Origin of the sequence: Photobacterium sp. Ph5, from assembly GCF_022129445.1 — a bacterium.
Lineage (GTDB): Bacteria > Pseudomonadota > Gammaproteobacteria > Enterobacterales > Vibrionaceae > Photobacterium.
The window spans coordinates 1-57,671 of the sequence record NZ_JADQAQ010000018.1 but is presented as its reverse complement, the minus strand read 5'-3'; the positions used below and the strand labels follow the sequence as shown (position 1 = coordinate 57,671).

Here is a 57,671-nt window from a genome sequence, read left to right as displayed (position 1 = left end):
ATTTGCATTAAACAACTTGTTGTTTACTTGTGTAGCAGAAGAGGCACTCTTTCGCGGCTTTATTCAACAAGGTTTATCAAAGCGTTTCGGTTGGGTAATTGGACTTGTTGTTGCTAGCTTACTTTTTGGATTTGCACATATTGCTGGTGGCATGTTGTTAGTTGTGTTCGCAGGTCTTGCCGGATTATGTTACGGCTTAGCTTTCTATCTGACAGGGCGTTTATGGGTAGCCGTATTAGTACACTTTATGTTTAATTTGACGCATTTGATTTTCTTTACTTATCCGATGTTAGCAAAATAAGTAATAAAGCGGTCACCGTGATGACCGCTTTATATATTTACTATTTACGGGATATTAGCGTAAGTGATCCATTACCACTAACACTGCTGCAAGTGTGTCGCTACCAAATGCCACACTTCGCTCTGGTGACCAACCGTATAAGCTGTCTGGTTGGTTGTTGTGATCTTTAAATGGCATCTCAATGGTGTAAGAAAGACATTTAAACTCTTCTGCTACCCAGTTAGAGCCTACTGTTAGGTTTGCTTCACCTGGCTTATCTTTATCGTAACCATGTTCAACTTGGAACTCTGGTGTAATTGTTAGCAGTGCCTGCTTGAACATCTTTTCAAGATTTTCTAAGCGAGCATCATAAGATGGAATACCTTCTGAACCTGCAACGAAGTTATAAGGAATAGCTTCATCACCATGAATATCAAGGAAGAGATCCACACCTGTTTCAAACATCTTCTCACGCACGTAGAAAACTTCTGGGCTGTTTTCTAGTGATGGTGTTTGCCATTCTCGGTTAAGGTTTACACCAATCGCATTTAGGCGAAGGTGACCGCGCGCACTACCATCAGGGTTCATGTTAGGCACAATGTAGAAAACGGCTTTTTCAAGTAAAGCACGGCCGACGGTGTCGGTTTCATCCAGTAAACGTTGAACAAGACCTTCAGCAAACCATTCAGCCATTGTTTCGCCTGGGTGCTGACGTGCAATAACCCATACTTTCTTTTTATTTTCGGCGGTAGATTCATCACCAATAACCAATAGACTCATATCTCGGTTATCAAGTGTGTGGCCTAATGTTTCTAAACGGCAGTTGTAGTGGCTTTGTGCAAGGTGAAGAAGATCTTGGTGGCGGTCATAGCTGTATGGTGCAAAGTAAGCAAAATACATTGATTCATTTTCAGGGATCACGCTGAAGGTTAATTTATCGCCGTCAAATTCTGCTGGAACGCGGAACCATTCTTCACGATCGTAAGAAGCAACAACATCATAGCCTTTCCAGCCTTCAGGGTAGGCTGAATTTGCTAGATCAAGGATTGTAAAGTTATGCGTCTGTTGAGCTTCTGTTTCTAAACGGAAGTGGAACCATTGATGAAGTTCAGAGTTATTATCGTTAGGAATACTTAACTGAATGTCGTCTTTGCTATCAGCTTTAACAACGTTAATACTTCCACTTTCAAAGTTACTGAAGATTTTCATTTTTAGTTTCTCATTATAGGCTTTAATCTCAACTTACCACAAAGATAGTCTGCCTATGATGTTTTTTCCGCTATAAAACGTGGCATTTGATTTGTATGATTAATAAATAATCAGTCGTTCTTCTAAGATTGAAGGACGACTGACTTTGAGCGCTATTATTTCATCTGTGAATAGTATTCAGATATATCGGCGATATCTTGATCTGATAAGTTTTTAAGTTGGGCTTTCATCATTGATGACATACCGCCAGTGCGACTGCCATCTAAATATGCTTGCATTGAGTTATACAAATACTCTGCATGTTGGCCTTTTAGGTTAGGGTAATCTGGGCGTGGTGCAATGCCGTTGCTACCGTGACAAAAACGGCAGCTCGGCGTTTTTATTTCACCTTTGCTGGCATCACCATCAGGCATTGCCATAAGTGAGCTTGAAAAGAGAAGAGTGATGATACTTGCTGCAAAAAATGGATAGCGCATAGTTTTTATATGACTGCAAAATGAGAGATAACTACTATCATAAGCTGTTGTTTATACTATGCAATATATTGTTATTGTTTGATGTAACAATATGTTAGTAACGCTATTCTAAGCAATTGTTATCACGCTATGATGATTCAATGTTGTCACAAGGTGGACTTTCTAAGCTATTGACTAGTGCCTTAATAAATCGCGCGGCTTCTCCCCCCGTACATGCCCTATGATCAAAGGTAATAGAAAGGGGCAGTACTTTTATGGTTTTTACGCGTTCACCTTCCATAACCACTTTATCCATGATCCGCCCAGCACCAATAATGGCAACTTGTGGCGGTGTCACAACTGGAGTGGCATAAATACCGGCAATAGCACCGTAGTTAGAAAGTGTTATGGTTGCTTTTTGTAGCTGGTGGCGATCTATTTTCCGGCTGCGAATACTGGCAGCGGTACGATCAATCCAACGTCGTATACCTTCCTGATGATATTGTTCTGCATGATGTAACACTGGCACATACAGACCATGACTGCTATCCACTGCAATACCGATATTAACGGTTTTATGTAAACATCTTGTCATTGTTTCCGCATCAAACCATGCATTAAGTGCGGGTTCTATATGGCAGGCGTTATTGATCGCTTTAACTAGGCTGACCGTTATGTCGTCATTTTTTTGCCAGTGATATAAATGTGCCTCTTCAGTAATAGTAACTGAAGCGACATCATGGTGCGATAGCGTCATATTTTTTGCCATATTGCGGCGCGATCCTTTTAAGAGTTCAGTCCCTGGTATTTGTTGTTGGTAAGCAAGATAGACATCATTATCAAGAATTAAGTGATTAGCCCCAGAGCCTGTTATTTCTTTAATATTGACACCTAATTTCTGTGCTAATAAACGCGCAGAAGGGGTCGCAATTAATGGATGATGTTGATTAGCAATAGAATGTAAATTAACGGTTTGATTTGCATCATCATAGATAGGATCAATATCAACATGTTTATCAAGTTGGGAGATGTTTCCAACAACAGTAGTCGAAGGGGATGTGTGATTTTCAGAGCTTGTATTGATTTTCTCTGGTTGTACGCTTGAAGTATTCGAGAGTAATTCATCAATTTCTAGCAAGCATTGACCAATATTAATAACATCACCTTCGTTACCATAACGATGCACAATTTTTCCACTATACGGTGCAGGAACATCAACCGTTGCTTTTGCTGTCTCTACGGTGACGACCACTTGATCGGTTTTCACGGTATCGCCAATATTAATATGCCATTGCACAATTTCTGATTCAGCCAGACCTTCACCAAGATCGGGTAATGTGAATGCTTTCATTGCCAACCCTCCATGAGTTCACGAGCGGCATTTACAATGTCATCGTGTTGGATCATAAAATAATCTTCATTACGATAATAAGGCATGATGGTATCAAAACCTGTTAGGCGTTTAGGCGGTGCTTTCAGTAAGCACATCGCGCTTTCAGCCACTCTTGTAATGATCTCTGCACCAACACCACAGGTTTTTGCTGCCTCATGCACCACTAATAAGCGGCCTGTTTTTTCGAGTGATGCAGTAATGGTAGCCATATCGATAGGTTTGATACTGGCTAAGTCAATAACATCAAGTTCTATGCCATGATGAGATAAGGTCTCTGCTGCTTGAAGTGATTCGACCACACAAGCGCCCCAAGTAACTAGGGTGATATCAGTCCCTTTTCTTAATGTAAAACATTGCTCAAGTGGTAAAGCGAGACCGTTATTTTCGACATGTGATTTAACGGTTCGGTAAATCCGTTTGGGCTCAAAGAATAAGATCGGATCGTTACTGCGAATCGCGCCGAGCAATAATCCATAAGCTCGTTGCGGTGAAGAAGGGATCACAACTTTTAAGCCCGGAATATGGGCAAACATTGCTTCGATACTTTCAGAATGATGCTCCGGGGCATGTATACCACCACCAAAAGGGGCTCTAAAAACAGCAGGGCAGGTTAAGCGGCCACGAGTACGATTTCTTAGTCTTGCTGCATGACAGACTAGATGTTCCATTGCTGGAAAAATAAAGCCTTGAAATTGAAATTCAGCAATAGGGCGAAGCCCCTGTGATGCCATACCAACAGTGACACCGGCGATTAATGACTCTGCTAAGGGGGTGTCAATAACACGTTTACAACCAAAAGCTTGTTTTAAGCCGAGTGTTGCGCGAAAAACGCCACCGTTTTCACCAATGTCTTCACCCAAAATAACGACATTAGGATCGTGCTGCATTTCATAGTGAAGGGCGAGGTTAACTGCTTCTATTAATGTAATATCAGCCATTATTCCCTCCTGAATTTTGCTTCTCCATTCGCATCGCTTTATTGATAAGCGCGTCGCGTTGATAGTGCAGATCGGGATCAGTTTTCTCGTAAAGATAATCGAATGCTGATTCTGGCGCTTGTACAGTGAGATCAAGGTATTGTTCAACGGCTTGGTTAATACGCTGATGGCAAATGTCTAACCATTGTGACTCTTCGGCTTCTGACCATAAATTTTGATTGATTAAATAGGTCTTTAATCGAGAAATAGGATCGAATTGCCATGCTTGTTTGACTTCTTCATCTTCACGATAACGAGAGGCGTCGTCAGCAGTTGTATGATCACATAGGCGATAACTTACTGCTTCTATTAATGTGGCACCTTTGCCTTTTCGTGCCTGATCTAAACTTTGCAGAAGGGCATCGTACATGGCAACAATATCATTGCCATCAACCATGATACCTTTTATTCCTGCGCCTTTGGCTTTATCGACTAAGTGTTCGGCATGACATTGTAGATGCAGTGGTACAGAGATCGCCCATTGATTATTGTTGATTACAAACACTAAGGGGATATTCCATACACCCGCGCAATTAAGTGACTCAAGGAAATCACCTTTTGAGGTTGCTCCGTCACCACAAGTAGCAACGGTTGCTCTATGTAATCCTTTGATTTTCATAGCAGCTGCTATACCAACAGCATGAGTGCATTGTGTTGAAATTGGCACACAAAATGGCATATCGTCGTTATGTGAAATATCGGGGGATGTTGAGGGGAAATCGCTACCTAATTCATCGCCACCCCAGTATTGCAAGTTCTGTAACATACTTATACCACGCGCCCATAATGCGGGCATGTCACGGTAATAAGGCGCAAGCACATCGGTTGATTGCATAGCAGAACCAATCGCGATACCAATTGCTTCTGCGCCAAGATGTGAAGGGTAAGTACCTAACTTTCCTGTTCTTTGTAAGGCAATTGCTTTTTTATCATAGTGACGAACTAAAACCATATCGCGGTAAAATTGTTGTAGTAATGTATCATTAGCCCACTCAGGAAGAGGAGCGATTAAATTACCACGGTGATCTATATAACGATGCATGGGTTGTGTCTGTATATTCATCCCAAGCTCCTTGTGTTTTATCACCTCTTTATTGATTTTGTATTAAGAGGTGAATCGTTATAACGGCTTGAACTGGATAATTTAAGTGTAACGAATAGACAGCAACTTGCTTGAGCTTTATCGTTGATATAACAGTAAACAAAACAATACAGCGAAATTATTGGAAAAGAGAGTTCTTATTTATACCTAGTAGTTAATTATGCTTATTTTAGATAAAAACACTGAGCTTTTATGTTGTTACGTGTCTGGCGATAATCTTACTCGGCTAAAACGAGCAAACCGTGGAATACCTCGATCGGTATAACCGTTGTAACGAAACTGAATTGTAGTGCCAACTGGGGGAGGGTTTTTGCGTTGTTGTTCGGTAAAGCCTGTTCCTATCTTAAAGGTTTTATCATTGGCTGTTTTTACCCAAACAGATCCCATTAATCCTTGATATTTTCCATTTCCCTCTTCGTAAGCAATAATAATTGCTTCAGCATCTTGATGTTGTTTGAGTTTTAGTAACTTATTTGTTCTGCCTGCGACATAGTAGTTATTAATATGTTGAAGCATTAAACCTTCCCCGTGATTATTAACAACAATATCTAGCCATTGCATAAGAATACTGATTTCGTTGATACGTTTATGTTCAACCAGATAAAGAACATTGTTTGGAACTGTACTATGAGTCTCGATAAGTTTGACTAAGGTGTTATAGCGTTGTTCAAAAGGTAAATCTGACGCAGGTAAATCAAATACCATATACTTGACGTTACGCCATGCCTCTTCATTAGGGATATGATCCATGATGATTTGAGTTAGCGCTTGGAATTTACCGCGTTGTAGCCATAATTCCCCATCAAGCGCTATTGCGGGTAGGTTTTTTATAAACCACTTTGGAGCATGGATTTGTCTACCAGATTTTGTCGTAAGCTGAGTACCATTCCAATAAGCTCTAATTCCATCAAGTTTTTCACTAACGAGATATTCACTGACAGGGAATTCTATATCATCAACAACACTGTTCTTGTCATTAAGATGCTGTAAATCCAATGCGTTAGCTTTCATTAATTCAGGGGTTGATTGCGCAGAAAATGAAAGTGTGAGCATGACCAATGCTGCGATAGGTGAGAGAGGTTTATTTAAAAAATTAAGATGTTTATTTGAGGGGATTTCAGCAGCAGTAAGTAGGTTTATCATCGCCTAACCTCCAAATTATAATCAGTTATAATAAGGTATTAGACAGTTGTGATAATGGAAAATATCAATACAGATTCATATCGTATTATTGTGTTGTCACTCTAAATTTTTTCGAGATAATACACAAATCAACAATATAATCTGTATTAAGAATATTTAGTTGTTATTAAATACGGATAGTGACGTTGTTTTTTTAGCCAATATATCAGTTTTTGTTGTATAGCTATCCGTACAATTATAGAACGCTTGTGCTTGTTTATGATCGGCAACAAACGAAAGAGGGTGCTCAAGTCCCTCTATAGAAATACGTGAACGATTCCCGTGAGATCGAAAAGTATCGATGAATAATCTTGGGCTGACATTATCATTAGCAATAGTTGTGCTATAGATAACATTATTATTATCAATACGCTTAAAAAGGTTATGATCGACTAAGTATTTAATGTCTGCTTTAGTTTTATTGAAGATAGGTTCTTGTGTTAACTTTCCTCTAGATGGTGCAGATAAGTCATTGAAATGGTATATTTTTATATCAAAATTACTATGATAATTTGATGAGAGTGCCAAAACAATCTTATCTTGATATCGCTCTTCTTTTATACGTAACGTACAAGCAGAGTTGTTTTGAATATAAGCTGAATTTTCAAGCAGAGGCGTTGAAAACGCTGAGACAGTAAGAAAAAGTAGTGGTGTAATCATAGCGTGCACCATATAGACATAACATCAGTGTAAATCGAGTACAACATTTTGCTTTCTACTTTAAACACTAGTGCTTATGGCAAATCAAAATGTAGCTAACAACAGGATCTATTATTTGTGATACACATTATTAGTTTTGAGACAGCAATCTAGATTTATTGATAAGCTCTCTAATTAGATGTAACGAAGTGAGGTTACTCAAAACCTTTCTAAAAATATGACAATTGGTTACATGTAAAGTGTTAAATTACACATTAAGAGAATAACAAAAATTATAAATACACTGTTGTTGGTATGTTTAGGAGAAAAATATGTCGAGTAGTACTACAAACAAAACTACAAAACTTAACTGGAAATTGTCGTTACTTCTTGGACTATTGATTGGTGGTGTATTGGGCGCAGGTATACAACATTATAATAATGTACCTGTGACGATGGCATATAGTACGTTAAAAAGTGACTATCAGTCAGTGGTTGACGAACTCAATAAAGAAAAGTTATCTGTTAAACAGTTAACAGATGAGAAAGCGTTACTTGTTGAAAGCTCTAATCAAAAGCTAGATGCTCTGAATTTGCAGTTAGATAAACAAAAAGCTCAGCTTAAGCAATTAACGGAGCAATTAGTTAATATTCAAAAGCAGCAAGAGACAACCCAAAAACTAGTCGTGACAAAAAAGAAGCTCAATAAAGAAGTCGTTGCATTAAAGACTAAAGCCAAGCAGCAAAAAGAAGTGATCGATAATTCAAATGTGTTGTTTGAACAAAAATCAAAGACACAGCATGATTTAGCTGTAGTTCAAAAGCAAATAGTGGCACTTAACCCAGAGATAAAAAAAGCAAAAAAAGCATGTGCTGAGTTTAAATCCGGTAATAGCTGGAACTGGGTATCACAAAAAGACTGTGATAATTATGAGGCTCTTCAGCAGAAGCTTAATACGTTAAAAGCACAAGAAAGCCAGTTAAAACAGTCGTTAGCTACGCTTAATAAGAAAATTAATGGGTAAATGAGTTAACCTTCATCAAGGTTTTAATTGGTGCTGAGAATAGCATCAAAAAATCCGCAATGTTGATATTTTACAGTGAAATGACACTATAAGATTAGACATTGCGGTTTTTTATAATGGACTATCAGCCTATAGGCTGAGCTAGTGACGCAGGAAAACCGCGCTGAACGGCAATATTTTCTGCCTTCACAAGTATATCTTGCTTATCTAACTGCAAGGTTGTTGAAAACAGCTGCTCTCTTGTATTTACGTCATCATGATGGGAAGTGATGATTCCTTTTGTGGTGAGTTCACTTACAATCGCATCTGCTGCTGATAGTGCTGATGATGCTTTTACAATTTCAGAACGAGCATAGTTGTTACCAGAGAACGATATATCTGCAGCACGAAGCGTTGCATCTGCCCCTGGAATTTGCTGAGCGCCAAATAATGGTTTTCCGCCAACAACAGCACTTTTAAATGTATCAACGTATTGTGCGACATGTTTGATCGCTTTTTCTGTACGCTCAATCACTTCCTCTTCAGACCATTGACGGTTTAATTTTGCTTTAAAATCGTCATTAAGCTTTGGTTGTGCAGAGGAATGATCAGAGGTTACTAGCCCATTTTCAAATAAAGTAATGTCTTTCGTCATTCCATGTAATTGGAAGTAGCCGTTAGGGTAAGGTGTTAGTTGAGCCATGCCTTTTGGCGTTCCACGCTCTCCATGAATAATCACTTCGGGCCATTGACCTTCACATTGATCCCAATGGGTAACATAAGCGGCTTTAAATTCAACCATTCGCTCACGTGGAATATGGACTAAATCATCGATGGTGCCAGAGCGATATCCGCAAGCATTGATCAAGTAATCAACAGTGCATTGCTGTTTATTATCTTGAGTTTCATAAGTGATTAACCATTGTTGACTTACTTGGTCAAATTTAGCATCAGTCACTTTACTTGATAGTAATACATGACAGTTTTCCATTTGTTTCAGTGCTAGCGATGCAGTTGCCGCAATTCGAAATACACTTAAACCATATTCTTGTACCATGACGATAGGGTATTTGAATTGATTTAATTGAAGAGATTTGGCGACAGGGATCATCCAATCATCAGGCGTTATTGGATGTGTTGGGTTATCTAATTTTTTTAATTTTTCTATATCTTGCTGCGAATAGAGAGTGAAGTAATCACTAGGATCACCTAATACTTTATTTTTATTGTCTTGTTTAACCAACGCTTGATAAGTGTCTTTTAATAAATTTAGGCGAGGTATTAGATCTAGGGCTGAACTGTTATCGTCGATTGGCACAGCAATAACAGTAGGACGAATGTTTGCTGTATGTTTAAACACTCTAAGCGTGTCAATCGACTGCTCTAACAGGTTGAGACATTGCTGATTGGAAATCTCACGATATAAATTGCCGCCTGCATGAAGATGACAAATAGGCGGACCATTAACAAGGCTTCTCCCTTCTTCGAATAGGTTTATTGAAATTCCCAGTTCAGCAAGACGAAGTGCAATCGTAGCACCCGCGACTCCTCCACCAATAATACCAACAGTTGAATGGCTAATGCCTTCTGATGAGCGGCGTTCTGAAATATTCATAATGATTAGGCTTAAATGTGAAATTCAATAGTAGTTATAACGTTAATAATTGTATGGCTTTAATAAAGCATGTTGAGCCAGATGCATTTTACAAGGTTACAGTTACGAGAGAAATATAAAGTTAGATCAGTTGTGCTTATATTTTTAAGTGTAGAAAATAGGCATTTTGTTTAATTAAGAATACTTATGTATAAAAAATAGATTTATAAACACGGTCAATGTTGGAAAGTTTATATTTCATTATTGTGAATGTTAGTATCCTTGTTATTAAAATGTGATATTGATTTACCTTTATACATGCTGTTTTTTATTTGTAATATTTATGAATCTTTTAAATACAGACATTTAAAAATTTAAAATGTTACAAAAAATATTTTAGTATAGCTTTTTGTTTTTTTATTTGCTAAATTAAACCCTGTTTTTTTGAGGTCAGCCGCAAAAACAAAATCTAGGTTTGTATTTGTGAGTTTAAGCATCTAAAAAGCACCTGTAGTGGCAACAATCATAAAATAAAGGATAAAAAACATGTCTAAAGCACGTTTTGCGATTTTACCTCTTGCACTTCTAATTTCTGGTGCAGTAAACGCAGCAACTGAAAACCCATTCTACGCTGGCGTTCGAGCTGGTGGTGTTCATTACGCTGATTTCGATGCAAAACAAGGTAATGGTCTTCACTTTAACCCTTCAGATCGTCAAGATTTCGATCGTGATGATTTCGCTGCAGGTCTATTTATGGGTTACAACGTAACTCCATGGTTTGCAATTGAAGGTGGTTACACTTGGTTAGGCGAAGTTACTCTTAAGCAAGACGACGATCACAACAATGGTAAAGTTGAACAACAAGCTATCGACCTAGTAGGTAAATTCACTTACCAAGCTACTGATAAGTTAGATCTTTACACTAAAGTTGGTGGTGCATGGCAGTTCTCTCGCTTCCACGATAAGTCAACTGGTCTTAAAGATCGTGATGACAGCCTAATTGCTACAGCTGGTCTAGGTGCTGAATACCACTTCACTGACAACCTATCTGCACGTGCTGAATACCAGCACTACCACAATATGGAAGTTGAGCCTGTTGATACTAAGTTTAACTGGGATGCTAACTACTACGGCGTTAGCCTAGTTTACGGTTGGGGCGCTCCAGCACCAGTAGTTGCACCAGTAGTTGAAGAAGTTGTTGAAGCAGCAACTGTTCAAGTTGAGCCAATCTCTGTAACAATGCCTTTCGCATTCGACAGCGACAGCCTAACTGCTGAAGACCAAGCACGTCTAGAGCCTATCGCTCAGCGTCTAGTTAACTTCCCTAACGCAGAACTAGTTGTTATCGGTCACACTGATAGTCGTGGTTCAGAAGCTTACAACCAGAAGCTTTCTGAAGAGCGTGCTAAGACTGTAGCTGTATACCTAATGAAGCACTTCAACATCGATGCAAGCCGTGTTAAAGGCGAAGGCCGTGGTGAGCTAGATCCAGTAGCTTCTAACGACACTGCTGAAGGTCGTGCTCAAAACCGTCGTGTAGATGTAACTACTCCTGGTTTTGAAATCCAAGCTGACGCTGCAGAATCTGTAGCTCAGTAATTAACTCTTTTGAGTTATAAAAAGCGCCGAAAGGCGCTTTTTTTATGTCTGCAATAAAAGTTGAAATGAATGTTAAACTGTTATTTTGCAGTAGGTTCATGGTATGAGAGTGATATGACTATTTGGAAAAAAGAATTTAACTTAACAAGCCTTAATAAAACATCAGAAAATACATTGATTCAACATTTAGGTATTACCTATTCAGCTTTTGACGAAGTTTCATTATCTGCAACAATGCCTGTTGATCACAGAACACATCAGCCATTAGGTATGCTACACGGTGGTGCTTCAGTCGTTTTGGCTGAAACGTTGGGGTCATTAGCTGCAAATTTGTGTGTTGGTGACGATAAATATTGTGTTGGGTTGGATATTAACGCAAATCATATTCGTGCGATAAGGGAGGGAGTTGTAATGGGTCGTGCTAGTGCCCTTCATTTAGGCGCAACAACACAAGTTTGGCAAATTGAAATTAAAGACGAAAGACAGCGCTTAATTTGTACGAGTCGATTAACAATGTCTGTCATTAATAATAAGAAGAAATAAGATAACGATGATAATAAATTTTGAACAAGGTCGAATTATCGCGACTCAACAAGAAGTAGTTGTGAGAATTGATGGTAATTGCAGAATTAATCTTCAAGCACAAGTTGATGAGCTAACACTTATTGCTGGCGCCAATGTTGTTAGTGCTGTTGGTAGCGGTATTAATTGGTCTATAAAGTTAGATTCGAATGAACAATTGCAACAACTTGCTAATGAAATAGGTATTGCGATTACTATTTATTAACCTTATTTTTTTTGTATTGAGTAAAGAATATTAAAATTATCTTTATGAACTAATTTATCTATGAATAACCTAGTTGAAATTATAAATATGGAATATTATTCTCATCGGAAAACATTTATCCTTAAATGGAATGTTTGAGTAATAATTGAACAATAATAAGAATTTCACATGTCTAAAAAATATATTGCATTACTACCGCTTGCATTAGTTGTATCAACCGCTGTATCTGCTGCTACTGTTAATCCTTTTTATGTTGGTGCACGACTAGGTGGTGCTCACTATTCAAATTTTCAACAGAACTATCAAGATATAACAGGCATTAATCTTAACAAAGATGATATCGCGGCTGGTGTATTTGCAGGTTACAACTTTACACCTTGGTTTGCGGTTGAAACGGGTTATACATGGTTAGGCGAAGCTAAGTTTGAAAACAATAAGATTAAGCAACATGCTATTGATCTTGCTGCTAAAATGACATGGAACCTGAATGATCAATGGGGCGTGTTTGGTAAGTTAGGTGGCAGTTACATGCTAGCTGATTTCCATGGTTATGGCCTTAAAGATCTTGATGATCATTTACTAGGTACTGCTGGTGTGGGTGTTGAGTATAAATTGACTAACCATTTATCTACCCGCTTAGAGTATCAGCTTTACCACGATATTCAGTCTAAGCCTCGTGACACGAATTTAGCTTATAATTTTGATACACAGTTCTATGGTTTGAGCCTTGTATATAGTTGGGGAGCTGCGCCTGCCGTTGTTGCACCAGTTGTTGATACAGCACCGCCAGTTCAAGCAGCAACAGTAACAGTAGAGCCTTCAACAGTTACGATTGCTTATGGTGTTGATGGTAAGCATTTAACGGAAGAAGATAAGCAACACCTTCAACCAATGATTCAACGTTTAACACGTTACCCTAGTGCAACAGCTGAAGTGACTGGTTATACATCAAATACTGGTAGTGCTGCTTATAATCAGAAATTATCTGAAAAGCGTGCTAAAAATGTAGCTGATTTACTTTCTCAATATGTTGCTGACGCTAGCCAAATTACAGCGAAAGGGATGGGTGAAGCAAATCCAATCGCTACTAATGATACCGCTAAAGGTCGAGCAGAAAATCGTCGTGTAGAGATTTACTCACCAGCATTAAAGATTGCCACAGAAGATGCCGCTGAGCGTCCAGATTGCTGCGCAATGGAAAATAACCTATAAATAAAAAAAGCGCCGAAAGGCGCTTTTTTTGATTCTATCTATTAGGTGTTAGGTGCGCAAATAGATTTTTTTCTTAAACAAAGCGCCATAATAATACCGAAAATAGCACCTTGAGTAATAATTGCTGAACCACCATAGCTAAAGAAAGGCAATGGGCTTCCCATAACCGGTAATACACCGCTCACCATACCAATATTAATAAAGCTATAAAGAAAGAAACTTAAAGCAAACGAGCCACTGACTAATCGTGCGAAGGTTGATTCTGACTGATTCGCCAGCCATAACACTCTAAAAGTCATAAACGTATAGATTGCTAAAATAGTAAAACTACCAATGTATCCCCATTCTTCTGCAAATGTTGAGAAAATAAAGTCAGTATGGCTCTCTGGAATGAAACCAAGGTGACCTTGTGTTGCATCCATCCAACCTTTGCCTGATATACCACCCGATCCAATCGCAATTTTGGATTGAATAATTTGATAACCAGAGCCTAATGGATCTGATTCAGGATTTAAAAATTGAAGAATACGTTTTTTCTGGTAGGTCTCCATCACGAAATACCACGCTAATGGAAGACTGACACCAATAATGGCTATCACAGATGAAATTAACTTCCATGACATACCCGCAAAATATAGAACAAATAGAGCGTACATTACAGTGAAGATAGCACCATCGAGATCAGGCTGAATAAAAATCAATCCAGCTGGAATCGCGGTTACTATCAAACAAATCATGATCTTTTTAATACTAGGTCGACCCGCATCACTGACAAGGATCCAAGCCATCATGATTGGGACTGCTATTTTTACAATTTCTGATGGTTGAAAACGTATTGGTCCTAATGCTAACCAGCGTTGTGAGCCATTGGTACTATCACCAAGAACAAACACACCAACAAGTAAAATAACAGTAATAAAAAACAAGTACGGAGCACTTCGTTCATAAGCTGCTGGTGAGATAGAAGACATGAACAATAAAGCCACTATTGCAATAGCCGCACGTATTAAATGACGTTCAATAATAGGAAGACTAAAACTACCGGCACTCCATACACTAAGAGAGCTAAATGTGATTAAAATTAAAATCGATATCAGCAGAGGAATATCGATATGAGGCCGAAATTTTTTCATCATATGCTTCACTGATTGACGCAGATTGCGTAGGTATTATAAATACCTGCCACTTTAGGTCACTTCTCGTTTGCTGCAAGATAAAAAGTGCAACGAAATGTAGCGCGAGCTGATTGTTTAACAAAGTGACCTTTATTCTAACTGATAACATAGTAAGTAAAGCCTGCTTATATGACTGACATACTACGTCTTTCGATTCAGGCTTAACTATTAATTGTTTAAATAGTGAGTAAACGCTGAGAAGTGAGATTATTACTCGTTATACTCGCAGTAAATCTATTGGGAGAGTCATATGGATCGTTATTACTGGGGTATAGATTTAGGCGGTACGAAAATCGAATGTATCGTGATAGATCGCGAAACTGAACAATCTATTATTCGTGAACGTATTGCGACAGAAAGTGCGAAAGGTTACAACCATATTCTAGAGCAAATAAAAATATTGATTGATCGCTGTGCAAAGCAATTAGGACATTATCCGAAAGCAGTGGGTTTTGGAACACCTGGTACGCTTGATCCGGTACATGGCGTAATGAAAAACTGCAATACGACGACATTAAATGGTCAGCCTCTTGATAAAGATCTTAATGAAAAACTGAATATTAAAGCAGTGATCGCTAATGACGCCAATTGCTTTGCTTTAGCAGAAACCCACTTTGGTGCTGTGAAACGACTAAAACCCAATGCACAAATTGTGTTCGGAATCATAATGGGAACAGGGGTTGGTTCTGGCATTGTTGTTGACGGAAAATGTTTATATGGTTGCCACGGTATTGCTGGTGAGTGGGGGCATAACGTACTTGAACCTGATGGCGCAGAGTGTTATTGCGGTAAGCAAGGTTGTGTGGAAACGGTTATTTCTGGAAAAGGATTAGAACGTTATTATTACGAACTATCATCGAAAGCGTTATCTTTACCTGATATCGTCGAACAAGCTAAGCAGAACAACCAGGACGCATTGAAAACAATAACGCGCTTACGTGAGTACTTTGGTTTAGCGGTAGCACGAATTATTAACGTACTTGATCCTGATATCATAGTGATAGGTGGTGGTGTCGGTAATATTGAAGCCTTATATCAAGATATAGAAACACAAATTTTACCACACTTGTTTAATCAAGAGCTTAATACCCTAATTGTAAAACCAGAGCTAGGGGATAGCGCTGGTGTGTATGGCGCCGCGGCTTTAGTAAAGAACATTAGCTAAACAAGAGATGTCCTAAAAGCTAAAAGCGCGATACTGGTTAAGAGTACCGCGCTTTTCTTTTAACTCGCCAGAACTTGAGGCTTGCGATGTAAACTTGCTACAAGCATGTAAATTGCCGTTGCAAGTAGAACAATGAAGAAGAAATCCATTATCCCATTTTGCTCTGCCATAAAACTGTTAGCGCCAATTGGACCAAGTGCTGAACCGATGCTGTAACTAAAAAGCATAACTTGTGTTGCGGCAACAATATATGATGAATCCAGGTTGTCGCACGCTAATGTAATTGCAATAGGGTAAAGCGCAAAAGCTGACATGCCTAACAGCGTTAATGCAGTGATCAGAACCACATAGTCAGATGATAGGTAAGTAATACCCATAGCAAAAACACCAAGCAACGACATTAAAGCAAGCAATAATGTTTTGCTCATTTTAATTGAAAGTTTGCTAATTACAGGTTGAATAACCATACCACCAAGAATAGTTGCAGCCATCAACACGCCGACTTGATCTGTTGTTAGAGAACTTTGTTTTAATGCTAAAGGCATTAAACCGTAGATGCTGCCCATTACAACACCTGAAGTCATACAACCAATAATCGCAGGCTTACTCAAACGTGCAATTTGCTTTATTGATAAGACTTGATGTGAATCACTGCTCGGTTGACCTTGTTTTATAAACAGAGGTGGTAAAATAGCGATTAACAACAGTACTAGAATAACGATAAAAGGAATAAAGCCTTTAACACCAAACATACCGACAGCTAATTGACCAACAGTAGTACCGCCATAGAGCGAGGTCATGTAAAAACCAAGACGTTTTGCTCGCTCTTTCGCGTTATCACCAATAAGTAGCCATGATTCAACAACAACGAAAATACCCGCAACCGCCATACCGGCAATTAGGCGTGCAAATAGCCATACTTCCTTATTTGGAAACATGGGCAAAATCGCAACAGTTGCTGCTAGCAAACCTAAAAAAGTAATAAAAGCCACACGGTGACCAATCTTCGCAATTATTGGCTCGATCATCATTGAGCCGATAAGAAGGCCAATGTAATAGATGCTTGCTAACCAACTCGCATAACTGCTATCGATTTTAAAATTTGCTAATGATAACGGGACCAAGCTCATTAGGTAGCCTGATGCGATAGCGAATACAGTTAGTCCAGCAACAGGCACGAAAATGCCGCCGCTTTTGCGACAAGTAGTGATGTCTTGCACTACCTTGGTCTCCAAGTGAAATGTTTGAAATAATCTGTCTTTATTTAAGGTAAATACGCTTAGAATACGAAAAACCAGAAATCAAGGAATGATCACTGGAGATAACAAGACAGAGCTGTTTAAAAAAGTGTTTTATTCGAAAACGCGGCGATTATTGACGCTAACCTAATATTAGTAAAATGAGAAAAACTAATGCGAAATGGGTCGTTTCATTATAATGAATAATACCAAAAAATAATCGTTAGAGTAGTGATAATTAAAATGAGCACAAAATCACACTTTTTCTTATTAATATATTTGTTTTGAAAGGATTAGAGCTGATTCTATTGATGTGGAGTAGGGAGGTAATTCAAATAATCGTTAGTGTTGTAATTGTTGCTATATATAAAAAAATGGCAAATGAAAGCTAATTTCCATCAAAATAATATAAAAAAAATTGTTTTCTAATGAAGAGTTTGGATTACATATACTAAAAAGCCACCTTCCAATAGTAATATGGCACTCTTGGACGATGGCTAGTTATATTTTGAAATCGATTAACGCTTATTTTTTAGGTAGCGCTTACGTCGTTCTTCTTTCTTTTTGATCTTTTGTTCTGCTTTGCGTTCCGCTTCTACTGCCACATTGATCAGCTCTTCAGTGATCATATCTGGATGCTCAAGAGTGATGTTACCCAGTGTACCGTTTCGCAATTCATTGATGAGAATGACAGAGGCTTTGTGTAGATCAACACGACCACCACCTTTTAAACAACCACGCTTGCGCCCAATCTCTTCCATTAGTTCAATTTCAGATTCAGGTAGGTCATCATCAAGGTTATAACGTGTTTTGATCATATCAGGGTAAGCTTTGATCAGGTATTCAATGGTGAAGAAAGCGACGTCGATATAATCCATCGCGGTATCTTTAATTGCACCCGTTGCAGCAAGGCGGAAACCACTGTGAGGATTTTCTACTTTTGGCCATAGAATTCCCGGCGTGTCAGAAAGCAGTACGCCGTTATCAAGGTTAATACGTTGCTGTTGACGTGTTACAGCGGGTTGGTTTCCCGTGATTGCGACAGTTCTGCCTGCAAGTGCATTGATAATGGTTGATTTACCAACGTTAGGAATACCCATGATCATAGTACGGATCTTTTTGCCTGCTTCTTCACGCTGAGGCGCAAGCTTGCGGCATAGTTCCATGATTTGATTAACTTCGTTTAAATTTTCAGTCGTAATTGCAATTGCTTTTACGCCTTGTTCTTTTTCTAGATGATCAATCCAAAGCTGGGTCATTTCAGGATCAGCCAAATCACGTTTGTTCAAAACTTTAACAACGGGTTTGCCATTGTTAGTTTGACGGAACGATTTGATCAGTGGGTTTTCACTACTAAATGGGATACGAGCATCTAAAACTTCGATGATCACATCAACTTTCGGCATTGCCTCTTCAATTTCTTTGCGGGCTTTGTGCATGTGCCCTGGAAACCACTGGATACTTTGACTACTCATTTGATTTATATACTCTATATTTTTTCTAGGTGTCCCTTGGGGTACTACCAGAGCTACTTAAAATGATTACAAGCGAGTGCTGTAGGATTAGTTACATGAATACTTTACTCACTTGCGTTAAAACTTGATGCTAAGTTTATCATAACTAGGTTGGGATGCCTCGTTACTCCTTAAGCAAGTATTATTAAATTAAACACTCACATTAATAAAATGCGAGTGTTTGTAATGATTTCTGTTTAATTACTTTGTTTGGTGTTGAATTGCTGTAACAAAGAGATCTACTTCTTTAGCTAATAACAGCAACAAAGTATGGTTATCCAGTTTATATATATCATTTTCAATATAGATGAAAGATTGATAAATCAATTTTTCTTGCTTTGATATATGTTTAAAGAGTTCTGTGTGGTTATGTGATTTTTTAAGTGTTTTATCTAACTCTTTTAGAGAAGCAATGACACTATCAAGATCGCTATTAAGTGTTGAGTTTAATAATAATGACTGTTTGTTTTCATTCAGTTGAGTCAATATACGTAAGATAATGTTAGAGCTGCGGCTACATAATAGAATGTGCTCACCCGTTTGTGACTTTCTATGCGGTTCACCTAAATAGCCCATCCAATGATCAAATAGGTTAGTATCGTTAACCACGCAATCTTGATAGTGACGTTGTAACTGAATCGCGGTGCAATCGGATTTATTTGTTAGGTATAATTTTAAAGAAACAAGATAATCAATATAACCTGTTGTCGTTGTTGTTAGTTGAGTGGGGAATGATTTCTTTTTCCAACCCGGTGATAAGATAAATACAAATAACAAAGGTAAGAAAACACCCAGTACAGTATTGTCGAGGCGAGGTAGAAGAATGTTATCGCCTTGCCCGTTTAGAGAGAAACCAGCGAACACAAATAGGGTAACGCAGAATACCGCAACGCCGTAATGACGTGCAGAGGTATGGAAAAATAGTATAACACCGATACAAAATATGAATGGAAGAATGTCAGTGGATACTTGGAAGTGTAGTAAAGCACCAACAACAATTAAACCACAAATGGTACCTGTTAATCGTTGCAGTAATCGTGTCCATGTCATTGATAAATTTGGACGTAATACCAATAAGCTGGTCATAAGAGTCCAAAAACCAAAGTCTAAATTTAACGATCTAACAATGATTAAGCCTGTTGCTAAACTTAACGTTCCGCGAAGAGCATGCCGGAAATAACTCGATTTTAACGTCATTTGACTGGTTAACTTAGAGGCTAACTCTTGCCATTTCCACGACACAACAATAGGTTTAATAATACCAGTGCTCAATGTCTGATTGGTTTGTTGGCTTAACTGCTGAAGTGTTAAGTAGATAATATCTAGTTTATTAATATAAGAAAGCGCAGCCAGTGCTTCTTCTCGTATATTTTCTTGTATTGTATATTGGCGTAATTCTTCAAAGTCGATAATTGGAACGTCTAGACGATGAACATTATCAACAGTTACTTTTTCGAGATATTGGCTTATCTTTAACGTCGATTGGTGAATCTTGTCTAACCATTCAGGACAAGTCTGTCGTAGATTCGAAGTAGGAATAAAATAAAGCAAACGTGTTTGTTCGTTAACACGTTCAGCAACTTTTAAAAAACGGTAAATATCTTGCAGTGTTGCGCTATCTTCACCTGCTGTAAATTGCTGATGAATACGCCCTTCTAAGGTGTGTGACAGTCCTGCAATTTTTGACCGTAATTGTGCTGATTTAATAAATAATTCGTTGTTATCAGACGAAAATATAAAGCCATGATCATGTGTTATTAGCTTTTTAGCCATAGCTTGATATAAATCCGATAGAATGTCTTTCGATTCTTGGTTCGGAAGAAAATAGATAGCTAAAACTTGCCAAAAAATGTACCACAATGCGCCACACGTTAACCATAAAGGAACGAGCCAAATAGGTCTACCATCTAAATGCAGTAGCATGGCGTATATAGCGAGTAATATAGAGGCAAAACCGATTGCACCAAGTCTTGGGCTTAAAACGGCCAACATAAATAAGGTAAAACTAACAACAGTTAGGCTAATAACAAATAAGACAGAATGTGGAAAAACGGCTTCAGTACCTAAACTAATAAGAAAGAAAAGAGGGATAGCGATTAAAAAATCAAGAATGCGGTATTTTGTTACACTTGACGTATCAGCAAAGCCACAGCTAATACTTCCTAATGAAAATGCAATACCCATGGTTACATGATCCATAAGGAACAGAGGCACAGAGCAAGTAATGAAGCTAAACGCTGCTATATTGGTTCTAAAGTTGAGTAACGTTCGTAACGTAGGGTAACGCAGAAGTAAATTGGATAAGTTCATAATGTATTAAATATCATCGTTTGTGCGATTTGCTGTGTTAATCATAATCTCTTTTTTTAAAGAGTGAAGGTTTTATTTGTATGAGGTATGGGGCTACATGCTTAGTGGGGTTTATTATTCTCTATTTGTGGGTAAGGATTCTATTCTGTGATTTAAAAAGACTAAATAGAATTAGATAAATTAAGACTAATATACTGTATGTAATGTTAATGAAGACTTAATAGCTGCTAAATATCACATATCACCTAAATTAATAATATATATAATTATTTAAAGCATAATTATTAATTTAAAATAGAATATCTAAATGTTAATACATAGGATTGAATAAATAACAATTGTAAATTAACATTATGATTTATAGTGTTTTTTTAATCACTTATCATTTTTAATAAATATATTAATAAAGTTATTGATATATTTAATTAATACTGTTTATCATGCGATAAATAAAAAAGAATACAAACAACATGGAGATAGTTGTTGATGTTTTTACTCAAAAATATATCAATAAAGCTGCAATTAGTTATTCCTGTTATATTTATGGCTGTTTTATTATTTGTTGCACTAATGCTAGGGAGAAATAACCTTGTAGAAAGTGTTGATAAAATGAATGTAACGACACAGTTAGTCGTTGAAGCTAAAGATAGTACCGCAAGTTTAATTAGCAATAGTTACGCAATGCGAGTAAGTGCAATTTATGCACTTTATGATAAAGATTTATTATCGCGTTTATCGAAGTCTCTTGATAGTAGCGAGTTAAGTAATAAAAAAGCGATTGTAAACCTTCAAAAAATACCTGAAATAAATCAAGAATTAGAAGCATTTCGAACATTAATGATCAGCTATATTAGCTTTAGCCGTGACACGATGTTAGAGGTGCTTGATCTTAGGCATTCAGGCCAAATCAGCGACTCTGAATATCAAAAATATATTGTTAAATATCGCCAATTAGGTGATGACATGATTTCAGCAATTGATGCGTTGGATAAGCGTGTAAATTTAACCGCAGATGCTTATATTGCGCAGCAAAAGAAAGAGCATGGACAAACAATAAATGCGATTGGATATGAATTTATCATTACATTGATAATTGCCATTGTTATTTGCTTGGTTATTGGTTCACTTATCGTTAAGCCAATTACTATTTTGCAACGAGCAATGCAGAAAATAGCAGAAGGTAATTTGCAAGATGAAATTGCAGTTGACGGCACTAATGAAGTGGGTGAATTGGCACGTAATCTCAATCGCATGATTGTTAAATTGCGTTCAACAGTGGCGGTATTAAATGATGTTGGTCGTAATGTTGCAGCTTCATCGACTGAATTATCAATTGTGATGAAAGATTCAGAGACTCATGCAAATAGCCAAGTGATTGAAATTGAGCAAGTTGTAACAGCAATTGATCAGTTAACTACAACGGCACAAGAAGTAACACAAGCTGCACAAAAATCTGATGAAAATTCAAAAAGTGCCAGTGAGTTGGCTAATAAGAGCCTTGATTTGTTTTCTAACAACCAACAAGCAAATGAAGAAATGGCAGCTTCATTAGTAGAAGCTGCTGATGTTGTTGCACAGCTAAAAGTACAATCGGCACAAATTAGTCAAGTTATTGACTCGATACAAGGGATATCGGAACAAACAAACTTGCTTGCACTCAATGCGGCGATAGAAGCCGCTCGCGCTGGAGAAAGTGGTCGTGGATTTGCAGTCGTAGCTGATGAAGTACGTCAGTTAGCAGCTAGAACACAAGCATCAACAAAAGAGACACAGCAGATTATAGAGCGCCTACAAGAGCAATCGACTTCAGCAAATGAACGTATGCAATCAGCTATTAATACATTAGAAAGTAATAAATTAGTTGCCTCTCAAGCAAATGAAGCGCTAGAAGGGATCACTGCCGCTATTTCAATGAATAGTGATATGAATACACATGTTTCAACAGCTTCTGAAGAGCAGTTACAAGTAACAATGGATATCAGTAATAGTATTGAGAATATTCATCATATTATTCAACAAAACGCATCAGGATTAAGTCAATGCACTGTAGCGAGTGAAGAGTTATCTGATCTTGCTGAAAAGCAAAGCGAACAGTTGAAATACTTTACTTGTTAACAATTGATAATCAGTTATAAATAATAGCTTTCTAGAAGTCTTAGCACGAATGTAGATATTGTTTCTTAAATTAATAGGTAGCATACGTACTAAGACTTCTAGCCATTATTTCGTTTTGTTGGAGTGCTTTGTCGAGCTAGGTTAATTTCTTCTACACGTTGTAATAGATAGTCTTTGAAATTAGCGCATCGTACAGGCATATACTTTCGTGGTTTATAATACAAACTAAGCTCAAATTCACTGCTAATGTAGTTATTTAATACCGTTACTAACCGATCTTCTTGAAGATCTTGTTTAATTAAACTGTACGGTAAATACGCGATACCACCACCGGCTAAGGCAATGTTTTTTAAAATATCACTATCATCTACTTCTACCGATCTTGGTATTTGAACCGAGTTGTATTCACCATTTTGTTCAAAGATCCATTTATTACCACCGACTAATGTTGTTGCAAATAAGCACAAATGTTTTTTAAGATCATGGGGTATTATCGGTTCACCATACCGCTGAATATAAGTGGGTGAGCAGCAGGCTTTTAAAGGTTCGCTGAAAAGGGAACGTTTTACTAGTAAACTGTCTTTGTCTTGAAAACCACGGTATATCGCGTTTGCTCTAATGGCAAAATCGACATCGTGAACATTATCTACTTCAAACGCTGTTTCGATCACAATAAAATTGATAGTAGGGTTGTCACTAATATATTCACCAATAATTTTACTAAGAAAATGCTTAGCAAACAAAGGTGTACTTGCAATTTTTATCGTGCCGATATCATCATTACCCAAATTTTGTATTTCGTTGATAACATCGGTTATTTGGTTATTGATGTGACTAAACTGTTTAAACAGCAAGCGCCCAGCCTGTGTTGGTGTGATTTTTCGTGTGGTACGTTTAACAAGGCTGACCCCCATATTTTCTTCAAGCTCTGTGAGCCAGCGGCTACCTGCAGATGGCGATATGCCATATTGCTTTGCAGCATCAGTGACAGAATTGCAACGTACGACATGAAGAAAAAAAACAATTTTGTCTAACATTCGCATTCCTTGCATTATAAATAAAGTTCAGGAGTACCAAGTGTAAATAGTAACGTTATAGCCAATGATTTAAAGCTATCTGCAGGGTAATTTTGTCATTTTCTTATTTGTGGAACGTTATTTGATTATATGAAAGAGTGAATTGCTTTAATGCAACTGCACGCTAAGAGCTGATTATCTATTATTATGTTAAGCCGTAAAGATTAGAGCTTATGTATTGGGTGTAATAATAAGTATATAGAGTAAATATGTATTTTTAAGAGGGGTAGTAAAAATGCTAACGGATAAGGTTTGCCTTGTAACTGGTGGTGCTCAAGGTATTGGTCGCTGTATTGTCGAAACCTTTGCTAACCAAGACGCAAAGCATGTATTTGTTTGTGATATGAATTTTGGCGCCATGGCCGATTTAGAGCAACAATTTCCTAACGTAACTGCACTCGAATTAAATGTATGCGATAGAGCTAATGTATCAGAAGCGATCACAAAAATCGCACAACAGTATGGAACCATTGATGTATTAGTAAATAACGCAGGGATTACACGAGATAATTTAATTGAAAATATGTCAGAGAATGATTGGGATCTTGTTATAGATGTCAATTTGAAAGGCGTGTTTAATATGACACAAGCCATCGCTCCTTTAATGATGGCATCAGGCTCAGGATCGATCATCACAATGTCATCGGTGGTTGGTACTGATGGTAATATAGGTCAAACTAATTATGCAGCGACAAAAGCTGGTGTGATTGCAATGACAAAATCATGGTCGAAAGAGTTTGCACGTAAAGGGGCAAAAGTGCGTGCTAATTGCGTTGCCCCTGGTTTTATTGAAACGCCTATGACCGTCGACCTACCCGAAAAAGTGATTGATTTTATGGTTTCAAAAACACCATTAAAACGTATGGGGCTGGCGCAAGATATCGCAAATGGCGTGCTCTTTTTAGCGAGTGATCATTCGAGCTTTATTACAGGTCAAACATTGAAAGTCGATGGCGGACTAGTAATATAAGACAAGAATAATTCGCCTTCCTAGCTATATTCATTAGTGAAGGCGATTTATCTTATCATGCTGTGAATCAATGAATAAGTTAAGTACTGAATGTCAGAAGTTAAATAAACTTTAGATCAAATCCGTTCAACTTTTGCTCAAGCGGCGTGTTTAAATAACAATCAATATCAGTGGTATCGTTCAGTTTTCGTGCTGAACTGTCAGGATTGTGAAAAATATTAAGACTTTGCTATTGTTTTCAATGCTTTCTACTTGAAAAGCATTAAACTGCGTCGACTTATGCCATTAGGAATGCTGTAGTGGTCGCATTTTTTATACACAATATAGGTGTTGAGAGCCTAGTTCTATTGATTCTTGCTGCTATTTTATTGTTTTATTCAATGCAGAAAGAAAAAATTTGGTTAAGCCGTTTAGCCCTTATATTAATGGTCTGTGGTGGTGCTGCTTTGGTGAATAAACAATACCAAGAGTATCAGTCTTTTTCTGAGCAATTAAATATAAAGCATAATTATAGTGGATTTGTTGATATTCCATAAACGTGTTAGCACATTGTCGCGATGGTGACTTGGTTTGATTTAAAGAGTGCATAAATAGACATGCCGACACGGAGACTCTCTTCTATCAGATCTTGATTATCCACTAACGCACAGACAGTAATTGCATCATTCAATGCTATAGCGATCTCGGTTGATTTCATATCTTGTTGGATCGACGTTATCGTTCCTAATAATTGGTTATCAAAGCGATCGCGTTTACCGTGGATCATATTTTCTTCGCTACATACTGTAATAGCAGGACCTTTAATCAGTGCTACAACATCTTTGTTTTTTACCAATTGCAGTTTTACTGTACTGCCATGGGTGATCGTGGCATAAATATGATGGGTATCGGTAATCGTAATTGTAACTAAGTCATGTAGGCTATGGCGTTCAATTGTGTTGATATGTCCGAAGAACTGATTTCTAGCACTGGTCTGTAATGAAAAGCGAGACATAACACCAAGTAAACTATCTAATGGTGCGTTTTCATCATTTAAAGCTTTTAGACCCATATCTTGAATTTGATTGAGTAATTCATACATTTGAACCAAACGTAGACCAAATCTTGTTAACTCAGCGCCACCGCCACCTTTACCGCCTTTTTCACTTGTTACAAGTGCAGAGTCAGCAAGAATATTCATATCTTTAACGGCATCGAAAGCCGCTTTATAACTGATACCAGCAAGTTTGGCTCCTTTGCTTATCGAGCCTGTTTGGTGGATTGCATTGAGTAGAGCAATACGACGAGGATTGGCGAAAATCTTATTTTCAATGAGAAGAGTAGAGATTGCGGTAAGGTTCATAACAGTAATTTAGTCTTATTTTTTTCTATCTTAGCGCAGTTTACTCAGTAGGTATAATTTAAATATATAAGTAACCTTTTGTATTTATTATGATATTACTGTTTTATGTGCAGTAAAGTTATTGAATAATCAAAAGATTAGCTATAATGCTGTTGGTTTTTTGAACTGTCCGTACCCACAATGAATGAGTACAGACAGCGTACTAATCCAACGTGAAAGGATTACGTTTTGCAATATGATCAGTAAGATTACTGATTGATTCACAGCAACATTGTTCCATCACTTGTTGTAGTTGTTTTTTCAACATATTAATAGTGTGGTGACCACCGTTATGGCCCAATGCACCAACACCATACATAAAACTACGACCAAGGAAGGCAAACTCAATCCCTGTTGAGAGTGTACGAGCAATATCAGCCCCGTCACGAATACCACTGTCCATCATAATCGTAATTTGACCTTTGCATTTATCCATTATTTCAATGGACTTACTGATAGTCGATGGTCCAGCATCTAATTGTCGGCCACCATGGTTTGAGATAATGATGCCGTCTAAACCAAGCGCAATGGCTTTTTGACTGTCTTCAACGGTAGATAAGCCTTTTAATACCAGGTTACCTTTCCACTTGTCACGTAAACGTGCGACTTTGTCTTCACTTAACCGACCATTAAAGGTTTTATCCATGAATAATGCGAGATGGTGCATGTCCATCGAGCCTGACATATATTTGGACAAAGTTTCGAACTGAGGCTGTCCTTTTTTCAACGTGGCTAATGCCCATTTGGGTGACAATATTATTTCGACAATATTTTGCCATGTCATTTTGGGCGGCATAGCTAAACCATTACGAATTTCTTTAGGGCGATAAGCAAAAGTAGGAACATCAGAAAGCAATACTAATGTTTTGATACCACTGTCTTCACAGCGTTTAAGTAAATCATCTGTAATCTTGTCATCAACAGGGTGATAGAGTTGGAACCATGCTTTACCTTCTGTGATATCGGCAATCTTCTCAATCGGAGAGGTTGAAACAGTACTAAGAATAAAAGGTACATTTTGCTCAAAAGCGGCTTGTGCCAATATTTCAGGCGCATTTGGCCAAATCAAACCTTGTAAACCCACAGGGCTGATACCAAATGGCGCATCATACGTTTCGCCAAACAGAGTTGCTTTTAAAGAAATCGAATTGTAATCACGAAGATAATAGGGGATTAGCTCAATTTGGCGAATATCATGAGTATTGCGTTTGAGTCCCATTTCAATGTTGCAGCCGCCATCGACATATTCAAAGGCAAACTTAGGTAAGTTGAATTTCGCTTTACGGCGAAGGTACTCAACATCAGGGTAATGGGTATTAAAATAATCCTTCATTTTTATTATCTCATTTTGACAAGTGCAAATAACATAGATCAATTGAATTGATTATGAACGTGATATTTACAATATCTAAAAAACAAAAAATGGAATAAATAAAAATAGTTAACAGTGTTTCCTTTTTTATATTTTCTTGTAAAGAGAAGCTTATTTATTATCGTGAATAGATTACTCAATAATGGTAATTGATTTTGGAATTAAACGGATATAAAAAAATGAAAATAGAGGATTAATATAGATAAAAATTATATTAATCAGAGTCGAAAGGGAACCGAATGAAACAGACAATCGCGCGTTATATCACTCGTTTTTTAGCACAAGCGGGTGTGGAACGGATCTGGGGTGTGACAGGGGATTCATTAAATGGGATCAGCGATAGTATTCGAGCGGAAGGTAAAATCCGCTGGATGGGAACCCGACACGAAGAAGTGGCCGCTTTTGCTGCAGGTGCAGAAGCGGAGCTCACAGGTAAATTAGCTGTTTGTGCTGGTTCTTGTGGTCCTGGTAATATGCATCTTATTAACGGGCTTTATAACTGTTATAGAAATCGCGTTCCCGTATTAGCTATTGCTTCTGATATCCCTTCTTCTGAAGTGGGCAGCCATTATTTTCAAGAAACGGATCCAAAAGCATTGTATAAAGAATGCAGTGTATTTTGTGAAACCTTAACCCATCCAGAACAAATGCCACAATTGCTTGAAACGGCAATGCGACAAGCCATTTTAAAGCAGGGTGTTAGTGTCATTGTATTACCCGGTGATATTGCACTGCAAAATATGCCAAATAATGCTGATTTAAAACGTTGGCAACAGCCATTATTACCTGTTATTGCACCCGAAACGACATTAGTTACTGCAGCAGCAGAGATGCTACAGCATAGTACTAAGTGTGTAATTATGGCGGGTGCTGGTTGTAAATTTGCTCATGATGAAGTGGTTGCACTTGCGAAGACACTTAAAGCGCCGATTGTTCATGCATTACGTGGTAAAGAATATTTAGAGCATCATAACCCCTATGATATTGGTATGACGGGGTTAATTGGTTTTTCATCGGGCTATCATGCGTTAGAGCAGGCCGATACGGTAATTTTATTAGGAACAGGTTTTCCTTTCCGCGCATTCTATCCCGCTAAAGCAAAAATTATTCAAATTGATATCGATCCGGCGAGTATTGGTCGTCATACGCAAGTTGATCTCGGTATCGTGGCTGATGTAAAAGTCTTTGTTGAACAACTATTAGCGCAGTTAACAGAGAAAACTGACGAAGATTTCCTTAATACATGTTTGGCGCATTATAAAAAAACGCGAAAAGATTTTGATGTGTTAACTCAAGTAAAACAGGGTAAAACATTGATCCACCCTCAAACATTGAATAAATTAATAAGCGAAAAAGCAGCAGAAGATGCCATCTTTACTTGTGATGTTGGTACACCAACATTGTGGGCTGCACGCTATTTGCAACTAAATGGTCAACGTCGATTAATTGGCTCTTTCTCTCATGGTTCAATGGCAAATGCAATGGCACAAGCTATCGGTATTCAAGCCGCAGCGCCTGAGCGTCAAGTGATCGCAATGTGTGGTGATGGCGGTTTCTCTATGTTAATGGGGGACTTATTAACCCTTAAACCCTATAAGTTGCCTTTAAAAATTGTGGTACTCAATAATAGTTCATTAGGCTTTGTTGCGATGGAAATGAAAGCAGCAGGATTACTGTCAGATTCAACTGATTTAGTCAATCCAAGTTTTGCTGCTATTGCTGAAGCATGTGGTATTACAGGTATTAAAGTCGATGATGTGACTAAACTACCTGAAGCAATTGATGAATTGTTAGCAACAGAAGGGCCTGCATTGTTAGAAGTCATTTCAAATAAAGAAGAATTAATGATGCCACCGACTATCGAACTTAAACAAGCTGCTGGGTTTGGATTATATATGCTAAAAGCAATGTTTAATAAGCACGGAAACCAATTAATCGATGTTGTAAAAAGCGATGCATTACGTGATTAATCAATCGTCTAAACGTTAGTTACAATAAAAACCTTGTTCTTTTCTGGCTTATTTTAAATAAGAGAGTAAACGCAAGGTTTTATTTTGTGCTTACTCTTAAGAGAATTATCAATCAATGGTTTCAAAGTAGAATTTGTAGTCACGAACCCCTTCTATTTGAACGCCTTTCTCTCTTAATTCCAGAAACTGTTTGAGTTTAATTGTTCTAAAATCCATTGCTTTAAGCGCAAGAATGATTCGTAGATCATCCATTGAACGAGATTTAGCTTCAGAGCTACATGTACCGCAAACAACATGCGTTTTTTGTTTAAAGCCTACCTTATTCAGCCAGTTTAGCTCTTTGGGATCTTTACGAGTGCCACAAAAGTAACAGCAATTGTCTTGTTTTAGTGCGGCTTCTTCCCTCAATGCTTTAGGGCTAGGTGATGTGGTGGGTAAAGTCGCGCTATTTTTCTTATTACCACTGAATGCAGAGAACTGAACGACATTAGACATTTTGATTGCTCTTACTCATTAAGGAAAATTTATTAAAATTGAACATGATTTTAACGTACCTGTATATCCTATTTCTTGTGCATTCAGTTAGTCAAATATTCATAAAGTAACTAATGAGGTTCAAAGTACGGTCATCGCAATGAAGAAGCAAGCTAGAGAATACTGGTTCACTTTTTGAACAAAGCTCAGTGCTTATATCAAGATAAGGATACACGGCGCGTAAACCACACAGTTCCCGAAAATGTTGTTTAAGATCTTTTTGGTTAATGTATAAGGTGATTTATCAAGTGGATACATAATGCGAGGCAACGCACGACTATAAACATCAATCGTGGCAGGGTGTTTACCATGCAATACGAGATAAGTAAGTTGTTGTTCATAAAATACGCTGAGTGATATTGTTACTTCCACTATTACTCGCCATTTAGTAAGGCGTTAAATCAAAGGATGGTTTATGTCTATAGTAACGGGTACTGCACTATTTCTTGCGATGCTTCTATCTGCGGCTATTCCAGGACCAAGTGTGCTCGCTGTTATATCGAGATCTCTTACTTATGGTTGGAAACAAGGCTTATTAGTTGTGCTCGGAGTGGTACTGGCTGATTACATCTTTATCTTTCTAGCTTTGTCGGGTTTATCTGTGGTTGCAAACGTTATGGGTGAGTTTGCGATAGTCATAAAATATGTAGGAATTACCTATCTCTTTTGGTTGGCTTATGTCACATGGACTTCTGATGTTTCTATAACATCAACACGAGCTCCTGATAAAGGGATAAAAACTTCAAGTGTTGCTGTTGGTATGTTAATGACTTTATCAAACCCCAAAGCGATATTGTTTTATATGGGGTTCTTTCCCGCGTTTATAGATCTACAGTCAACTTCACTGTCAGACGTTATTATTATTTTTATGATTTCGACGATATCTGTTGGTGGGACACTAAGTCTCTATGCTTGTATTACGTCAAGGGTAAGTTTTGTATTTGAGGGAAAGAAAGTGAAGACGTTACTTAACAAGTTCTCTGGCGGTTTTTTAGCAACCTGTGGGGTTTTGTTGGCAACAAAGGCTTAAAGTAGCGGATACCTATCTAACATGTTTGAAGTCCAAAAGATCTTAAGTAAGTAATCAGTGCCAATAGCAATAAGAGTTACGCTATAAGTAAGCACTACAAAGCTGATAGGTTAGGGGTAAGGCTAATATTTATTGTTAGATAAAATAAAACCTTACGTCTGAATAACTTATTTGAACAAGTAAACAGTCGCAAGGCTTTATCGGGTTATTTACTTACCTGCAATGTTTAGGCGAGCAAAACGAATTTTCGGTGCATAGAAACTGCGATTATAATCGTGTTCTAACACATTACTTACCGCATCAATTTCTTTGATCATTTGATAGAAGTTACCTGCAACCGTAATACCACGTACTGCTTGAATACGTTGACCATCACGACATAAGAAACCACTCGCACCAAATGAGAAATCACCACTGATAGCATCTGCGCCAGAGTGAACACCTTGCAGTTCAACAAGCTCTAAATATTCACCACTCGTTGTTTCATCAATGCTACTTGCGCCAACTGAAATAACTGTGTGACGAGAGCCAACACCTAATCCACCTTTTGCCGAACGTGATGCATTAGCGGTGTTTTCGATACCGAAGTAACTCGCGGTATGACTATTGTGCAGTAAGCTATTTAGCTGACCTTCACCCACTAATACAGTATCGCGAGTGGCAAAACCTTCGCTATCAAAGGCTTTAATAGAAAAACCGCCTTCAATATAAGCTTTGTCTGTAATGGTAATAAGTGGGCTCGCCACTTGGCTACCAATCGCATCACGCCAAGGGTTAATGCCTTTCATGGCTGCTTGCCCTGAGGTACACATTCCAAATGCACCGAATAAGCTACTAAGTGAGCTTAGGGTGAAAATGACAGGGTATTGCTTGGTAGCAATGGGTGAGCCATCAAGTAATGCTGATGCCATATCATAGCCATAGTTAATGCAGTAGTTTTCATCTAACTCACTGAATTTACGACCCGATGACATACCACCGTGCATCGATTGTTTGCCGTCTTTTTCAATTAAGCTATAAGCATAACAGTAGGTTGAACGCTCACTGTGATGGCAAAGCGTACCTTGAGTATTGGCTAAAATCACATGGGCATCTGATTCAGCAAAGCCATTGTATGGGGCACTTTTAGCATCAGGCTTGCTTACTACACCTTGCTCTAATGATAGGGCGAGAGCGATCTTTTGATCTACATCGCCATCATCATTTTGGTAAATCTCGTTTAAATCTGTGCTGATTTTGCTATCAATACAGCTAATAGTTTGATGCGGATCTTGCTGTGAATATTCGGCGTTCAATAGCGCGTTATCAACCATTAGATCAAGGCTAGTTGGATCTAATGACTCAGAATAGCTGGTGGCAATACGTTGATCTTTTACCACGCGGACGCCAATCACTTGTCCTGACGTTACCTTGTATTCATCGAGCTCGCCATTATTGGCTTTAAGCGAGAAGTTATTGCTACGATTCGCAATCACATCAGCACTCGCGCCTTTTTGAGTTACACGCTCAAGCACATGGTCGATGGCCTGCTGTAATTTATTTTGATCAGCCATTAGTTACCACCTCCCACAAGAATATTATCAACTTTCAATGCAGCTTGACCCACAGTTGTCGGCACTGAGCCACTGACAGAACCACACATACCAGCCGCAAGGGCAAAATCATTACCAACCATACTGATTTCTTTTAATACTTTAGGACCAGTACTAATTAGAGTTGCAGATTTTAATGGCTTAGTGATTTTACCGTTTTCAACAAGATAGGCTTCCTGCACTGCAAAGTTAAACTCACCTGTACCGGGTTGAACTGAACCACCACCCATTTTCTTAGCGTAAATACCGCGCTCAACACCAGCGAGCATATCGTCAAGACTGCTATCACCGGGTTCGATAAAGGTATTACGCATACGTGAAGTTGGCGCAAATTTATATGATTGCCGACGACCAGAACCAGTACGAGCAAAGCCTGTTTTCATGCCACCCATGCGATCAACCATGAAGCTAGTCAGTTTACCGTCTTTAATAAGCTGAGTGCGTTGGGTTTCCATGCCTTCATCATCAATATTGATAGAGCCCCATTCGTTTACCATAGTGCCATCATCTACTGCGTTCACGACTGAATTGGCAATGGTTTCGCCCATTTTATCGTAGAAAACAGAGGCTTTTTTCGCAACGGAGGTGGTTTCAAGCAAGTGACCACACGCTTCGTGGAAGATTACTCCACCGAAACCATTACCGATGATCACTGGCATTTCGCCTGATGGACAAGCATCAGCAAACAGTTTAACCATCGCTTGCTTAGCCACATCTTGACCTAACTGCTCAGGATTGACCTTGCTATTAAACTCCCAACCTGTGAATGCGCCCGGCGCTTCATAGCCAGTGGATTGTTCGCTACCATTTTGCGCGACGGCATTAGCAGAAATACGGGTGTAGTGGCGAGTATCACCAATGTGCAAACCTTCAGAGTTGAAGATTTCAATCTGTTGTTCACGTTGACCAATATTACCGATGAACTGACTGATCTTTTCATTTTCAGCACGAGCAGCTTCATCTGCTTGGCGTAAAAACGCAATTTTTGCTGCCATGTTAGCGTCTTGGCTTAATGGTAACTGGCAACTGTGTTTATTGGTAAAGCGGTTTAAATTCAAACTACCAGCAGATAAAATTTGCTCACGTTTATCTTTTGCTGCCAGTAGGCTAGTAACGCGTTTCAATTCTTCTTCGTCTGTGCTGTTGGTGTAGCCATACAGAACTTTAAAGCCGAAAAATAGACGAATACCGATACCAAAATCGATCCCTGAGTTGATTTTATCGATCTCACCTGAAATTAACTGCACAGAGTTAGATTGGTGATGTTCAACAAAGAGTTCGGCAAAATCGGCACCTAAAAATAGCGCATGATCGATGACTGCTTTAGCAGTGCTAGGGTTTAGCATGTGTGCTCCCTTGTGTTTTTATGAGCTCTATTTAATAAACTAGCAGTTTTTTGTTATTTCTTCCTCTATTGGTGAAATAGGAAGAAACGATTAAATACTGAGTTATCAGCGAGTAACTGTAATGCGTTAGTTGTTCTCAACTGAAGGCAAAATAATAGAGAGAAGAATTTGTTCAAGTTCATCCCAAGGTAAAACTTCACTATCAATCACTTCAATGCGTGATTCAAAACCTTCGAGTGATAGTTCGTTAACGGAAACCACTTGGTTTACAACATTAAAGGCAAAACAACCATTTTCAGTATTCACGACAGCTTTTACACGGTTCGCATTTAAGCTTGAGAATAGACTGAAAAGCTTTGAAAATTCAAAATGTTGATCGGCGGCAAAGAACCAACCACAACTGTGGAATCCTTGACCGTGGTTTTCTTTACGAATGAATTGCTGCCCTGGTAATAGCTCAATCTCTGGCTCAGGGGCGATATCGTGGTGGTGATCGTCGTGATGATGGTGATGGCTATGTTGTGCAGCGCGATCAATTCGTGGAATATCAAGCCACTCTAGTTCAAGTTTACCTAACTCCACCTCACCGATTAAGGCTTTCTTTGGTTCTGTTTGTTCAATCGCTGATTGGAAAGTGAAAAGATCGTAGTCATCACATTGGTCGATCTTGTTAGCAACGACAACGTCGGCAAGAGCAAGCTGATCTTGGAAATTTTCATTATTAGTATAGAAGCTATCAGCAAAGTGACGAGGGTCAACAAGGGTGATAGTGGCACGTAAATCGACGTAATCTGCATACACACCTGAAGTTAGTTTGTTGATCACCTCTTTTGGATGTCCTAATCCTGTTGGCTCTAATAATAAGCGATCAGGTTTTTGCGCCAGTAGGGCATTAATACCAACAGACATGGGTAATCCAGCGACGCAGCACATGCAGCCACCAGGAACTTCTTTAATAATGGCGCCTTGTTGTTCGAGAATTGCGCCATCGACGCCCACATTACCAAACTCATTGATAAGAATTGCCCATTTTTCATTTTCAGGTTTACGAGCAAGAAGAGAAAGAATTGCAGTTGTTTTACCAGCACCTAAAAAGCCAGTAATAATATTAGTTGGAATACGTTTCATGTTGCGCTGATCTCTATACGTCTACATTATTCTGTAATTTGTTTATTCTAACGTATGTTACAAACTAACGGTATCTCGCTGAAACAAGTAAAAATATCAATGTATTGAGTCGTCATAAGTATAAAGATGAGTAGGAAGCCTTAATGGTTGGCTTCCTGATTGTGTCTTTAATAGAGATAATTGAAATTAAATATAATTTTTCGCCTCACTGTATGCTTCCATCTCTAATGGAGTGCTGCTGTAGCCGTAGATATAAATTTGCATTAAGTATTGACGAATTTGTTCTTGTACGCCGCGTTGTTCAAATTGACGAACATGAATAAGTTCATGGGCTAATAGCTCACGGTTATTTCGTTCTTTATTTTTGATCCAAATACCATATCCATAGGTGTATCCTGCCATGTTAGGACCTGCATAGCCTGATTTCTTTGCTAATTGTGCTAATGTCTGATCAGTAGGAAATGGAAGCGTGTTGCTGTAGTAAATACGAACTTTTTCAGGGTGTTGAATACCGATGCGTTTAGCCATAGTTAATGCTTGCTCATAAAGAGGAACCCCATTTTCTTGCGCGACTTTCTCTTGTTTTTTTACATATTCTGTTGCTGCGGGAAGAATAGCATTGATGCTGTCGGTTAATTTGGCTGGTGGGTTTGCGTAAATTTCATCTCTGTTAATACAACCTGAAACTAATACTGTGAACACGAGGATACATGCCAATTTCATAACGATTCCTTGTTAAGTTTTTCGACGTTCTTGTTATTAGGCATCGTATATAAGTGAATACTTGAGTGTTTCACTTTTACACAATAATACGAGCTATTTCACGAAAGTTGGAAAGAGTAATGAATAGCAGAGTATTTGGGAGTGAACTTGTTAATGAAGACTTTAAAATAGAAATTATTGATAAGGTTTAGTTGCGTGTCAAAAACGTTAAAATAGCTGCATAGATGAAAAATGTTATTTTAGTAATAATTTTAAGTTTATGATAAATAAGGCTTGTCGTGTTTTTGTCAGGCTTGTGACGTGATGTTTTTGATAAGATAACGTTAGGCTTTGGCGGAAAGTAGCAAAAAGGATTTGTAATGATTATTCGAAAATTACGACTACAACGTGGTTGGTCTCAAGAGCAACTTTCTCAATTAAGTGGATTAAGTATTCGTACGATTCAACGTATTGAGCAAGGACAAAAAGCGGGGCTAGAATCACTCAAATCTTTAGCTGCTGTGTTTGAAATACAAGTATCAGACCTTCAAATGGAGCCGCCAATGAATAAAGAAATAAGTATTACAGAAGACGAAAAACAAGCGATTAACTATGTTAAAGGTATTAAAGGATTTTATTCGAATCTAACTACGTACATATTAGTCATAAGTGCACTGTTCGTGATTAACTATTTTACGAGTCCTGATTATTGGTGGGCGGTATGGCCAGCATTGGGCTGGGGGATTGGTATTGTGAGCCATGCGCTTAGTGCGTTTGAAGTCCTTAATATTTTCGGTCCTGAGTGGGAGAAAAAGCAAGTCGAAAAACGCTTGGGTCGAAAGTTGTGATTTTTACTGTAAGTTGTTAATTACGATTTCAGAGAATAACTAAAGGTAGCCCTATACATTATTTAAGGATAATAAAGGTAGGGCTTTTTCAGATATGATGACTATTTCTTATTAATTCAATATTACTAGTTAGCATAAATATGCGATATCGTTTTAACGGATTAATCATGTTAGGTTAACTATTCATGTAAGTGATATGTATTGGTGTGTTAATGCTATCTTCCGTTGTCCGTAAAATCTGGTATACCCCTTCAGTTAACTTTGGTTTTCGTGCCTTCAGTGCAATGTTGTTGATTATTGCTATCGGTCTTGTTTTAGGGCAGATCAATTATGCAATGACGGCATTGATGACATTACCTGCGGCTTTAATTAGCGGGTTAGATATTGCAGGGCCGAGGCGATGGGCGCGGTTTGTTATCTCATCAGTGGTGTGGATTAGTGCGTTGTTACTGTCTTATTTCATGCTTTCTGGTGACCTTCCATTATGGGTTATTTATGGCGTGTTATCGATATTAGCAGCAAGTTGCGCCCTTAACGGTCCGTTTTGGGGGCGATTGGGGATCTCTAGTTTATTGATTACTGTTATGGCCTTGTCACTGCATAACTCAAAAGCTGACATGTATTCTTACTTGATGCTAGTTTTAGGTCCATTAGGCTTTGCTTTATTCAGTTGGGCTTGGTTTGCATTATGGAAACACTACGCATTAAAAGTGGGCTTAATTGCTATTTATGATCAGCTTAATGTGTTTTTTAAACACAGAACACAGTTTTTATTGGGCGAGGGTATCGAGAAAAAAGCAATAGAAACCAAATATCAATTGATTGAATTGTTTGAGCAAGCCGTTCAATCAGAGTCATTTCTGTCATCAAAAAACGATGTTAATGTATTAAAACAAGAGCTATTCCTTGCCGCTGATATTTTTGAAGGTTTGATAAGTTGTCATACTAGAAATAAAGATCTCATCAGTCAGTTTCAACATGATGAAGAGAAACGTAATCTGTTGATGAAATGGAGTGAAAATTGTCAACAGAGGTTATTGTGTAAAGCAAAAGCGCTTCAACATACACAAGTTACATTCCCTACAGAATCGTGTATTGCCATCGCAGATGAATTAATCGATGCAGTTCAAGCAGAGTTAAATCAACAGACAAGATTTCGTTACTGGGCGGCAAGTATTAAATATCTTTCTCGTAGGATTGAACTTGAGCAGCCGTCGTTTGAAAGACAAATTGAAATTCAACCCTTTGAATTAGCTTGGCATTGGCCAAAGAAAAATAATCCAATATGGCGACATGTGGCACGTTTCTCAATGATTTTTACCTTGGGTGCTTTTATTTCGGATTCATTTCATTTAGCGCATCCAGAGTGGGTATTTATTTCAATTATAATGGTTATCCAACCGAGCTTTTCATCGATCAGAAGTAAAATATGGCAAAGATGGTTTGGCACAGGCTCTGGTTTATTATTTGCGACAGTGCTGATTTTCCTTGGTATATCTGATCTCCAAATTTATATACTGTTAACCATATTATTGACAGTTGCGATGTTTAATATACTTAAAAATTATGCAATTGCGGTTGGTTGTATTACAGCGATGTTGGTGTTGGCGTTTCAAATTATAGCTAACAATGGCATTGATATTGTTGTTCCTCGAATAATAGATAATCTTATTGGGTGTTCTTTAGTGTTAGTTGGCTATAGTTTACTTTGGCCACAATGGAGGGGGAAAGAGATCCACGCCCAATCAATTAAAGCACTTCAAGCAACAAAAAAACTATTTTTGACATGTTATAAGGAGCTTATATCTGAAAGTCATAAGATTGAGCCCACTCAACTTGGTAAACAGCGTTTAGATATGCTGTCTAAAGAACGGGGATTAGAGCTTATTTATAATGAGATGCAGAATGAACCTCGCTTTACACGTCGTGATCCTCAATATTATGAAGAGATGCTAAGTCATTACCGTTTATTGTCTTACTATCTATGTCTACTTATTCCTCTAGCGAGAAATGGAACCACATTACATAATGTAACTGATTGGGAATACACCATAAATTGTGCAATGGATGCATTGATTTCAAGTATTCAAAGTGGAAAAATCGTTGAGCTTCCTTATTTTGATGAGTCAAATATACCTATGAGTTTAGATAAACCAACTAATGAGCAAGCAGCCTATGAGTTGGTTTGGTTATCATTAATGGCTGTAAAACAAATGCATGATCTCGTGCGTGATAAATATTTTCAAATAGCCAATTAATACAGTGAATTGGTTATAAGAGTATTTACGAGAATAAGTGTTTTTTGTCGTTGTTCATTTAGTCTTCATGCATTGCTGTTGAGTAAGAAACAATATTATGGAATATAACTGTTTCTGTAACAGCGCGATAATCATGCTGTTTATCTGCCTCAAAACGAATGGTTTCTCCCTTAGATAAATAATGCCATTTACCGTCGATATTTACGCCTAATTCCCCTTCAATAACAACAGAGTGCTCGATTGTTCCCACTTTGTGTGATGATGAATGATGAGTATGAAAGCGCGTTAATGTGATTTCGAACATTTCAAATTTCACCGTGGGATCATAAGCGATCAAGGCTTTCACATTCATATCAATATCGGCAGGAAATATTTTCCCGTCGGTATCATTAAGATCGCTAAAAAAGGCAGTAAACGAAGAATTCAAACCACTAGATATCTTCCACAAAGTTGCTACGGTAGGGCTAGATTCTTTACGCTCTATTTGTCCTAGCATGGCTTTGGATACGCCAGTCAGCTTTGACGCCGCATCTAGACTCAGTTTTTGTTTTTCACGTAATGCTTTTAAATGCTTTGAAATTCGAGATTTAAAAATTTCTTCGTTCATCATTTTTCCTGTTGTGCGCTATAGCGCACAATGATAGAGTTCCGATTGTGCGCTATAACGTACAAATAAATTTATCTTTATTGTGCGCTATAACGCACATATTAGCATTGTTCTAAGGGGTAGAGAATGAGAAAATTGCGATTTAATGTGAGTCACATATCTGCTGGGGTGATAGCGGTTATAGTGGCCTATACATCGTCTATCATTTTGGTTATTCATGCTTTAACTGCAATGGGCTTAACTCAGTGGCAGGTTAATAGTTGGTTGTTTGCACTGGGTTTAATCATGGGTATTACGACTATTGCTTATTCTTTTTATTTTAAAGTACCAGTATTAACAGCATGGTCTACTCCCGGTGCTGCTTTTTTGATCACAGCAGTGCAGGGTTACAGTACGACTGATTTAATTGGCGCATTTATTGTTTGTGGTTTATTGACCTTTATTACCGGACTAATTCGACCATTGTCTGTAGCGTTACAACGTATTCCGTCACCTATTACTTCAGCTTTATTGTGTGGTGTGATATTGCCTATTTGTTTAAGTGGATTTACCCAAATAGAAACACACCCAATTATGTTTTTGTTGTTGTTTAGTGTGTATATCGTTACGAAACGTTATATTGCTCGATATTCGATGTTGCTGACTTTATTGGCTTCACTCGGTATTGCATTGTATTCCAATACGTTAAATACCACTGCAATCAATCTGGCTATGCCAACGTTTTATTGGTTAAGTCCGAGCTTTCAATTTCAATCAATCATTAATATCGCGATTCCACTATATTTAATCACCATGCTCTCGCAAAATATTGCAGGTTTTGCGGTACTTCGAAATTTTCAATTTAAAGCACCAGTTCGCCCTGTATTTTTGGGAACAGGCCTGGTCAACATGATTGCTGCACCATGCGGGATATTCACAATTAATCTTGCAGCAATAATTGCTGCAATTTGTATGAATGATGACATTGATGGTCAACACAATGATCGCTACAAAGCAGCTATCTGTGCTGGTGGTTTTTATGTATTAATGGGTATTTGGGCATCGATTGTTGTAACTATTTTTGTATCTTTGCCAGACGGTTTAGCCGATATTCTTGCAGGACTGGCTCTATTAAGTACCTTGATAAGTTGTTTGTTTAATGCATTTTCTACCGATGAATACCGAGAGTCGGCGATACTTACTTTATTAATAACTTTATCAGGTATTCATTTATTAGGGATCAGTGCAGCTATATGGGGAGTGGGTGTTGGCTTATGTCATTTCAAGTTAATGCAGAGTACAAAACCAGTATTAATTGCTGGGCGTTGATAGGTATATATCCACTAACCTTAAATACGGTACAGTAAATCATTGCCCATTCAGTAATGAATTAGATGTAAACCGCTAAACCACTGTGTTCTTGTTAACCGTCATCGTCATAATTTATTTGCTCAATAAATACTTCGTGTGAAAAACAATAAGACACTACTATTTGTCAGTTTTATGTAATTTATAACCCATTTTTGCTGTTATTGTTTGTTGTTTATCCTCTCTATTGTTATGGTTGCGGCGAAATATTGTTTAGTGTTCTAAATAATATTGTTGGATTCACATAACAAGGTAGGATTTTTTGAATACTTCGACGGATAAAGTAAGTAGTAAATACAGTATAGAAACGACTGATTATCAAGTTGGACAAGATAATATTCAGCGCTGGGGATTTGATATTCACAAACCGGTGTTTGGTATTAGTGCGATATTAATTTTGCTATTTATTGCTGTGATGTTAGTTGTTGATCCTGCGACAGCAAAAACCGCATTAAATAATACTAGAAACGGTATTATGGAGCAGTTTGATAGCTACTTTATGTGGGCTGTTAATACTTTCGCAGTTTTTTGTATATTCTTAATGCTTTCACCACTCGGTAAAATTCGTATCGGTGGTAAAGAGGCAAAGCCTGAACATTCAACATTGTCATGGAGTTCAATGTTATTTGCTGCGGGTATTGCTAGCGGTATTATGTTTTTTGGTGTTGCAGAGCCAACGGCTTATTTCACTGATTGGTTTGGGACTCCTTTTAATGTTGTTGCTCTAACGCCTGAAGCTAAGCAATTAGCAATGGCAGGTAGTGTGTTCCACTGGGGGATCAGCGCTTGGTCTATTTACGCAGTAGCAGCATTAGCGTTAGCCTTTTTTGCCTATAACAAGAACTTGCCGTTATCAATTCGATCTTTGTTGTTCCCTATTTTTGGTGATCGAGCATGGGGATGGTTAGGTCATGCCGTTGATATTCTGGCAGTTGTTTCTACTCTATTTGGTTTAGTGACCTCTTTAGGATTAGGCGCACAACAAGCGGCGAGTGGTATTAATTATGTATTTGGTACTCACGGCGGCTTGGGGTTACAGTTCGGTATTATTGCCTTTGTTACATCAATCGCGATTTTCTCTGTAATACGAGGTATTGATGGCGGGGTTAAACTTCTTAGTAATATCAATATTGTGATTGCGTTTGGACTGCTAGTTTTAGTTGCCATTTTGGGTTTTGATGTCGTTAAACATTCGCTACCTGATACTTTTATGGCGTATGCGAAGAACTTCTTTGCGCTAAGCAATCCTATTGGTCGTACAGATGATACATGGCGTCATGGTTGGACTATCTTCTATTGGGCATGGTGGATTTCATATGCGCCATTTGTGGGTATCTTTATCGCTCGAGTATCAAAAGGACGAACAGTAAGACAGTTTATTTTTGCCGTTCTCTTTATTCCAACATTAGTAACAATGACTTGGTTTTCTGTCTTCGGTGGTATTGCAGTAGAGCAGGTAGCGACAAAGGTAGGAGAGTTGGGATTACATGGCCTACAAGATCTATCCCTGACTTTATTCTATGTATTTGATGCGATGCCAATGAGCTTGTTGTTATCTGTGATTTCGATTGTACTTATTTTAGTATTCTTCGTGACATCATCGGATTCTGCATCGTTAGTTATCGATAGTATTACCGCAGGTGGTAAATTAGATGCGCCAGTACCACAACGTATTTTCTGGGCAACGATTGAAGGTGTTATTGCTGCCATTTTATTATGGGTTGGTGGTGCTCAAGCATTAGAAGCATTACAGTCCGGAGTGGTGATAACCGCGCTACCGTTTAGCTTTATTCTGGTAATAACGTGCGTGAGTTTATGGAAAGGATTGATGAGTGAACGACACTTATATTCATAAACAGCAGTAAGGTAAACGATGTTCAAAAAGTCGGCATTTTTGTCGGCTTTTTCTTTTTTGAATAAGACTTCTAATTAATAACGCAAAGTGATCTATCATTGAATTTTAAAATAATTACTTTATTTAGCTTGTTGACTACTGGCGCAATGCTAAGCCTTTCTGCAAACTAAAGCCAGTCATAAAGTAGTAAATGGAGTCGCTATAATGATTAATTGGATCGCCGTTGAATCTAACTCAATTCGTAAAGTGGGTTATAACGAAACAAAAAATGAGCTTTATGTTGATATGGGGCAGCGCCAACCTTATTGTGTTTTTTCTGCGGTTTCCAAATACGCATTTTATCATTTTGCATCTGCAGAATCGGTAGAAGAGCATTTTAAGAGTCATATCAAATCTGTTTATAGCCAAGTGCTGTAATATCCTCACTATATGTACATGCTCATTTTTTTGTCTGTTTCTTAAGATTTCATTTTTCGAATAAAATACAGATTGCGAAATAAGTTCTACAGGCATATTTTTACGATAATAGAGCGTAATCATAATGAGCAGAATTACGCTTATTCATCGTAAACAGAGTAGGCAATAATGAGCATTGCAGATTTAACTGAAGCATCTTTTTTAAGTGAAAACCGTATAACTCAACAAGAGTGGCAGGCAAGTTCTGTTGACTGGCAAACATTGCATCAAATTGGCCTTAATCATGAAGCTAATTTAGAACAATTAAAAGAAACGGCTGAAATGTACGCTCGTATTATTCAGCGTTGTCAGTATGTACATTCCGTTCGATGGCGCGTAAAAGATCCGCAACATTTAATGGAAAAGATTGTTCGTAAAACACAGCCTAATACACCTACCTTTAAACAAAAATACGTCGGTATTAACGAAGCTAATTACGACAGTATTGTAACGGATTTAATTGGCGTACGAGCACTGCATTTATTTAAAGAAGATTGTTTACCTATTCATGATTATCTTTGTCAAGAATGGAAGAATGCAGAACCACCGATTTATTATGTGCGTAATGGTGATGATAGGGTATTTACTGAATTACCTGATGATGTTGAAGTGAAGATCCATCCAGCCGGGTATCGGTCATTACATTATGTCTTTGGTTCACAGCCATTAAATCATATTGTATTTAGTGAAGTTCAAGTAAGAACGATTTTTGAAGAAGGTTGGACGGAGATTGATCATAAAATTCGTTACCCTAATTTTTCTCATAATGAACAAGTATGCGAATTTTTATTGATGTTTAATCGTTTAGCTGGATCTGCAGATGAGATGGGATCTTTTGTAAAACAGCTTGTCAGTGAAATAGAACAGCACCAAAAATCGATTGATGAAATTACGCACAAAAGCGATGAAAACGCCCAAGAAGTAGCAGAGCTGTTTAAATTATTAGAACAAAATGAATCAAAACAACAAGGTTCTCAAGAGCTTATCGATAAACTACGAGCACAAGTTGAACAGTTACAAATAGAGAAAAATGCCTTACATAAAGCGGCAAAACATCATGCTGTTCATAAAATCGATGTAATGGGAAAAGCGCAGTGTAAAGCAGCTGAACTTATTAAGTAACCGCATAACTATCCGTTTTTCGGATAGTATCTAGCTTGTTAGCCTTAGGATAATGCCTATAATCCAGCTATTCCTTTTAGGTATTTATAAAATAGAAGAAAAGTTGTACTGAGGTTGTTTATGATGAGAACACGTTTTGATCGTATTCGTCATGCCGTTTGTTTTGAAATTATTGGATTAGTGCTGTTAGTTGGTGTGTTGAGTCAATTTGGCTATGATTCTGATCATGTTGGAGCAGTTGGCATTGCGTTTTCATTTTTAGCTACAGGTTGGAACTACGTTTATAATAACTGGTTTGATAAGTTAATGGTACGCCGCTATAAAACTCTTAAGAAAACATCGTTGCAGCGTGTAGTACATAGCGTAGGCTTTGAAGCTGGATTATTAATTGTCACTATTCCTATTTTATCTTGGGTATTAAAGGTGTCGATTTGGGAAGCATTTATACTGGATATTGGTATGGTGGTTTTCTACTTAATTTATGCTTATGTGTATAATCTGATTTACGATAAGATTTTCCCTGTTCCTGAAGTGGCACACTAATTGGTGGTGCTATAAAAAGCCCTCAAGATACCGATATCTTGGGGGCTTTTTGGTATTTGTTCCATTAAATAACAACCGAGAATTTTTGTTTTTTTCTAAAAAGAGCTGTCACCTATGCTCATTCTTTTGTTGGTTATTCTATGAATACTGCCGAATCACTGTATCCATTAGTTCTGATTGCGCTTTAAGCTCTGTTGATATCTGTTTTATTTCTGATGATTTTTCCTTCGTAGATTGCGAAGACTCAGCAATTATCGTCATGGATTCACTAATATCATTGGTTACACTTGCTTGTTCATTGGTTGCTTGAGCGATTTCCTGACTCATTTTTTGTAACTGATTGAGCATGTTATGAATGTTATACAGATTAGTATTATTAGCCTCGCAGCTTGCTACACCTTGATCGAGTAGTTGATGTGCTTGTTGAACACTTGCAGCGATTTGGTTTGATTCATTTTGTAAACGAGCTATTTTCTGTTTGATGTTCTCTGTTGAATCTTTTGTCATAGAAGCCAATACACGAACTTCATCAGCAACCACCGCAAATCCACGTCCATGTTCTCCTGCTCTTGCGGCCTCAATGGCGGCGTTTAATGCTAGCAAATTGGTTTTTTCTGCCACTTCATTGATGACATTCAGTACGTCTGAAATATCAGCACTTTCATGTTTTAAGTTGTCAATAATGGTTAATGCTTTATTCATTTGAATAACAAGACTATCAATATCGTTTTTTAACAGATCTGCACTTTTAATTGATTCTGTGCTTTTTTCATTGGCTTCTAATACATGGTGAGAAGTGTTATCGGAAAAGCGAGCAATCTCATTGACTGAAGCGGTCATCTCGGTGACGGCAGCCGCAATACTTTCGCAGTTATCACTTTGTTTTATTGCAGATTGAGCCATAGTAACAGCATTATTTTCAATGGTAGATGATTGTTTTTTTAAGGAATGGCTAGAGTCTGAAAATTGGACAAAAGAGTCTTCTAATGTGGCGATAAAAGCATTGAAAGATGCTGACAATTCACTGACTTCCTTACCTCCATGGCGAATACTTAATCGTGATGAAAGTTTTTTGTTATGACTGATGGCAACAATTTTCTTTGATAATACCATAATTGGTCTGGCAATAGATTCACCAATGAAGTAAGAAATGATAGCAGCAAACAATAATAAGATCAGAGTACAAATAGCAACCGTTTTATAGAGTTGTGCTTTGAGCTGAGTAACATCGATTAAGGCTTCGGCTTTGTCTATCTCACTGATTATCACCCAATCTTGGTTGAGTAAACGAATTGGAGCATAAGCTGAAAGGACTTCAATATTTCTATAATCGGTAATCGCATGGCTTCCCGTTTGTCCTGTTTTTGCTAAGGTTACGCTTGATGTATTAACCGGTTGAAAGCCAATGGCCGTATCTTTTTTCTCTATATTATCAATAATATAAGATGTGATTTCATTGTTTTCTAAGGTTTTTATATATTCATTTTTATTTTCTAAAAAGAAACGAGATTGGCTGCGCAGGGTAAGATCTGTTCCTACTAAATAGGTTTCACCGCTGTTGCCTAACCCTGCTGTATTCCATTTGCCATCAAAGGTCATAATGTTATTAATAGCGTCTATGGGTAATTGAATGACTAATACTCCTAGTTGTTCGTTACCAGAGAAAATAGGGGTAGCCAAAAATGATGCTGGTTGTTCAAATGAAGGTGTATAGGGGCTAAAATCGGTTAAGGTTACTTCACCGGTATTCAAAGTTTTTGCTGTGTTATAAGCAGAAGCTATGCGACTTGTTTTAAAGGGGCCTTGTTCTAAATTAGTGGCAAAATCGACTTCTTTAAACACGCTATAAACAATGTCACCCTTGTTATCAATTAGGAATATATCGTAAAAACCAAATGATTCTAGATAATGGCGTAGAACAGGATGGTAGCTCGCATGGGCTTTGTCATAGTCATTATTAAGTGTGTCGGTATCTAATAAGTGTTTTTCTCCCATTGGATAATGGTTGTTCGCAATGTATCTCGCTTGTAATCCTGCAGCAGTAGGAGATAGTTGCAGGTAAAGTTCTGCCATATTTGCAATTTTATTCTTATCTTTATATTTAGGTTCAAATTGAGTTTTATAAAATTTCTGTAATTGTTGTTTATTTTGCAGGTTAATTTGGTCGGTTGGATAAGACGCATAAGCTTGCTCAAAATCGCTTATCGCATTTTGGATACTTGGATCGGAAGCTAAAGTCGAAAGTAAGGTTGCCGTTGTTTTGAAATGATTTTTAATTTCAGATTTTTTGATTTCTCGGATAGAAATTAGCTGCTCGATTGCGCGGTCGTAAATGGCATTTTCACTGATCTCTGCACTTTTCCAAGCAATATACACACCAGAGATAATGACAGAGCATGCGCATAAGATCGATAAGTATATCGTGATCTTTTTAGCTATTTTCATATATAAATCATTCCTTATTACATCGTTCTTCCATTTATAAAATTATTTTATATGCCAATAAGGATTTTTCATTATTATATGTAATACATTGCATTTGATGGGGAGTTGTTGCGATGAAATTCAGAATTAATGAATGAGTATGCTTTTATTACATAGGGGAGTGTGAATATTCTCTTATATAAGAGTGTAATAAATAGTTAATATTTCTATGATGTAAATGAAATTTAGGCGTAATGGGTTACAGGTAAGGGCTCAAAAAGAAATAGATTCTTTATCTATTGAGCGTGAACGTTATATTCTCTACAATACCGACGTTTTTTATTAACGATAGAATTTTTGATCATGACAGATACAACATCACAACCAGCATTACCAGATCGTCTTTCAGGTAACCCTCGTAGCCCTCATCACGTGGCAGAGTGTTTCAACCATGACATCGGCATTCGTCTTAACGGCAAAGAGCGTTTTGATGTTGATGAGTACTGCATCAGCGAAGGTTGGGTAAAAATTCCTTCACCTAAGGCACTAGATCGCCGCGGTCAGCCAATCTTGATTACATTAAAAGGTACGGTAGAGGCATTCTACAAGTAATACGTGCTGAATAATGAATCAATGAAAGCCTAGTTTTCGAGCTAGGCTTTTTTTTACGTATAATCTGGTAAATAGTTTTAAAGTTGGAAATGATATTATTTGGGTCTTGCGACCGAAAAGGTTTTTTCTAATATTGCGTATTCACTACCGCCTAAGCGTGATAATGGATTTACCTTTAATGCTTCAATCACTAGGCGCTTTTGCTCACTATCGATAACCTCGTCATCAATGTAGATTTGCTTGATTTCAGCAAAGATCAAGCTTTGTGGTGTTTCCCCAATCTCTTTCACTTCATATAGGTGACAACCAAAAGCAATAGGGCAATCTTTTAACCTTGGTAGTTCAAAGCCATCAAAAGAGGTGAGTTCTAAATGGATGTGTTCAACCTCAGACTCGCCATACTCTAAGGAAGCGGCTGTTTGAGTGACTTGTTCTGCTAACGCAATGTTAGCGATATGCACCACCATCTTTTTTTTGGCAATAGCGTTACGCGTGGTGTCTTTGATTTCTCCGCTCGGCTTTTTACCTACAGAAAACATTAATAATGGTGGGTTACTCGCAACTGGGGTGAAATAAGAAAAAGGGGCGAGGTTATAGTTATGCTCACCAGAATCTGTTAATACCCATGCAATAGGACGAGGGATAATGGCTTGTGTCATTAAATGGTAGATGTCAGTGGGAGACTTTGTTGATATATCAAGGTACATGTGCAAATCCTTCGCGCTAAAAATCTTAGATTTATTGTACTGCGAATGGATTAGAAATAAAAAGCCGACACTAAAAGCCGGCTCTTTATAGAAATTACGCTTTAATCACATTTTTAAAATGCTTTTTCTTTGTAAATAAGAAATCGACATCGGGCGGGAAATCTTTGTTCGTTTTAGCATGCTTCATCATATCAAAAACTTTGAATTCAGCTAATACGGCAAATTGGTAAGGTTCAAAGCTTTCGCTGTTTGCCTGAAGTGTTGGATCGTAGTATTTACCATCTTTGAAAATAATTGCTTGGTCAACGATGGTCTCTTCATTACAACGATAGCCAAGTACGTAACGCTCACCTTTACAATAAATCACATTCATATAGCTGTTGTAGAAGGTTTCATCTTCTGTTGCTGTGCATGTGGCCAGAATTTCTGGCTCCATTGCTTCTACTGTCACAATTCTGACTTTTTCAGCAATAAAATTACGCTCATTGAGTTGTTGGTGAATAGCTTCAAGACTTAGTTGAGTCACATTAAATACCGCGAAATGAATAAAAACAGCCAGATTATACGACTGTTAATAAGAAATGTCTTCGTTAAAAACAGTACTGGATACGGATTAACAGGCACAACAGGATAGATGTTGATTGCAAAGTAAACGAAATGCTGTTTTCAGTAGCGGAGTGTCTTTAATAAATCTTTACGAATGCAAAGAATGTAAATTTAATGCAAATGGTAATGGTTATCACTTATATTCCTTTTCGTCGTTTGGTAAGCACTTTATTACTTACCACGTAGTAGCCATGATCTGCTCTTTATATTATTACAAACAATGCCTATTCAATAACGATAGGTGATGAGAGCAAATCTGATGTGGCTTCACTTTTCAGGTTATATGTTTATTTGGAGTTAAAGGAATATGTTTTCTAAAAGCCAGCTGACGCTGTTAATTGGTGCGGTACTTTCTGTACCTGTTGCTTACGCAGAATCAACACAAGTTGATGAGCACATGGTAGTAACAGGTCGTGACTATGGTTATAAAGCCGACACTAATTCTACAGCGATGCGTATGGAGATGACTCAGCTAGAGACTCCAGGACAAGTTGCAGTGATTGATGAACAACTTATCGATGAACAGCGTGCTAGCACATTGGGTGAGGTGTTAAAGAATGATTCATCTATTTCTGAAGGCTCCAAATCAACTAACCGTGAACGTTTTTACCTACGTGGTTTTGAATTAGGTAGTAGTTCTGGCTTTTTACGTGATGGCGTTCAGCACTGGTCACACTACCGTCAGCCGGTAGAATTATTAGAGCGAGTTGAAGTATTAAAAGGTCCATCAGGCTTATTATATGGTCAGTCAGCACCGGGTGGCCTGATCAATATGGTTTCTAAGAAACCGACTTACGAAACCCAAGTAAATGTAAGCCAAGATATTGGCTCAAATAATCATACACGTACTGTTGCTGATGTAAGTGGTTCATTAAACGCAGATCAAACACTACGTGCTCGTGCAATTATTGCCAAAGAGAACAAAGAGTCTTGGCGTACACGTTTTGACGGTACGTCTGTAGATACCGATCGTGTTGTTGGCGGTTTATTTGTTGATTACGATATCAATGATAGCGTTATGTTATCTGCACACGTTGACCATACAGATGAAACAGGTGATTTGGATAATGGTTCTCGTGTTGATAAAAATGGCAATGTTATCGATCCAAATATTGTAAAAGATCAGAACTGGGCGAAAACAGACAATAAAGTCACAAATTACGGTTTGAACCTGAAAGCTGATTTGAACGATTCATGGGCATTGAATACAGGTATTAACCGTCAGTTTTATGAGCGTCAGCGAACTGAATCAGATGTTATTGCTGATGGTGAAAACAAATTTAAGTCTTCAGATCGTCATGATGAGTGGACTTTTGATACAGCATTTGTGGATTTCACTGGTGATATTGATGTTTTAGGCATGAATCATAAGTTGTTAGCCGGTATGAATGGTGTTCATTATGATTACAAGCGAGAATATGTTGGCCATACATTTGAAAGTGCAGATGGTCAAAATGGGTTTAATAAGCCTGCTGATTTAGATTATCGTAATGATGATAAAGTAGATCATTCAAAGAAAAAACAATACGGTTTATATCTACAAGACTTAGTGACGTTTAATGATCAATGGCAGGCGCTGGCAGGTGTTCGTTTTGCATACGATAAAGATATTTCAAGCAAAGGTGTAGAGAAAACCTATCACAATGTTTTACCAAAATTTGGATTAACATATCACCCAACAGAAAATAGTTCTATTTATGGTGTGTATTCTGAAAGCTTTGAGCCGATAGGAGATGTTTCAGATAAAGATGATGTCAATTACGGTAAATCTCAGAAACCTAAGCAAGGTAAGCTATACGAGTTAGGTTCAAAAATTGAATTGTTTGATAATAACTTAATGCTTTCAGGCGCATTGTTCCAAATTGAACAAGAAAACATGCAGATCACTGAAGATTTAGACGGTGGTGCAACGGAAACAACACAAGTAGGTAAGCAAGTACATAAAGGTATTGAGTTATCTGCGTCAGGTAAAGTTACTCCAGCGCTTTCAGTTAATGCATCGACAACGATTTTGGATGCTAAATATAAAAATGATCCAAGTCGTGAAGGTAAACAGCCTGTAGATGTACCAGAGTTTACAGCAAGCATTTGGACTAACTACGCATTTGAAAATGGTACTGATGTAAACTTAGGTGTTTTCCATGTAGGTTCTCGTTACGGTGATTCAGCAAATACGTTCAAGAAAGATGCATATACACGTGTTGATGTTGGTGTGGCACATACATATAAGTATGATGAAAAACTAGATATTATCGGTCGCATTAATGTTGAAAACCTACTTGATACTGATTACCTAGCAGGTGGTAGTAATAAAGGTGTCGTTGTTGGCGAAGGTCGTAACTTTATGGCGACCGTTGAGTTTAAATACTAATTTGTAAATATTGTAACTAAGGGGGAGCGATTGCTTCCCCTTGTTGCGATTAAATGCTATTTCACTATTTTTGGTCGTTGTACAATTTAACTTTTTATTATTACTTCACTTTTTATTTTTTTGCGATTAAAGATTACTCATTATTAAGTTTGATTATGAATTTTATTAAAACCAGTTTAGCAGTTGTGATTTTAAGTATCACAACTGGGGTACAGGCTTCTAGCCTTGATACGGCACGCTCTATTGAAAACAAAACCAATACGGCTTCAGCATTAAGTCAAGATAAAATTGATCGTAACGCTGATTCGGCTATCGCGATGAAAGCACAAATCGAACAACTGCAAGAAGAGCTTAAAAACCTGACGGTATATCACGATCACCTTGCGCGTATGGTTGATAATCAAACCCAAGAAATGGCCTCTATTCATGAACAAATAGAGAACATTAAAGAGACGCGCCAAGGTGTTGTACCTTTGATGTACCAAATGATTGATGGTTTATCGACTGTTGTTGAGCAAGATAAGCCTATCAAACATGAACAGCGTTTAGCACGCATTGAAAAGTTGCAAACGATGATGTCGCAAGCCGATATTAGCGATGCAGAAAAATTCCGTCGTATTCTAGAAGCCTATCAGATTGAAATGGATTACGGCACTAAATTGGGTACGTACCAAGATAAAATCACGTTAGAAGACGGTAAAACAATCGAGGCTGATTTACTGTATCTCGGTCGTCTTGCATTTGTTGCTCGCAGCTTAAACGGTAGTCATTACTGGAGTTGGAACAGCAACAAACAGCAGTGGCAGGCGCTTGATACAAGTGAAGCGGCAAATATTGATAAAGCGTTTGCAATGGCAAATAAGCAAATTGCACCAAGCCTATTACGTTTACCTATTTCTGCAACCCTTGCTAACGTGGAGAGTAAATAATGAAATTAAAAGCGTTAGCTATTGCACTATGTATGGCATCGGTTCCGTTCACAGCATCTGCAGAATCGGTTGTACAGCAAGCGAAACAAGAAAATGTCGCTCAGCAACAACATAACGTGCAACGTGAAGCTGGATTTAGTCAAGAAGCACAGAAAATTCGTCAACAACGTGATGCGTTATTAGCGCAACGTAATACCTTAAAACAACAAACAGAATTACTGAGCCAAAGCTTTAGTTCCAATGAAGCAGAACTCGCGAAATTAGAACAGCAACTTCAATTAGATTCTGGCAGTTTGGGTGAGCTATTTGGTGTCGTTCGTCAAACAGCAAAAGAACTAAAAGCTGAACAAGGTTACGCTGTCACTGGTGTTGATGTGACGAAATATATCCCTGTTGTTAACCAAATCGTTGACGCGAAAGCACTGCCGTCTATGCCGCAATTAAAAGGTTTGTGGCAAGCAATGGAATCACAAATCGTTGCAAGTGGTGAGTTGGCAGAGGTGAACGTACCATTTATTAATGGTGACGGTGAGCAAACCACAGAAAAAGCATTGCGTTTAGGCGCTTTAGGTTTAGTGGCTGATCAGGGTTATTTAAAGTGGGATGGTGCTCGCCATCTTGCAACGGCTTATCAACAACAACCTGAAAATGGCCCAAAACTTTCAGATTTAGCTGCAATAGCGGCTTCAGGTAGTGAAAGTATTGCTCTTGATCCTTCTCGTGGCGTGATGTTAGAGCAATTAGCAAATGCACCTACGCTTGAAGATCGTCTAACAGCAGGTGGTGTGGTCGGTAAAATTATTCTACTTCTGCTAGCTATTGGTGCGGGTATTGCCATTTTCCGTGGCGTTAAATTAGCGATTATTAACCGTCAAATTAAGCAACAGTTAAAAAATCCAACTCAAGCTGGAAATAATCCACTGGGTCGTATTCTTGCGGTGTATAACAAAGAGCAAAATCGTAGCGTAGAAGCGTTAGAATTACGTTTACTTGAAGCAATCGTTGATGAGCAGCAAGGGTTGGAAAAAGGTTTATCGATGCTAAAACTGTTTGCGGCTTTAGCGCCAATGTTAGGCTTACTGGGTACGGTGACAGGTATGATCGAAACCTTCCAAGTGATCACGCAGTTTGGTAATGGTGATCCTAAAGTGATGGCTGGCGGTATTTCAATGGCGCTGGTAACGACGGTTCTAGGTTTGATTGCCGCTATGCCTTTATTGTTGGCTCATAACGTATTAAGTACACAGGCTGAAAATATTCGATTGATCCTTGAAAAACAAGGTATAAGCTTAGTTGCAGAGCAAGCTGAAAAGAACGAATCCTCTCAAGCATCTAATCATAACGTACTAGCAGAACAGGCAGCATAATGGACTTCAGCGTATTACATGGCTGGTGGTTTTCGCTTTCTCATTTTATGGCGCAAGGTGGCGCCATATTATGGTGGCTTGCTGCGGTTGTTGCGCTATGTTGGCTTTTGGTTATTGAACGAGTGATTTATTTATTCTTCTATTTTCCAAAGCAAAAAGAGCAGTGGTTAACTAGCTGGATGGCTCGTAAAGATCATTCCTCTTGGCATGCATGTGCAATTCGTGATGGCTGGCTTAATGAAGCAAAAATTGCCCTTAATCAGAATTTAAATTTCATCAAAGTACTCGTCGCAATCTGTCCAATGCTGGGTCTACTTGGCACCGTGACCGGAATGATCTCTGTCTTTGATGTGATGGCGACACAAGGTAGTAGTCAGCCACGTTTAATGGCATCTGGTATTTCTTTAGCAACACTGCCAACGATGGCAGGGATGGTTGCGGCCTTAGCGGGTATGTTTGTTCACGCACGTTTATCTAAAGCTTGTCAGATGCGTGAGTTTAAATTGGAAAAATTATTAAGGAGTCAGCAATGAGACTCAGCCGTCGTTCTTCAAATCGAGAAGATGCACAAATTGATTTAACATCGATGCTCGATATTGTGTTTATTATGCTGATTTTCTTCATTGTAACGAGTTCATTTGTCCGTGAATCAGGCGTAGAAGTTAATCGTCCTCAAGCAAGCCATGTGGTTAGCCAAAAAGAGGCAGGGATCTTTGTTGCTATTACTTCGGCAAATGATGTTTATATTGATAAACGTGTGGTCGATGTTGAGCGAGTTCAAGCAACATTAGAACATATGCTTACAGAGCAACCTGACGCTTCTTTAGTGATCCAAGCGGATGAGCATGCCTATAACGGTACTGTGGTTAAAGTGATGGATGCAGCAAAAGGAGCTGGGATCAAAAATATCGCATTGGCGGCGGAGAAAAATTAATGATCCGTCTTTTAATGGCTTTTCCATTAGCTATTGCTGTAGCGCTAGGGCTTTTTACTTTTATGGCATGGATGGTCGATAACGGTAATCATCAAAAGCCTGATAATAAAGAAGTGCTAGCGTTCAACATGGTAATGATGGAACAAGAGCAAGCGCCTCAACGGCGACAGCGTGCGGTGCCACCACCACCTGAAACACCAGAGCCACCACCAGAAGTAAAGCCAGTATCATCAAGAACTGCAACAGCAAGTGTTCAACCCGTTGCCTCTACGACAAGTTTAGGGCTAGATACTGCAGTGACAGGCTTATCGATTAATATGCCGAAATTTAGTGATTTTAGCAGCGCATCGAATGCGGTAGGTGAGCCGAGTGTTGGTCAAAGTCAGCAAGCAATGCCATTGTACCGTGTTGAGCCGAGGTATCCGCCTCGAGCGTTAAAGCAAGGAAAAGAAGGTTACGTAATATTGAAATTCACGATTGATCCTCAAGGTCGACCAATCGATATTGCAGTGCTTGAGGCAAAACCAAATCGTTTATTTAATAAAGAAGCGATTCGTGCATTGCGTAAATGGAAGTACCAACCTCAAGTGCAAAATGGCAGTGCTGTTTCGCAGCAAGGTCAGACGGTACGTTTAGAATTTAAGTTGAATAAATAGGATAGAGAAGAAGGGCTTGTAAGTCAGTATCTTAGCGGTGTTGTTAAGGTTAATCAATAGGGTGTAGTGACTTCTTTTAGTGAATACCATTGCCCCTATGGGGGAGTCTATGAGAGTTAATCTATTACATAGTCACTCGGAAATTTTTAGTATTTTTTAAAAGTAATGACCCTATGATTAATCTCTTACGTTGATTGTTATAGGGTCTTTTATTTAGTGTTAAGTTGAATCAAGTTTGTACCTTTTGTATAGCTCACAAAGTTTAACTAAAAGGTACAAACTGATATGACTTATAAGGCAGAGAAAATACACCTCTTTGAGTTCAATCATTTATACCTCCCTTAATATGTTACTTTGAAATGTTTGTTTAGCTCACAGTAGGTGTCACAGTAGCGATACCAAAGCGAGTGATAAGAGGCATAGCAACATCAACTTGAGTTCCAGCAGTACCATTAACAGGTACAGTCATCTTCATGAAACCAGCAATTAATAGTTGAGCATTAGCGACTATCTCAAGGATAGCTGATTGACGTTGAGGAATACGGGTCACACTTACTTTAAACACTTTACCACCTTGGTCTTCTCGGAAAGATACACCAGTGTGACGCTTCGGGATTAAGTAACCATATTCTTCTTCATTATCACCGTCACTACTATCTTCATTAGTAAATGGGAATACCTCAGTGTTAAACATTTCAGAAGGTGTCTTGAATCCATTTTGTTTAGCTTTATATTCCATCACAGAGTAAGCCTTAGCTGATAGACCAATAGAGAAGTCTTTCATTGCATTACCAAATTGAGTGCTATTAGATTGAGCCATGAAGATAGCTTCCTCAAGAGCTTCTGCTTTGTCTTTTAGACGAGCTGAAGTGATATCAATAGGTGTGTCTACTTTGATGTAATTATCTTTGTAAGTAGAACCTTCAATGGTCTTTAGGATTTCTGTAGTGATAACAGAATCAAGAGAATGCATAAGAGTCTTCATTTCTTGTTCAAGAGATAGGTCAGTAACGACACCTGCAAGTTCATTATCATATACTTCAAGAGCAGTGCTAATTAATACAGCTTCAGGTGCTGGCTTAGACACAACTAATGAACCTTGTTTAGCTGTGATAGGTGTAGGTTTCTTATTGCCTGATGAATCCAGTAGATTTAATTTAACTGTACGATTAGCAAGGGTAGGCACTTGGATTGTCTTAGCGTTCTCACCTTTACGATGAAACTTGTAGATAGGTGAATCACCCAGATATTCTTTAAACTCAATAGAGTTCATCCAGTTACTAATACGATTACCCATAGTTTGTAGATATTGTTGTGCATTCATGGTTATGTCTCCTTATTTGTTTTTATGGTTGTAAATTGGGAAGTATGAAAAAGGCTACTCACTTGTATTGAAGTTAATGAGTAGCCCTTAGTGCGTTTGACTTGTGTTATCGCCTGATTTTGGATATCGCTTTGTCTATTACCATTCAGCTATAAAGCTTTGACCTTCATAATTAGTGCTGTATGGGTTCACTGGTTTAACTGTTTGCTGTTTCATGTGGGTTACTTGAGCAAGGTATGCTTGACGATTTCTTTCTTGTTGAGCTTTAAGTTCTTGTTGCTCTTTGAGCTCTTGCATTGTTGGGAATAGACGCTTTCGACGTTCTTCTTCAACACGACGCTCTTCTTGTTCTTTCTCAAGACGTTCATTGCGCCACTGATTTGCAAGGACAAGCTTAGGGTGTCGATACCAAGGGAAATCCACTTTGATTAATTGTTCTAAGATGTGTGAAGCGTTAGATACTTGGTCAAGTAGGATAGGCAAGGTGACAGCATTGATATATTCAGTTGTTAACTCGACACCGAATACTTTCCATTTGTTATTTTTAATATGTTCAATAATCATGATTAGGGACTCCTGTTAATTGATTAATATGTGATTGTAGTGGTCAATAAATACTGGCCACAGTTTTAGAGGTTAACCAATATAATCGTT

The 57,671-nt window shown here is 38.0% G+C and carries 52 protein-coding genes (1 of these 52 running past the window's edge); 26 read left to right on the top strand and 26 right to left on the bottom strand.

Annotated features, from left to right (window positions below; translation table 11 throughout):
• A protein-coding gene (locus tag I3259_RS09160) for a CPBP family intramembrane glutamic endopeptidase (RefSeq protein WP_238029340.1) crosses the window boundary here: on the top strand, positions 1 to 301 show its final stretch. It extends 524 nt beyond the left edge of the window; 301 of the gene's 825 nt are visible here — the last part of the coding sequence; its start codon lies beyond the left edge, outside the window; it ends in the stop codon at positions 299 to 301.
• 54 nt (positions 302 to 355) lie between these two features.
• Here the strand turns inward: I3259_RS09160 and I3259_RS09155 are convergent, their stop codons facing one another.
• The 7 genes from I3259_RS09155 to I3259_RS09125 form a co-directional block, all read right to left on the bottom strand.
• Positions 356 to 1,489 carry a M14-type cytosolic carboxypeptidase gene (locus I3259_RS09155; protein ID WP_238029339.1) on the bottom strand — a complete coding sequence of 378 codons (1,134 nt, stop codon included), beginning with the start codon at positions 1,487 to 1,489 and terminating at the stop codon, positions 356 to 358.
• Positions 1,490 to 1,644: 155 nt separating this feature from the next.
• Positions 1,645 to 1,965, bottom strand: a complete 321-nt coding sequence (locus I3259_RS09150) for a cytochrome c (protein ID WP_238029338.1) — start codon at positions 1,963 to 1,965, stop codon at positions 1,645 to 1,647.
• 127 nt (positions 1,966 to 2,092) lie between these two features.
• A complete protein-coding gene (locus tag I3259_RS09145; protein ID WP_238029337.1) occupies positions 2,093 to 3,295 on the bottom strand; it encodes a dihydrolipoamide acetyltransferase family protein in 1,203 nt (400 codons plus the stop codon).
• Positions 3,292 to 4,275 carry an alpha-ketoacid dehydrogenase subunit beta gene (locus I3259_RS09140; protein ID WP_238029336.1) on the bottom strand — a complete coding sequence of 328 codons (984 nt, stop codon included), beginning with the start codon at positions 4,273 to 4,275 and terminating at the stop codon, positions 3,292 to 3,294. The genes I3259_RS09145 and I3259_RS09140 overlap by 4 nt, the downstream gene beginning before the upstream one ends.
• A complete protein-coding gene (pdhA, locus tag I3259_RS09135; RefSeq protein ID WP_238029335.1) occupies positions 4,268 to 5,377 on the bottom strand; it encodes a pyruvate dehydrogenase (acetyl-transferring) E1 component subunit alpha in 1,110 nt (369 codons plus the stop codon). The genes I3259_RS09140 and pdhA overlap by 8 nt, the downstream gene beginning before the upstream one ends.
• A gap of 237 nt (positions 5,378 to 5,614) precedes the next feature.
• A complete protein-coding gene (locus I3259_RS09130; RefSeq protein WP_238029334.1) occupies positions 5,615 to 6,559 on the bottom strand; it encodes a DNA ligase in 945 nt (314 codons plus the stop codon).
• Between the two features lie 156 nt (positions 6,560 to 6,715).
• A complete protein-coding gene (locus tag I3259_RS09125) occupies positions 6,716 to 7,258 on the bottom strand; it encodes a hypothetical protein (RefSeq protein WP_238029333.1) in 543 nt (180 codons plus the stop codon).
• Positions 7,259 to 7,569: 311 nt separating this feature from the next.
• Here I3259_RS09125 and I3259_RS09120 point away from each other — a divergent pair, with 311 nt between their 5' ends.
• A complete protein-coding gene (locus tag I3259_RS09120) occupies positions 7,570 to 8,262 on the top strand; it encodes a hypothetical protein (RefSeq protein WP_238029332.1) in 693 nt (230 codons plus the stop codon).
• 124 nt (positions 8,263 to 8,386) lie between these two features.
• On the opposite strand, the gene I3259_RS09115 is transcribed toward I3259_RS09120, so the two are convergent.
• Positions 8,387 to 9,856, bottom strand: a complete 1,470-nt coding sequence (locus I3259_RS09115; RefSeq protein WP_238029331.1) for an FAD-dependent oxidoreductase — start codon at positions 9,854 to 9,856, stop codon at positions 8,387 to 8,389.
• Positions 9,857 to 10,381: 525 nt separating this feature from the next.
• Between I3259_RS09115 and I3259_RS09110 the strand changes: the two genes are divergently transcribed.
• The 4 genes from I3259_RS09110 to I3259_RS09095 all read left to right on the top strand — a co-directional run bounded on the left by I3259_RS09110 (position 10,382) and on the right by I3259_RS09095 (position 13,433).
• Positions 10,382 to 11,434 carry an OmpA family protein gene (locus I3259_RS09110; protein ID WP_238029330.1) on the top strand — a complete coding sequence of 351 codons (1,053 nt, stop codon included), beginning with the start codon at positions 10,382 to 10,384 and terminating at the stop codon, positions 11,432 to 11,434.
• 114 nt (positions 11,435 to 11,548) lie between these two features.
• On the top strand, positions 11,549 to 11,977 hold the full coding sequence (locus I3259_RS09105) for a hotdog fold thioesterase (protein WP_238029329.1): 429 nt from the start codon (positions 11,549 to 11,551) through the stop codon (positions 11,975 to 11,977).
• 7 nt (positions 11,978 to 11,984) lie between these two features.
• Entirely contained in the window at positions 11,985 to 12,221 is a 237-nt protein-coding gene (locus I3259_RS09100) for a DUF3389 domain-containing protein (protein WP_238029328.1), read from the top strand.
• 168 nt (positions 12,222 to 12,389) lie between these two features.
• Positions 12,390 to 13,433 (top strand): outer membrane beta-barrel protein, encoded by a 1,044-nt coding sequence (locus I3259_RS09095; protein WP_238029327.1) that lies wholly within the window; start codon positions 12,390 to 12,392, stop codon positions 13,431 to 13,433.
• Positions 13,434 to 13,474: 41 nt separating this feature from the next.
• Here the strand turns inward: I3259_RS09095 and rodA are convergent, their stop codons facing one another.
• Positions 13,475 to 14,566 carry a rod shape-determining protein RodA gene (gene rodA, locus I3259_RS09090; protein ID WP_238029326.1) on the bottom strand — a complete coding sequence of 364 codons (1,092 nt, stop codon included), beginning with the start codon at positions 14,564 to 14,566 and terminating at the stop codon, positions 13,475 to 13,477.
• A 292-nt stretch (positions 14,567 to 14,858) separates the two neighbouring features.
• On the opposite strand from rodA, the gene I3259_RS09085 reads away from it, so the two are divergent.
• Positions 14,859 to 15,773, top strand: coding sequence for an ROK family protein (locus tag I3259_RS09085; RefSeq protein WP_238029325.1), 915 nt, complete (start codon positions 14,859 to 14,861; stop codon positions 15,771 to 15,773).
• A gap of 59 nt (positions 15,774 to 15,832) precedes the next feature.
• Here the strand turns inward: I3259_RS09085 and I3259_RS09080 are convergent, their stop codons facing one another.
• The 3 genes from I3259_RS09080 to I3259_RS09070 form a co-directional block, all read right to left on the bottom strand.
• A complete protein-coding gene (locus I3259_RS09080; RefSeq protein ID WP_238029324.1) occupies positions 15,833 to 16,993 on the bottom strand; it encodes an MFS transporter in 1,161 nt (386 codons plus the stop codon).
• Positions 16,994 to 17,529: 536 nt separating this feature from the next.
• Entirely contained in the window at positions 17,530 to 18,486 is a 957-nt protein-coding gene (ylqF, locus tag I3259_RS09075; protein ID WP_238029323.1) for a ribosome biogenesis GTPase YlqF, read from the bottom strand.
• A 240-nt stretch (positions 18,487 to 18,726) separates the two neighbouring features.
• Positions 18,727 to 20,835: an FUSC family membrane protein gene (locus I3259_RS09070; protein WP_238029322.1), complete on the bottom strand. Its 2,109-nt coding sequence runs from the start codon at positions 20,833 to 20,835 to the stop codon at positions 18,727 to 18,729.
• Between the two features lie 543 nt (positions 20,836 to 21,378).
• On the opposite strand from I3259_RS09070, the gene I3259_RS09065 reads away from it, so the two are divergent.
• Positions 21,379 to 22,950: a methyl-accepting chemotaxis protein gene (locus tag I3259_RS09065; protein WP_238029321.1), complete on the top strand. Its 1,572-nt coding sequence runs from the start codon at positions 21,379 to 21,381 to the stop codon at positions 22,948 to 22,950.
• Positions 22,951 to 23,048: 98 nt separating this feature from the next.
• Here the strand turns inward: I3259_RS09065 and I3259_RS09060 are convergent, their stop codons facing one another.
• Positions 23,049 to 23,987, bottom strand: coding sequence for a LysR family transcriptional regulator (locus I3259_RS09060; RefSeq protein WP_238029320.1), 939 nt, complete (start codon positions 23,985 to 23,987; stop codon positions 23,049 to 23,051).
• Positions 23,988 to 24,261: 274 nt separating this feature from the next.
• Between I3259_RS09060 and I3259_RS09055 the strand changes: the two genes are divergently transcribed.
• On the top strand, positions 24,262 to 24,996 hold the full coding sequence (locus tag I3259_RS09055; protein WP_238029319.1) for a beta-ketoacyl-ACP reductase: 735 nt from the start codon (positions 24,262 to 24,264) through the stop codon (positions 24,994 to 24,996).
• 299 nt (positions 24,997 to 25,295) lie between these two features.
• Positions 25,296 to 25,532 (top strand): hypothetical protein, encoded by a 237-nt coding sequence (locus I3259_RS09050; protein WP_238029318.1) that lies wholly within the window; start codon positions 25,296 to 25,298, stop codon positions 25,530 to 25,532.
• A gap of 5 nt (positions 25,533 to 25,537) precedes the next feature.
• Here the strand turns inward: I3259_RS09050 and I3259_RS09045 are convergent, their stop codons facing one another.
• The gene (locus tag I3259_RS09045; RefSeq protein WP_238029317.1) at positions 25,538 to 26,338 is read right to left on the bottom strand and encodes a TOBE domain-containing protein; all 801 of its coding nucleotides are present in this window, start codon (positions 26,336 to 26,338) and stop codon (positions 25,538 to 25,540) included.
• A 202-nt stretch (positions 26,339 to 26,540) separates the two neighbouring features.
• Entirely contained in the window at positions 26,541 to 27,710 is a 1,170-nt protein-coding gene (locus I3259_RS09040; RefSeq protein WP_238029316.1) for an alpha-hydroxy acid oxidase, read from the bottom strand.
• A 278-nt stretch (positions 27,711 to 27,988) separates the two neighbouring features.
• Between I3259_RS09040 and poxB the strand changes: the two genes are divergently transcribed.
• Complete coding sequence (gene poxB, locus I3259_RS09035; RefSeq protein ID WP_238029315.1) at positions 27,989 to 29,719, top strand: ubiquinone-dependent pyruvate dehydrogenase; 1,731 nt, start codon at positions 27,989 to 27,991, stop codon at positions 29,717 to 29,719.
• A gap of 108 nt (positions 29,720 to 29,827) precedes the next feature.
• Here the strand turns inward: poxB and I3259_RS09030 are convergent, their stop codons facing one another.
• Positions 29,828 to 30,214 (bottom strand): hypothetical protein, encoded by a 387-nt coding sequence (locus I3259_RS09030; protein ID WP_238029314.1) that lies wholly within the window; start codon positions 30,212 to 30,214, stop codon positions 29,828 to 29,830.
• A 454-nt stretch (positions 30,215 to 30,668) separates the two neighbouring features.
• On the opposite strand from I3259_RS09030, the gene I3259_RS09025 reads away from it, so the two are divergent.
• Complete coding sequence (locus tag I3259_RS09025) at positions 30,669 to 31,283, top strand: LysE family translocator (RefSeq protein ID WP_238029313.1); 615 nt, start codon at positions 30,669 to 30,671, stop codon at positions 31,281 to 31,283.
• Between the two features lie 209 nt (positions 31,284 to 31,492).
• On the opposite strand, the gene I3259_RS09020 is transcribed toward I3259_RS09025, so the two are convergent.
• From I3259_RS09020 to I3259_RS09005, 4 genes are all read right to left on the bottom strand, one after another.
• Positions 31,493 to 32,836: a TldD/PmbA family protein gene (locus I3259_RS09020; RefSeq protein WP_238029312.1), complete on the bottom strand. Its 1,344-nt coding sequence runs from the start codon at positions 32,834 to 32,836 to the stop codon at positions 31,493 to 31,495.
• Positions 32,836 to 34,221, bottom strand: a complete 1,386-nt coding sequence (locus tag I3259_RS09015; RefSeq protein WP_005365438.1) for a TldD/PmbA family protein — start codon at positions 34,219 to 34,221, stop codon at positions 32,836 to 32,838. The genes I3259_RS09020 and I3259_RS09015 overlap by 1 nt, the downstream gene beginning before the upstream one ends.
• A gap of 126 nt (positions 34,222 to 34,347) precedes the next feature.
• Positions 34,348 to 35,349 (bottom strand): GTP-binding protein, encoded by a 1,002-nt coding sequence (locus I3259_RS09010; protein WP_238029311.1) that lies wholly within the window; start codon positions 35,347 to 35,349, stop codon positions 34,348 to 34,350.
• Positions 35,350 to 35,535: 186 nt separating this feature from the next.
• Complete coding sequence (locus I3259_RS09005; RefSeq protein ID WP_238029310.1) at positions 35,536 to 36,072, bottom strand: DUF4157 domain-containing protein; 537 nt, start codon at positions 36,070 to 36,072, stop codon at positions 35,536 to 35,538.
• 359 nt (positions 36,073 to 36,431) lie between these two features.
• Here I3259_RS09005 and I3259_RS09000 point away from each other — a divergent pair, with 359 nt between their 5' ends.
• Together I3259_RS09000 and I3259_RS08995 are read left to right on the top strand one after the other, a co-directional pair.
• Positions 36,432 to 36,899, top strand: a complete 468-nt coding sequence (locus tag I3259_RS09000; RefSeq protein WP_238029309.1) for a 2TM domain-containing protein — start codon at positions 36,432 to 36,434, stop codon at positions 36,897 to 36,899.
• Positions 36,900 to 37,111: 212 nt separating this feature from the next.
• Positions 37,112 to 39,157, top strand: a complete 2,046-nt coding sequence (locus tag I3259_RS08995; protein ID WP_238029308.1) for an FUSC family protein — start codon at positions 37,112 to 37,114, stop codon at positions 39,155 to 39,157.
• A gap of 58 nt (positions 39,158 to 39,215) precedes the next feature.
• On the opposite strand, the gene I3259_RS08990 is transcribed toward I3259_RS08995, so the two are convergent.
• On the bottom strand, positions 39,216 to 39,764 hold the full coding sequence (locus I3259_RS08990) for a helix-turn-helix domain-containing protein (protein WP_238029307.1): 549 nt from the start codon (positions 39,762 to 39,764) through the stop codon (positions 39,216 to 39,218).
• Between the two features lie 126 nt (positions 39,765 to 39,890).
• Here I3259_RS08990 and I3259_RS08985 point away from each other — a divergent pair, with 126 nt between their 5' ends.
• The 5 genes from I3259_RS08985 to I3259_RS08965 all read left to right on the top strand — a co-directional run bounded on the left by I3259_RS08985 (position 39,891) and on the right by I3259_RS08965 (position 45,087).
• Entirely contained in the window at positions 39,891 to 41,072 is a 1,182-nt protein-coding gene (locus I3259_RS08985) for a benzoate/H(+) symporter BenE family transporter (RefSeq protein ID WP_238029306.1), read from the top strand.
• A 301-nt stretch (positions 41,073 to 41,373) separates the two neighbouring features.
• Positions 41,374 to 42,966 (top strand): BCCT family transporter, encoded by a 1,593-nt coding sequence (locus tag I3259_RS08980; RefSeq protein ID WP_238029305.1) that lies wholly within the window; start codon positions 41,374 to 41,376, stop codon positions 42,964 to 42,966.
• Between the two features lie 204 nt (positions 42,967 to 43,170).
• On the top strand, positions 43,171 to 43,383 hold the full coding sequence (locus tag I3259_RS08975; RefSeq protein WP_238029304.1) for a KTSC domain-containing protein: 213 nt from the start codon (positions 43,171 to 43,173) through the stop codon (positions 43,381 to 43,383).
• Between the two features lie 168 nt (positions 43,384 to 43,551).
• The gene (locus tag I3259_RS08970; protein WP_238029303.1) at positions 43,552 to 44,544 is read left to right on the top strand and encodes a RelA/SpoT domain-containing protein; all 993 of its coding nucleotides are present in this window, start codon (positions 43,552 to 43,554) and stop codon (positions 44,542 to 44,544) included.
• Positions 44,545 to 44,667: 123 nt separating this feature from the next.
• Positions 44,668 to 45,087 (top strand): PACE efflux transporter, encoded by a 420-nt coding sequence (locus I3259_RS08965; protein WP_238029355.1) that lies wholly within the window; start codon positions 44,668 to 44,670, stop codon positions 45,085 to 45,087.
• A 138-nt stretch (positions 45,088 to 45,225) separates the two neighbouring features.
• Here I3259_RS08965 and I3259_RS08960 read toward each other — a convergent pair whose 3' ends face one another.
• Entirely contained in the window at positions 45,226 to 47,532 is a 2,307-nt protein-coding gene (locus tag I3259_RS08960; protein ID WP_238029302.1) for a methyl-accepting chemotaxis protein, read from the bottom strand.
• 342 nt (positions 47,533 to 47,874) lie between these two features.
• Here I3259_RS08960 and I3259_RS08955 point away from each other — a divergent pair, with 342 nt between their 5' ends.
• The gene (locus tag I3259_RS08955) at positions 47,875 to 48,123 is read left to right on the top strand and encodes a DUF3297 family protein (protein WP_238029301.1); all 249 of its coding nucleotides are present in this window, start codon (positions 47,875 to 47,877) and stop codon (positions 48,121 to 48,123) included.
• A gap of 95 nt (positions 48,124 to 48,218) precedes the next feature.
• On the opposite strand, the gene I3259_RS08950 is transcribed toward I3259_RS08955, so the two are convergent.
• On the bottom strand, positions 48,219 to 48,830 hold the full coding sequence (locus I3259_RS08950) for a flavin reductase family protein (RefSeq protein ID WP_238029300.1): 612 nt from the start codon (positions 48,828 to 48,830) through the stop codon (positions 48,219 to 48,221).
• A 94-nt stretch (positions 48,831 to 48,924) separates the two neighbouring features.
• On the bottom strand, positions 48,925 to 49,356 hold the full coding sequence (locus I3259_RS08945) for a hypothetical protein (RefSeq protein ID WP_238029299.1): 432 nt from the start codon (positions 49,354 to 49,356) through the stop codon (positions 48,925 to 48,927).
• Positions 49,357 to 49,743: 387 nt separating this feature from the next.
• Between I3259_RS08945 and I3259_RS08940 the strand changes: the two genes are divergently transcribed.
• The 6 genes from I3259_RS08940 (at position 49,744) to I3259_RS08915 (ending at position 55,693) form a co-directional block, all read left to right on the top strand.
• A complete protein-coding gene (locus I3259_RS08940; RefSeq protein WP_238029298.1) occupies positions 49,744 to 51,807 on the top strand; it encodes a TonB-dependent siderophore receptor in 2,064 nt (687 codons plus the stop codon).
• A gap of 155 nt (positions 51,808 to 51,962) precedes the next feature.
• Positions 51,963 to 52,736, top strand: coding sequence for a DUF3450 domain-containing protein (locus I3259_RS08935; protein ID WP_039872011.1), 774 nt, complete (start codon positions 51,963 to 51,965; stop codon positions 52,734 to 52,736).
• Positions 52,736 to 54,103: a MotA/TolQ/ExbB proton channel family protein gene (locus I3259_RS08930; RefSeq protein WP_238029297.1), complete on the top strand. Its 1,368-nt coding sequence runs from the start codon at positions 52,736 to 52,738 to the stop codon at positions 54,101 to 54,103. The genes I3259_RS08935 and I3259_RS08930 overlap by 1 nt, the downstream gene beginning before the upstream one ends.
• Positions 54,103 to 54,636, top strand: a complete 534-nt coding sequence (locus I3259_RS08925) for a MotA/TolQ/ExbB proton channel family protein (RefSeq protein WP_045082027.1) — start codon at positions 54,103 to 54,105, stop codon at positions 54,634 to 54,636. The genes I3259_RS08930 and I3259_RS08925 overlap by 1 nt, the downstream gene beginning before the upstream one ends.
• Positions 54,633 to 55,037, top strand: coding sequence for a biopolymer transporter ExbD (locus I3259_RS08920; protein ID WP_006643745.1), 405 nt, complete (start codon positions 54,633 to 54,635; stop codon positions 55,035 to 55,037). Before I3259_RS08925 ends, I3259_RS08920 begins: the two co-directional genes overlap by 4 nt.
• Positions 55,037 to 55,693 (top strand): energy transducer TonB, encoded by a 657-nt coding sequence (locus I3259_RS08915; protein WP_238029296.1) that lies wholly within the window; start codon positions 55,037 to 55,039, stop codon positions 55,691 to 55,693. The genes I3259_RS08920 and I3259_RS08915 overlap by 1 nt, the downstream gene beginning before the upstream one ends.
• Before the next feature lie 367 nt (positions 55,694 to 56,060).
• Here the strand turns inward: I3259_RS08915 and I3259_RS08910 are convergent, their stop codons facing one another.
• A complete protein-coding gene (locus I3259_RS08910) occupies positions 56,061 to 57,017 on the bottom strand; it encodes a hypothetical protein (protein WP_238029295.1) in 957 nt (318 codons plus the stop codon).
• Between the two features lie 138 nt (positions 57,018 to 57,155).
• Positions 57,156 to 57,581 (bottom strand): hypothetical protein, encoded by a 426-nt coding sequence (locus I3259_RS08905; RefSeq protein ID WP_238029294.1) that lies wholly within the window; start codon positions 57,579 to 57,581, stop codon positions 57,156 to 57,158.
• Positions 57,582 to 57,671: the final 90 nt, after the last annotated feature.

Excerpts from the sequence above, each read along its gene's own strand:
- I3259_RS09155 (WP_238029339.1), bottom strand. The coding sequence starts at position 1,489 with ATGAAAATCTTCAGTAACTTTGAAAGTGGAAGTATTAACGTTGTTAAA.
- I3259_RS09150 (WP_238029338.1), bottom strand. The coding sequence starts at position 1,965 with ATGCGCTATCCATTTTTTGCAGCAAGTATCATCACTCTTCTCTTTTCA.
- I3259_RS09145 (WP_238029337.1), bottom strand. The coding sequence starts at position 3,295 with ATGAAAGCATTCACATTACCCGATCTTGGTGAAGGTCTGGCTGAATCA.
- I3259_RS09140 (WP_238029336.1), bottom strand. The coding sequence starts at position 4,275 with ATGGCTGATATTACATTAATAGAAGCAGTTAACCTCGCCCTTCACTAT.
- pdhA (WP_238029335.1), bottom strand. The coding sequence starts at position 5,377 with ATGAATATACAGACACAACCCATGCATCGTTATATAGATCACCGTGGT.
- I3259_RS09130 (WP_238029334.1), bottom strand. The coding sequence starts at position 6,559 with ATGATAAACCTACTTACTGCTGCTGAAATCCCCTCAAATAAACATCTT.
- I3259_RS09125 (WP_238029333.1), bottom strand. The coding sequence starts at position 7,258 with ATGATTACACCACTACTTTTTCTTACTGTCTCAGCGTTTTCAACGCCT.
- I3259_RS09120 (WP_238029332.1), top strand. The coding sequence starts at position 7,570 with ATGTCGAGTAGTACTACAAACAAAACTACAAAACTTAACTGGAAATTG.
- I3259_RS09115 (WP_238029331.1), bottom strand. The coding sequence starts at position 9,856 with ATGAATATTTCAGAACGCCGCTCATCAGAAGGCATTAGCCATTCAACT.
- I3259_RS09110 (WP_238029330.1), top strand. The coding sequence starts at position 10,382 with ATGTCTAAAGCACGTTTTGCGATTTTACCTCTTGCACTTCTAATTTCT.
- I3259_RS09105 (WP_238029329.1), top strand. The coding sequence starts at position 11,549 with ATGACTATTTGGAAAAAAGAATTTAACTTAACAAGCCTTAATAAAACA.
- I3259_RS09100 (WP_238029328.1), top strand. The coding sequence starts at position 11,985 with ATGATAATAAATTTTGAACAAGGTCGAATTATCGCGACTCAACAAGAA.
- I3259_RS09095 (WP_238029327.1), top strand. The coding sequence starts at position 12,390 with ATGTCTAAAAAATATATTGCATTACTACCGCTTGCATTAGTTGTATCA.
- rodA (WP_238029326.1), bottom strand. The coding sequence starts at position 14,566 with ATGAAAAAATTTCGGCCTCATATCGATATTCCTCTGCTGATATCGATT.
- I3259_RS09085 (WP_238029325.1), top strand. The coding sequence starts at position 14,859 with ATGGATCGTTATTACTGGGGTATAGATTTAGGCGGTACGAAAATCGAA.
- ylqF (WP_238029323.1), bottom strand. The coding sequence starts at position 18,486 with ATGAGTAGTCAAAGTATCCAGTGGTTTCCAGGGCACATGCACAAAGCC.
- I3259_RS09070 (WP_238029322.1), bottom strand. The coding sequence starts at position 20,835 with ATGAACTTATCCAATTTACTTCTGCGTTACCCTACGTTACGAACGTTA.
- I3259_RS09065 (WP_238029321.1), top strand. The coding sequence starts at position 21,379 with ATGGCTGTTTTATTATTTGTTGCACTAATGCTAGGGAGAAATAACCTT.
- I3259_RS09060 (WP_238029320.1), bottom strand. The coding sequence starts at position 23,987 with ATGTTAGACAAAATTGTTTTTTTTCTTCATGTCGTACGTTGCAATTCT.
- I3259_RS09055 (WP_238029319.1), top strand. The coding sequence starts at position 24,262 with ATGCTAACGGATAAGGTTTGCCTTGTAACTGGTGGTGCTCAAGGTATT.
- I3259_RS09045 (WP_238029317.1), bottom strand. The coding sequence starts at position 26,338 with ATGAACCTTACCGCAATCTCTACTCTTCTCATTGAAAATAAGATTTTC.
- I3259_RS09040 (WP_238029316.1), bottom strand. The coding sequence starts at position 27,710 with ATGAAGGATTATTTTAATACCCATTACCCTGATGTTGAGTACCTTCGC.
- poxB (WP_238029315.1), top strand. The coding sequence starts at position 27,989 with ATGAAACAGACAATCGCGCGTTATATCACTCGTTTTTTAGCACAAGCG.
- I3259_RS09030 (WP_238029314.1), bottom strand. The coding sequence starts at position 30,214 with ATGTCTAATGTCGTTCAGTTCTCTGCATTCAGTGGTAATAAGAAAAAT.
- I3259_RS09025 (WP_238029313.1), top strand. The coding sequence starts at position 30,669 with ATGTCTATAGTAACGGGTACTGCACTATTTCTTGCGATGCTTCTATCT.
- I3259_RS09020 (WP_238029312.1), bottom strand. The coding sequence starts at position 32,836 with ATGGCTGATCAAAATAAATTACAGCAGGCCATCGACCATGTGCTTGAG.
- I3259_RS09015 (WP_005365438.1), bottom strand. The coding sequence starts at position 34,221 with ATGCTAAACCCTAGCACTGCTAAAGCAGTCATCGATCATGCGCTATTT.
- I3259_RS09010 (WP_238029311.1), bottom strand. The coding sequence starts at position 35,349 with ATGAAACGTATTCCAACTAATATTATTACTGGCTTTTTAGGTGCTGGT.
- I3259_RS09005 (WP_238029310.1), bottom strand. The coding sequence starts at position 36,072 with ATGAAATTGGCATGTATCCTCGTGTTCACAGTATTAGTTTCAGGTTGT.
- I3259_RS09000 (WP_238029309.1), top strand. The coding sequence starts at position 36,432 with ATGATTATTCGAAAATTACGACTACAACGTGGTTGGTCTCAAGAGCAA.
- I3259_RS08995 (WP_238029308.1), top strand. The coding sequence starts at position 37,112 with ATGCTATCTTCCGTTGTCCGTAAAATCTGGTATACCCCTTCAGTTAAC.
- I3259_RS08990 (WP_238029307.1), bottom strand. The coding sequence starts at position 39,764 with ATGAACGAAGAAATTTTTAAATCTCGAATTTCAAAGCATTTAAAAGCA.
- I3259_RS08985 (WP_238029306.1), top strand. The coding sequence starts at position 39,891 with ATGAGAAAATTGCGATTTAATGTGAGTCACATATCTGCTGGGGTGATA.
- I3259_RS08975 (WP_238029304.1), top strand. The coding sequence starts at position 43,171 with ATGATTAATTGGATCGCCGTTGAATCTAACTCAATTCGTAAAGTGGGT.
- I3259_RS08970 (WP_238029303.1), top strand. The coding sequence starts at position 43,552 with ATGAGCATTGCAGATTTAACTGAAGCATCTTTTTTAAGTGAAAACCGT.
- I3259_RS08965 (WP_238029355.1), top strand. The coding sequence starts at position 44,668 with ATGAGAACACGTTTTGATCGTATTCGTCATGCCGTTTGTTTTGAAATT.
- I3259_RS08960 (WP_238029302.1), bottom strand. The coding sequence starts at position 47,532 with ATGAAAATAGCTAAAAAGATCACGATATACTTATCGATCTTATGCGCA.
- I3259_RS08955 (WP_238029301.1), top strand. The coding sequence starts at position 47,875 with ATGACAGATACAACATCACAACCAGCATTACCAGATCGTCTTTCAGGT.
- I3259_RS08950 (WP_238029300.1), bottom strand. The coding sequence starts at position 48,830 with ATGTACCTTGATATATCAACAAAGTCTCCCACTGACATCTACCATTTA.
- I3259_RS08940 (WP_238029298.1), top strand. The coding sequence starts at position 49,744 with ATGTTTTCTAAAAGCCAGCTGACGCTGTTAATTGGTGCGGTACTTTCT.
- I3259_RS08935 (WP_039872011.1), top strand. The coding sequence starts at position 51,963 with ATGAATTTTATTAAAACCAGTTTAGCAGTTGTGATTTTAAGTATCACA.
- I3259_RS08930 (WP_238029297.1), top strand. The coding sequence starts at position 52,736 with ATGAAATTAAAAGCGTTAGCTATTGCACTATGTATGGCATCGGTTCCG.
- I3259_RS08925 (WP_045082027.1), top strand. The coding sequence starts at position 54,103 with ATGGACTTCAGCGTATTACATGGCTGGTGGTTTTCGCTTTCTCATTTT.
- I3259_RS08920 (WP_006643745.1), top strand. The coding sequence starts at position 54,633 with ATGAGACTCAGCCGTCGTTCTTCAAATCGAGAAGATGCACAAATTGAT.
- I3259_RS08915 (WP_238029296.1), top strand. The coding sequence starts at position 55,037 with ATGATCCGTCTTTTAATGGCTTTTCCATTAGCTATTGCTGTAGCGCTA.
- I3259_RS08910 (WP_238029295.1), bottom strand. The coding sequence starts at position 57,017 with ATGAATGCACAACAATATCTACAAACTATGGGTAATCGTATTAGTAAC.
- I3259_RS08905 (WP_238029294.1), bottom strand. The coding sequence starts at position 57,581 with ATGATTATTGAACATATTAAAAATAACAAATGGAAAGTATTCGGTGTC.